Origin of the sequence: Ferrimonas balearica DSM 9799, from assembly GCF_000148645.1 — a bacterium.
In the GTDB taxonomy this organism is placed as follows: domain Bacteria; phylum Pseudomonadota; class Gammaproteobacteria; order Enterobacterales; family Shewanellaceae; genus Ferrimonas; species Ferrimonas balearica.
On the sequence record NC_014541.1, the window covers coordinates 3,030,714 to 3,088,384 of the forward strand.

Below are 57,671 nucleotides of genomic sequence, written 5' to 3' on the forward strand. Positions count from 1 at the left end.
GGGCCAGGTGGCGGGGCATGTAGTTCAGCCCCAGTCCGGCCTGAACACAGGCCACCGCATTGGGCCAGTCCGGCACCATGATGCGGCGCTGGTTGTCCTGCAGCCAGGTGGTGCGCTTGGGCAGGGTGCGGGAGGTGTCCTCCAGACAGATAAGCGGAAACTGGCGAACGCTCTCCGGGGTCAGTTCCGCCATCGCTGCCGCCGGGTGGTCGGGAGTCATCACCAGCGCCCAGTCGAGAATGCCCATATCCCGGTACCCGAAGTCGCCGCCCACCGGAATGGCCGTGGTGGCGCCGATGCCGATCTCGGCCCGCCCCTCCGCCAGCGCGTCCCACACTCCATTGAACACCTCAATGCTGAGGATCAGCTCAGCGTCATCAAAGGCGGCGTAGAAGTCCCGTACCAGAGCGGTAATGCGGTCCGCTTTCACCACGTTATCCAGCGCCACCCGCAGGCTGCGCTGCCAGCCATTGGCCACCCGTTGGGTTTGCAGCCGTACCTGCTCGGTCTCCCTCAGCCACTGGCGAACCTGCACCAGAAAGTGTTCACCCGCCGGGGTCAGCACCACCTTGCGGTGCTGACGCTCAAACAGGGTGGCCCCCAGCTGTTCCTCGACCTGCCGTACCGCGTAGCTGACCGCGGAGGGCACTTTGTGAAGCTGGGTCGCGGCAGCACTGAAACTGCCGTGGCGGGCGACGAGGTCGAGCATCTGCAAGGTACTTTGGGCAAACATGGTGCTTTCAAATTTTTTGACAGGAAAGGGCAAAATATACCGTTTAACAGCGACTCGATCACCCAGTAGACTGCGCGGCCAACTGAAATCAGCCAGTTTCATGGGAAATTGGCGACAAATTGATTGAAACGATGTCTCAGAAAATCCCCTTTATTGAGCTGTTCTACCTGGCGGGCCTGTCGATGCTGGCGTTCGTTGCCACCGACATGTACCTGCCGGCGTTTAAGGCGATGGAGAGCTACTACGGCACCGGCCCCGAGTCGATTGCCCTGTCTCTCTCCGTGTTCCTGGCGGGTCTGGCCGGTGGCCAGCTGCTGTGGGGCCTGGCCTCCGACCGCTACGGCCGTCGCAACACCCTGCTGGCCGGTCTGGCGCTGTACACCATCGCCTCTCTGGGCCTGACCTTCAGTGACGCCATCTGGCAACTGCTGGCCCTGCGCTTTGTGCAGGCCATGGGCGTTTGTGCTCCGGCCGTGATCTGGCAGGCGCTGGTGATCGATCGCTACCCCGGCGAGCGTGCCCAGCAGGTGTTTGCCACCATCATGCCGCTGGTGGCCCTGTCTCCGGCCCTGGCGCCGCAGCTGGGCGTGGGCCTGACCCTGATGTTTGGCTGGCAGAGCATCTTCCTGGCCCTGACCGCCATCGGCATCGTCTGGCTGGGCCTGACCCTGCGCCTGCCCAAAGAGACGCCGGTCGCCAGCGAGCGCTCCGTCCGTGGTGACATTGCCGGCCTGCTGCGCTCCCGGGTTTACCTGGGCAACGTGGTGATGTTCGGCTCTGCCTCCGCCGCGTTCTTCGCCTACCTGACGGGTCTGCCGGAGATCATGGCCAGCATGGGCTACGACGCCAGCCAGATCGGCCTCTCCTTTGTGCCGCAAACCATCGCCTTTATGGCCGGTGGCTACTTTGGCAAACGCCTGGTGAGCCGCTGTGGTGCGGACACCGTGCTGAAGGGCCTGCTGATGCTGTTCGTCTTGGCCTCCGCCATGATCCTGGTGGCCAGCCAGATGAGCATTACCACCATCTGGCCGCTGCTGGTGCCGTTCTGCTTCCTGGCCGTCACCAACGGGGCGCTCTACCCGATCATTGTTAACCGCGCCCTCTCCAGTGCCCCGCACTGCGCTGCCACTGCGGCGGGCCTGCAGAACAGCCTGCAGATCACCATCAGCTTTGGTGCCAGCGCGCTGGTGGCCTCGTTTGCCAGCATCGCCCTGCCGGTAACCGGCATCACCATCGGCGCCAGTGCCCTGGTGGTTCTGCTGGGGGCCTACTGGGCCAACACCGCCACCCGCGCCGAGCCCGAGCCGGAACTGGTGACCGAGTAACGAAAAAGCCGCTCAAATGAGCGGCTTTTTTTATGGATTGCTTATCGTCGGTTACGGCCACAATAGGGCGTAGCGTGGGCTTATAGCCCACGGGACTTTCGGAGTTCAGAGCACCACAGCCGTGGGCTCAAAGCCCACGCTACGAAGAGGCGACGCCATTTCTAATCCAGTGCGGTTCGTGCGCCACAGGCGCACGCTACGGTTGCCCTGCACCATATCCAATCCAGTGCTGGGCCAACACCGCCAGCCGCGCCGAGCCCGAGCCGGAACTGGTGACCGAGTAACGAAAAAGCCGCTCAAATGAGCGGCTTTTTTATGGATTGCTTATCGTCGGTTACGGCCACAATAGGGCATAGCGTGGGCTTATAGCCCACGGGACTTTCGGAGTTCAGAGCACCACAGCCGTGGGCTCAAAGCCCACGCTACGAAGAGGCGACGCCATTTCTAATCCAGTGCGCTTTGTGCGCCACAGGCGCACGCTACGGTTGCCCAGCACCATATCCAATCCAGTGCTGGGCCAACACCGCCAGCCGCGCCGAGCCCGAGCCGGAACTGGTGACCGAGTAACGAAAAAGCCGCTCAAATGAGCGGCTTTTTTTATGGATTGCTTATCGTCGGTTACGGCCACAATAGGGCGTAGCGTGGGCTTATAGCCCACGGGACTTTCGGAGTTCAGAGCACCACAGCCGTGGGCTCAAAGCCCACGCTACGAAGAGGCGATGCCATTTCCAATCCAGTGCTGGGCCAACACCGCCAGCCGCGCCGAGCCCGAGCCGGAACTGGTGACCGAGTAACGAAAAAAGCCGCTCAAATGAGCGGCTTTTTTGTGGATTGCTTATCGTCGGTTACGGCCACAATAGGGCGTAGCGTGGGCTTATAGCCCACGGGACTTTCGGAGTTCAGAGCACCACAGCCGTGGGCTCAAAGCCCACGCTACGAAGAGGCGATGCCATTTCCAATCCAGTGCTGGGCCAACACCGCCAGCCGCGCCGAGCCCGAGCCGGAACTGGTGACCGAGTAACGAAAAAAGCCGCTCAAATGAGCGGCTTTTTTATGGATTGCTTATCGTCGGTTACGGCCACAATAGGGCGTAGCGTGGGCTTATAGCCCACGGGACTTTCGGAGTTCAGAGCACCACAGCCGTGGGCTCAAAGCCCACGCTACGAAGAGGCGACGCTATTTCCAATCCGGTACGGCTCGCGCACGCTACGGTTAGCCAGGGATATGGCGCCAATAGAAACGCCGCTCGATGAGCGGCGTTTTTGTTTCCGGATGGGTCAGTCGTTCAGCTCGACCGCCATATCGCCGGTCACGGTGCTGGAACAGGCCAGGAAGTACCCCGCTTCAATCTCCTCCGGCGTCAGCCCTAGGGTGGAGGTGCTTTCCAGCTTGTCCTTCTCCCCTTTGCATTTGCAGGAGCCGCACACCCCGGTGCGACAGGCGGCAAAGATGGGCAAACCGCCCTGCTCCAGGCTCTCCAGTACGGTCTGGCCCGGCAGGATCGGCAACTCAATGCCGTCCACCGCCAGCTGGTGGCCCGCGCTGGGGCTGGCCTCGGTCAGGCTGGCCGGTTGCGGTGCCACAAAGGCTTCACTGTGGATCCGCCCCTCCTCGACACCGAACTCCCGCAGCATGGTTTTCACCGCGTCCATATAGCCCTGGGGACCGCAGATCATCGCGGTGCGCTGCTTCAGGTCCGGTACCCGGGCCTGCAACTGGGCCGCATCAAGCCGACCCTTAAACGGCTCCGGATCGACCGCATCCCCCAGCACCCAATGCAGTTTGAGGTTGGGGTGGGCCGCGGCCAGCGCTTCCAGCGGTTCCGGGAAGAGGCGGTCGGCGGCGGTACGGGCGCTGTGGACAAACACGATGTCCGCGTCCGGTTTCCGCTGCAAACGCTCACGCAGCATGGAGAACACCGGCGTGATGCCGCAACCGGCGGAGAGCAGCAGCCAGGCGCCATCGCCGGCCAGATCCCGATGGAACTCGCCAGCCGGGGCCAACGCTTCCAGTGTGTCACCGGGCTTGAGGGCGTCCAGCAGGTGGTTGGACACCCGGCCACCGGGCACCCGCTTGATGGTGAGCTGCAGCTCGGTTTCACCGGGAATGGAAGCCAGGCTGTAGGCGCGGGCACTGGTGCGCTCTTCAATCGGCACCAGCAGGGTCAGGAACTGGCCCGGAATAAAATCCACAGCCTGGTCGCTGCTGAAGATAAAACTGGTGACGTCCGACGTTTCAGGACGCACCTGATGACAGGTCAAAAGCATGGTGATTCCAACGCTAGAGAAACGACAAAGGGGCCGAGTACGGCCCCCTAATTTAGCTCGGCTCAAGCCGCAAGAATGTCGGCGATGTCCTGTTCCACGGTGGTGATCAGGCGCAGGCCAAACTGCTCGTTCAGGGCCGCAATCAGGTTGTCGGTCAGGAACGCCGGGGCGGTCGGCCCCACGCGGATGTCCTTGATGCCCAGGGCCAGCAGGGTCAGCAGAATGGCGATCGCCTTCTGTTCAAACCAGGACAGCACCAGAGAAAGCGGCAGGTCGTTCACCCCACACTCGAAGGCATCGGCCAGGGCCAGAGCCAGCTGGATGGCGGAGTAAGCGTCGTTGCACTGACCCACATCGAGGAAGCGCGGGATGCCGTTGATGTCGCCGAACTCCAGGTCGTTGAACTTAAACTTGCCGCAAGCCAGGGTCAGGATCAGAGTGTCTTTCGGCGCCTGCTTGGCGAACTCGGTGTAGTAGTTGCGCTCAGCCTTGTCGCCGTCGCAGCCACCGAGCAGGAAGAAGTGCTTGATGTTGCCGGCCTTGACCTGGTCAATCACTGCCGGGGCCGCCGCCATCAGGGCATTACGGGCAAAACCGGTGGTGGTGTAGTGCGGGATCTCGTCGTACTTGAAGCCTTCACAGGCCAGTGCTTTGTCGATCACGGTGCTGAAGTCGTCACCAATCAGGTGAGTAACGCCCGGCCAGCCCACGATGGAGCGGGTAAACAGGCGGTCGGCGTAGCCCTCAATGCCGCGGCCCGGATTGGGGTCGATCAGGCAGTTTGAGGTCATCACGATGGCGCCGGGGAAGTTGGCAAACTCTTTCTGCTGGTTCTGCCAGGCGGTGCCGTAGTTGCCCACCAGGTGCGGGTATTTGTGGCCCAGTTCCGGGTAAGCGTGGGCTGGCAGCATCTCACCGTGGGTGTAGACGTTGATGCCTTTACCCTGGGTCTGTTCGAGGATGTGTTGCAGGTCGATCAGGTCGTGACCGGACACCAGAATCGCTTTGCCCGCCACCGGCTTCATATTGACCTGAACCGGCACCGGGTGACCAAATACGTTGGTTTCGCCCAGGTCCAGCAGCGCCATCACGCCGAAGTTCAGGTGGCCAATATCCATGCTCAGTGCCAGCAGGTCGCCCATCTCGCTCGGGTCTTCACCCAGGCGCGCCATAATGCGGTGGAACTCGCCGTACAGCTTCTCATCCTGCTGGCCCAGTACCCGGGCGTGCTCCAGATAGGCGGCCACACCTTTGAGGCCATACAGGCACAGCAGGCGCAGGCCGACGATGTCTTCACCCACTTCGGCATGGCCACGGTTGACCATGGTTTGCGGCGCAGCGGCCAGCATGGCGGCTTTATCAACGGACAGCTCGAACTGACCGGCTCCCACCGGCTCTGCCGGCACGATGCCGCGCTCGGCACAGGCGGCCAGATAAGCGGCCTTGATGCGCTGGCGCAGGGCCATCGCTTGTTCGGTGTAGGCCACCAGGCGTTCGGCATCGAAGTTCACGTTGGTCAGTGTGGCGAAAAATGCCTGAGGCAGATAGGCATCCACCTCTCCATCCACCACGTCCACCTGACGAGCCAGATGGGCGTAGGCGCTGACGCCCTGGATCAGGTACACCAACACGTCCTGAAGATCGGAAATCTCGGCGGTCTTGCCGCACATCCCCATGCTGTAGCTGCAGCCACTGCTGACCGGGGTACGGATGGTTTGCTCACACTGAACACAAAACATGGTCTCACTCCATTAGTTGCAAACATAATGCATCTTTTGGAATGCATCATACGCCGACTGAAATGAGATAACATGCATCAGTAATGCTCTTTTAATGATTCTCTGATCCGGATCAACAAAACCCCGGATGGCTGGCCGCATTTTCAAACACCTTAAGTGTTGATACAGCCTCCATCCGGGGTTTTGGGGTAACGCGAAAAGAGAAGAAGGTGGGTCAGTTCACCGGGGCCACGCTGTCCCGCCCCACCAGTGCCGGTGGCAACACCACCTGGCGACCGGGCAGGCTGGGCTCGCGGATGCGGTCCAGCAGCATCGACAACGCCTGCTCCGCCAGCGCTTCCATCGGCTGACGCACGGTGGTCAGAGGCGGATTGCAGTAACGGGCGGCCGGAATGTCGTCATAGCCCACCACGGACACGTCTTCGGGCACCCGCAGTCCCGCTTCCATCAGCGCCCGCATGGCGCCCATGGCCATCAGGTCGTTGCTGGCGAACACGGCGGTGAGTTGCTGCTGCCGGGCCAACAGCGCGTGCATGGCGCGGTAGCCCCCCTCAAAGCTGAGCTCATCGGAACAGACCCAGTTGTCGTCCGCCGCCAGCCCGGCCTTGGTCAGCGCGTGGCGATAGCCACTCAGGCGGCTTTGGCTGTTGCGCTTGCTGAGCGGGCCCGCCAGCAAACCGATGCGCTGGTGCCCCTGCTCAATCAGGTGGGTTACCGCCAGCTCACCGCCCATCTCTGAGTCGTCGAGGATGCGGTCATAGCCCGCTTCCGCCGGGGCGGAGTCCATCACCACGGCGGGCATGGCCAGACGCTCGCTGAGGTCCGCCATGGTCTCCTGTTGGGTGTCGGAGCTCATCAGCAGCATGCCATCCACCCGACGCTGAGCCAGCATCGCCAGGTAGTCGCGGGCGCGGTCGGCGTTGCCCTGAGTATTGCACAGCATCAGATTGTAGCCGTGGCGGTAGGCGACCCGGTCCACCCACTGGATCAGGTCGGCATAGAAAGGGTTGTTGGTGTCGGTCACCAGCATCCCCAGCACCCGGCTGCTGCCGCCTTTCAGGCTTCGGGCCACGGTGTTGGGGACGTAGTTCAGGGCCGCCACCGCCTGCATCACCCGCGCCTTGGCGTCCTCGGACACGAAACGGGTTTCGTTAAGAACGTGGGAGACCGTGGTGGTGGAGACCCCGGCGAGGCGGGCCACATCTTTGATCGTGGCCATCGCTCAGCCCTGACTGGCCAGCAAACCCAGCACCTCATCCCGGGTCGGGATGGAGCTTTGAGCGCCCATGCGGGTCACCGACAGGGCCGCAGCGGCCTGGCCAAAGCGCACCGCCTCGGCCAACGACTGGCCCTCCAGCAGGGCCGTCACCATGCCACCGTTAAAGGTGTCACCGGCGGCGGTGGTGTCCACCGCGTCCACCACAAAACCGGGGATCGAACGCCCCTCACCCGCTTCGCTCAACCACACGCCGCGCTTACCCAGGGTGATCATCACGGTCTTGATGCCGAAACGCTGGTGCAGTGCCTGGGCCGCACGGTCAGCGTCATCCAGGCTGTCGATGGCGATGCCGGTGAGCTGCTCCGCTTCGGTCTCGTTGGGGGTGATGATGTCCACGTGGCGCAGCAGGCTGTCCGGCAGGTCACGGGCCGGGGCCGGGTTCAGCACCACGGTGGTGCCGCTGGCGCGGGCCAGTTCTGCGGCCTGCTCCAGGCTTTCAACGGGGGTTTCCAGTTGCAGCAGCAACAGGTCAGCATCGGTGATGCGGTCGTGGTGCGCCAGCACCCGCTCCGGGCTCAGGGCCGCGTTGGCACCGGGCCAGATGCCGATGTTGTTTTCACCCTGGCTGTCGACGTAGATCATCGCCAGGCCGGTGTTCTGGCCAGGCACGGTATCGATGGCCGCGGTGTCGATGCCGTCGGCGCCAAACTGCGCCACCATCTGGGCACCGATGGCGTCTTCACCCACACAGCCGATCATGGTGGTGGTGGCTCCCAGCCGGGCCGCGGCCACGGCCTGGTTGGCGCCTTTGCCGCCGGCGACGATGTCGTACTGGTTGGCGGTGAGGGTTTGCCCCGGGCGGGGGAAGTGGTCCACCTGCAACAGGTGGTCCACGTTGATGCTGCCCAATACGGTGAGTGTTGCCATCGATTCTGTTCCTTACCCGGAAAATGACTTACTTGGTGATCAGTTTGAGCGGTACCGGCTGGTAGGCTTCCACCGCTTCGCCCGCGAGGATCTTCGCGGCCATCTCCACACCGAGGCGACCGATCAGCTCCGGCTGCTGGGCCACAGTGGCACCCAGCAGGCCGCGCTTGACCGCAGCAATACCGTCGTCAGTGCCGTCAAAGCCGACAATCAGCACGGATTTGCCGGCGCCGCGAACGGCCTGCAGCGCGCCCAGTGCCATCTCGTCGTTCTGGGCAAAAATGGCCTGCACGTCGCCGTTACCGGCCAGCAGGTTCTCCGCCACGTTGAGGCCCTTGGTGCGGTCAAAATCCGCCGGCTGGCTGGCCATCAGTTGCAGCTGGTTGGCCGCTACGGCCTGGGCAAAGCCTTCGCCGCGCTCACGGGCGGCGGAGGTGCCGGCCACGCCTTCGAGCTGCAGCACCTTGGCGCCCTGGCCCAGCTGCTCAGTGATGAAGTCACCGGCCAGCTTGCCGCCCGCCACGTTGTCGGAAGCGATGTGGCTGGCCACGTCGCCGCGGGTCACGCCCCGGTCCAGAGTCAGCAGCGGGATGCCTGCCCGGTTCACCATACGGGCGGCATTGCTGGCCGCGTCGGAGTCGGTGGGGTTGAGCATGATCGCCTTGACCTGGCGCACGGTCAAATCTTCGATGTTGGCCAGCTCGCGGGCCGGATCATTCTGAGAATCCAGCACAATCAGGTCGTAGCCCAGCTCCGCGGCTTTCTGTTCGGCCCCCTCTTTCAGGGTGACGAAGAACGGGTTGTTCAGGGTGGAGACCACCAGCGCCAGAGTGTCCTTGGCGGAAGCGGTGGCGGTCAGGCCCAGGGCCAGGGTCAGTGCCGCGGCACGGCGCATCCAGTGTTTCATGTCAGGCTCCTAATCGTTCTTATGCGTGAGATTTGCGATCGGCCAGCACGGCCAACAGGATCACCGCCGCTTTGGCGATCATCTGGTAGTAAGAGGAGACGTCCAGCAGGTTCAGGGCGTTGTTCAGGAAACCGATGATCAACGCGCCCACCAGGGTGCCCCAGATAAAGCCACGGCCACCGGCCAGGCTGGCGCCACCCACCACCACCGCAGCGATGGCATCCAGCTCATAGGCGGTACCGGCAGTGGGCTGGGCGGAGGAGAGACGGGAGGTCACGATCAGACCCGCCAGCGCAGCCATCATGCCGCTGATGCCGTACACCGCCACCTTGACCCGATCCACCCGGATGCCGGACAGGCGTGCCGCCGCTTCGTTACCGCCGATGGCGTAGATGTAGCGGCCCAGGCGGGTGTGGTTGAGCAGGAACCAGGCACCGACAAAGCACAGCAGCATCAGCCACACCGGCATCGGCACACCAAACAGGTAGCCGGTGCCGAGGAAGGCGAACGCGTCAGAGGCGTCAGTAAAGCCGGTGGAGATGGGACGGCCGTCGGTGTACACCATGGTCAGGCCGCGGATGGCGGTCATGGTCACCAGGGTGGCAATAAACGCCTGTACTTTACCCTTGGCCACCAGCAGACCGTTGAGGCTGCCGAGGAACAGGCCGAACAGCAAGGTGGCCACCAGCGTCACCGCCAGGGGCAGCTCCAGTCCCACCATGGAGGCGCCGAGGGCGCCACACAGGGCCAGTACCGCGCCCACCGACAGGTCGATGCCGGCGGTCAGGATCACCAGGGTCATGCCCACGGCGATGATGGCGTTGACCGAGGTCTGACGCAGGATGTTCATCAAGTTGCCGGTGGTAAAGAACTGGTCGTTCAGGGTGGAGACCACCGCGATCAGCACCAGCAGGGCCAGCAGGGCTTTTTGGTTTTTCAGCCCATCCAGCAGCTTGGGCATCAGGGTCTGTGCTTGAGAGGTCATGCTTGGTTCTCGTTCTGGGTTTTGCCGAGCGCAGCGGCCAGCAACTGGGATTGGGTAGCGGTTTTGGCGGTGAACTCACCGCTGATGCGGCCGTGATGCATCACCAGGATGCGGTCGCTCAGGCCCATCACCTCGGGCAGGTCGGAAGAGACGATGATGATGCTCATGCCGCCCTGCTTGAGCTGGTTAATCAGCTCATAAATCTCTTTCTTGGCGCCGACGTCCACGCCGCGGGTCGGCTCATCCAGGATCAGCACCTTGGGCTGGGCCATCACGCCCTTGGCGATGGCGGCCTTCTGCTGGTTCCCCCCGGAGAGCTTGCCGATGGGCTGGTCCAGGGTCGGGGTCTTGATGTTAAAGCGCTGACGGAACTGCTCGGTCTCGCTGGCTTCAGCGCCGTGCTGCAGGCGACCCAGTTGGCTGAAGTGGTTCAGCGCCGACAGGCTCATGTTGGCTTTGACTGACATCCCCAGCACCAGGCCATCGCCTTTACGGTCTTCGGAGATGTAGGTGATGCCAGCCTTGATGGCGTCGGCCGGATGGCGCACGGTCAGGGCCTCGCCATTGAGGCGAACGACACCGGACTCGGCCCAGACATCGCCGCACAGCAGGCGCATCAGCTCACTGCGGCCCGCGCCCATCAGGCCACTGAAGCCTAGGATTTCGCCCTGGTGCAGGGTAAAGGAGACGTCCTCCACACCGGCGCCACTGAGGCGTTCCACCGCCAGTGACTCAGCACCGGGGGTCACCTCAACACGGGGGTAGAGGTCGGACAGCGGACGCCCCACCATCAGCTCAATCAGGCGCGCCTCATCCAACTCGTCGGCGCCGTGTTCGGCAATGAACTGGCCATCGCGCATGACGGTGATGCGATCGCAGATGGCGAAGATCTCCTGCATCCGGTGGGAGATGTAAACGATGCCGACACCATCGGCTTTCAGTTCGGCGATCACCTTAAACAGGGTCTCGGTTTCCCGGTCACTGAGGGCGTCGGTAGGCTCGTCCATCACGATCACTTTGGACTGGAACGACAGCGCCTTGGCGATCTCCACCATCTGTTGTTCACCGATGGAGAGGCGGGATACCGGCTCACGGCTGGAGCGGGCTACACCCAGACGGGCCAGCAGCGCATCGGCCTGGCGGTAAAGGCTGGGCCAGTCGATGCGGGCACCGGCACGCATCGGTTCGCGACCCAGAAAGATGTTTTCGGCGATGGAGAGGCCACCAATCAGGTTCAGCTCCTGGTGGATGATGCTGATGCCCGCCTGCTGGGAGGCGCGGGGCTCATCGAACCAGCACGCTTCACCCTGGTAGCGGAGCTGGCCAGCGTCAGCGCTGTAGATGCCGGTGAGCACCTTCATCAGGGTGGACTTGCCAGCGCCGTTCTCTCCCATCAGGCCCATCACCTGGCCGGGGTAGACGTGCAGGCGGGCACCATCCAGGGCTTTCACCCCGGGGAAGGCTTTGTCGATGCCGTCGAGTTGCAGTACCGGCTCCATCAGAACGCCACTCCCGCTTTCAGAATGATGTTGGCGTAGGGCTGGCACTCGCCGGTGCGCACCACGGCACGGCTGTTGCGGCTGCGCTGCTTGAACTGTTCGTGGCTGACCCACTCGATGGCAATGGCTTGCCCCTGCGCCTGACCCAGCTGTTCCAGCATAGTGGTCAATTGCGCCAGCAGGGCTGGGCTGTGGCTCTGCATCTCTTCGGCCAGTACCACTGACTCAATCTGCAGATCACCGGCGATGGCGTTCAGGGTATCGAGAAACGTCGGCACACCCCGTATCAGGGCCAGGTCGATGCGCTGGCATTCGTCCGGGATCGGCAGGCCGGCATCGGCGATGGTCAGCTCATCGGTGTGGCCGGAGAGGCTAATCAGCTGGGACAGGTGACTGTTCAGTAGCGCGCCGCGTTTCATAGGTTTCCTCGACATCAAATCATCCGCAACCATCAGCGCAAACGTGTGCGCAAACGATTGCGCGTATTGTAGATCCGCCTTTTGGGGCAACTGAATGGGGATCGAAGCGATCCGGATCACAATTCCGGCGGGGATTTTGTCAGGGAGTTTCAGGACTGGCGGGAGGGCCACGAGCCGATGGCTGGAAACGGTGGGATTGTCGCCAATTTTTGTTGTAGGGAACCCAGGGGAACACCCGCAATGACGATATTACTCTTTATATTTCTGACAGTTATCGTGGAATGAAATTTTCTTTCACCCGTGCTCCGCTCAACCCCGGATTGGCTGGCGTTCAGCCACAAAAAAGCCCGCGCGGTTTCCCGCACGGGCAATGGGTCTGCATCGCTGTTAACTGAGCAGAAAAACGGTCATGGAGCTGGCACCGTGGGCACCAATCACCAGCGCCTGTTCAATGTCGGCGGTTTTGGACGGGCCGGCAATAAAGGCACCGTGGCTGCCGGGCGCCAGGTCGATGGCCGGTGCGGCCTGATGCATGGTCGGGTAGATGGCGTCTGCCTTCACCACCGCAGCCAGATGCTCGGTGATGTAGGGGGCCACGCGGTGGCCGGTCACGGTGTCCTTGATGAACACCGCGCCGTTCTCCGCGACGGCAAACTCCGCTGAGACCAGAGTGTGGTCAACATCGCGCAGATCGTGGGCTTGTTCATTCAGCTCACGGTTACCGGTCAGCCCTTCCACCAGACTCATCACCTGGCCGCCCTCTTCCATGCGGTCATTCAGGTAGGTCTGGATCTCGTCGAGGCTGGTGACCCGAACCAGGGTGCCGCCGACTTTGGCCAGGCTGGCCTCGTACTGGCCAGGCAGGTCTTCGGTGTTGGGTTCAACGTCGATCACCGGCAGCGGCTGGTCCGGCAGGGTGATCTGGCCCAGGGCCTGCAGAATTTGGTCACGGCTGGACATTACTTGTTCTCCCGATTCTTCTTAAACCAGCTCTCGAACGAGCCCGTGGTCGGTGCTTCCGGCAGTTCGCGGTGCTTGGTCCAGGCACCCCCAAACGGCTTCATCAGCGAGCCCGGCAGGATGCGCAGCGCACCACGGGCCATGCCCATACCGGCGTTGAGCAGGGTTTCGCTGCCCATAAACTTGCCAACAAAGGGCATGTAGCTGCCTTTGCCGTAGGGCAAGCGGCCATCTTTGGCCTGGATCTTACGCCAGTGGTGGATGATCTGGTCCAGCGGCACCTTGGTGGGACACACCTTGGTGCAGGAGCCACACAGGGTGCAGGCCCAGGCCATGGAGTGGGTCTCGTCATTGCCGGCGGAGACGGCGATGCCGATGGGGCCGGGGATCAGCGCGTTGTAGCTGTAGCCACTGGAGCGACGGTAGACCGGACAGGTATTCAGGCAGCCGCCACAACGGATGCACTTGTAAGCTTCCGCCAGCAGCTTGTCCTTGAACAGCTCGGTGCGGCCGTTGTCCACCATCACAATGTGCATCTCGCCGCCCGCTTTCGGGCCTTTGTAGATGGTGTTGTAGGTGGTGCTGGGCTGGCCGGTGGCGTTGCGGGCCAGGGTGCGGGTCAGCACGCCCACCGCGTCCAGGTTGGGCACAATCTTGTCGATGCCCATGGAGTGGATCTGCAGCTTGGGCAGGTTCACCCCCATGTCGGCGTTGCCTTCGTTGGTGCACACCACCACAGCGCCTTCGCTGGCGATGGCCATGTTGACACCGGTCAGGGCCGCGTCGGCGGTCAGGAAGTGTTCACGCAGATGGTAACGAGCCTGCTTGGTCAGGTAGGTCGGGCAGGAGGCGCCCTTCTCGGAACCGATCTTGCGGTGGAACAGCTCGCCAACCTCCTCTTTCTTGAGGTGGATGGCCGGCACCACGATGTGGCTCGGCGGCTGCTCATTGAGCTGGATGATGCGCTCACCCAGGTCGGTGTCGATCACCTCGATGCCCCGCTCAATCAGGTAGGGGTTGAGGTGACACTCTTCGGTCAGCATCGACTTGGATTTGACCAGCTTCTTAACCTGATGCTTGGCCAGCAGGCTGTGCACAATCTCGTTGTGCTCCTTGCCGTCCTTCGCCCAGTGCACCACGATGCCGTTGTTCTGGCAGTTGGCCTCGAACTCTTGCAGGTACTTGGCCAGGTTCGCCAGGGTGTGATACTTGATTTCGGAGCCGAGCTGTTTGACCCGCTCCCATTCGTCGCCACCAATGCTGTCGGCGGCCAGGTCACGCTTGTGGCGCAGGGTCCACAGCGCCTTGTCGTGCCAGTCCACCCGCGCTTCGTCACGGTTGAACTTCTCCGCCGCGCTGGCGTGGCTCTCAATCTCACCAATCAGTGCCATGGGATGTCTCCTTACAGCGCTTGGTTGATCAGTTCTGCGATGTGCAGAGTCTGAATGGGATGCAGCTGCTTGCGGATTACGCCGTCCAGGTGCATCAGGCAGGAGGGGTCAAAACCCACCACGTAGGCAGCGCCGGTGTCGGCGTGCGCCTGGGCCTTGTCTTTGCCCATCTTGCCGGAGACGGCGCCCTCATCCAGGGCGAAGGTGCCACCAAAACCGCAGCATTCGTCTTTGCGGTCCGGGTAAACGATGTCGATGCCTTCGATGCGGGACAGCAGGGCTTCCACCTTGTTGTAGCTCTTGCCCTTGGTCTCAGACGGGGTCGCCAGGTCCAGCATGCGGATACCGTGGCAGGACATCTGCAGGCTGATCTTGTGGTTGAAGGGCTTGTTGAAGCGCTCCAGGCCGTGGATGTCGTGCAGGAACTCGGTCAGCTCTTTGAGCTTGCCAATCACCGCAGTGGCTTCCGGGCTGCAGTCGAACTCGTGGAAGTTCTCCTTGGCCGCCACCAGGCAGGAAGCGGCCGGGCAGACAATGTAGTCGCAGTCCACGCCTTTAAAGGCGTTCAGCAGCTTCAGGGTGGTCTTCTTGGCGTCCTCGTAGCAGCCGGAGTTGGTCATCGGCTGGCCACAGCAGGTTTGGCCGTGGGGCAGAATCACCTCGTGGCCCAGCTTCTCCAGAAGCTCCACGGTGGCGATGCCCACTTGAGGAACCATATGGTTCACCAGGCAGGGTACGAACAGGGCGATTTTCATCGTTATCTCCGCTAATGCTTAGTTCGCGCGAGAAGCCTGTGTCCTTGCCCGCGCACGGGAAGTAATGTACTCCTTTCCCCCATCTCTGGCGCGGGTTAGCAAATTGTGAAAACCCCTCGGGCATAGCCCCGCCGCAACCTTCCCGCAACCTCGACATTAACCTTTCGATCACCTCCGGATCGCTTCTCACTATCTTGGTCAGACCAATCCGGCCCCAAATGTTGCAATTGCGTACCCCCATCGCTAACCCGCCGTTAACATTCGCTGTGGTTTTTTTGTCCATTTATGGGATGGCGATCACCCTTTATCGACACAAGGCGAAAAGATACACATCGGAGGATAAGAATTGTCGAGATGGATCGGGTCAGATTGTCCCGGCCAATTCGGCAATGCGGTCGTTAACATGGCGATAATGTCGTTCGAACCGGATCAAAAAAGGGGCCCCTGAGGGCCCCTTACTCACCGTTGCCAGCCCTTAGTGGCGGGCTTTCGGCTTGGACGCTTTGTCCAGCAGGGTGAGGATGTTTTTGTAAGGAATGCCGGAGTGGGTGGTCAAACCCACTTCACAGGTGGCAGAGACGGAGTAACCGCTGGTGCAGCCCTTGTCCTTGGTCTCCTCTTTGAGGTGACGCAGGCCGTGCTCGTTCAGCTCGGGGTAGTTCATGCCCCGGTTACCGGCCATGCCACAGCAACCCACCTTCTCCGGTACCACCACTTCGGTGGCACAGAGTTCGGCCAGGCCCACCAGATCACCGACGATGCCCAGCTTGCGGCAGGTACAGGTCGGGTGCACCGCGATCTTCTCTTCGATCTTGGTGATGTCGAGACGCTCCACCAGGAACTGCATGGCAAACTCTTCCGGACCCAGCAGGTTCAGGCGCTTGTCACAGGCACGACGCATCCGCTCCAGACAGGCGGTGGTTTCCACCAGGATCGGGTATTCGCCGTTGTTGGACACCTGCATCAGCCAGTCGGACAGCTCGTCAGACTTGCGGTCGGCCTGCTCGTTATGACCGTAGGATTCCCACGGCTGGCCGCAGCACAGGCCCTTGGGCTTGTGACCGCTGACCATCTCCAGACCCGCTTTCTCAAACAGCGCCTTGATGGTTTCCGGAATGGAGCGCTGATCCTCATGCTTGGGCGAGGTGCCCATCATGCGGTTCAGACAGGCCGGGAAGTAGACCGCTTTCACATCACCCACGGTTTTCAGTTCCGGCAGGGCTTTGCCGCGCTTCGGCATCCCTTCGGACCACTGCGGGATCGGCAGGCCGGTCTTACGCAGACCCTTGGTGATGCCGGTGATGGCACCGTCGCCAATCACGGCGCGGGTCAGGTCAGTGGCGCCCAGGGCGAAGCGGGCCACGGACTCCAGAGAACCAAACTTGTCGGCGGTGAAGTTGGAGATCTTGCGGTCGCCTTCGCTGGCGTACTCGGCACGCATCGCTTTGACGAACTTGCCGGTGTCGATGCCCATCGGGCAGCCCATTTTGCACAGGCCGTCGGCGGCACAGGTGTCCAGCGCGAAGTAGGGGTACTGCTTCTTGAGGTCGGCCAGCACTTCCGGCTCGGCACCGGTGGTTTCCAGGGTTTTGATCACCCGGGCCACAGCGGTACGCTGACGCGGCGACAGGGTCAGGCCGTGGGCCACACAGTGGGCTTCACAGAAACCACACTCGATGCACTTGTCGACGATGTCGTGGATGGTCGGCAGCGGCTTAAAGCCCTTGGCGTGGCAATCCGGGTCGTCGTTGATGATCACGCCGGGGTTGAGGATCCCGGCCGGGTCCATCACCTGCTTAACCCGGGCCATCAGGCCGTAGATCTCGCTGCCCCACTCCTTCTCAACGAAGGAGGCCATGCCGAAGCCGGTACCGTGCTCGGCTTTCAGGGAGCCGTCGTACTTCACCGCCACCAGCTCAACCATCTCCTGCATAAAGCGGTCGAAGCGGTCGATCTCTTCCTGGGTGCCGAAGTTCTGGGAGAAGATAACGTGGTAGTTGCCTTCCAGCGCGTGGCCGTAGATCACCGCATCGTTGTAGCCGTGCTCAAACGACAGGGCCTGCAGGTCCAGGGTGGCTTGCGGCAGCACTTCGATGGGGAAGGCGATGTCTTCAATCACGCAGGAGGTGCCCGCCGGGCGCATGGAGCCCGCCAGCGGGAATACCGCCTTACGGATCGCCCACATGTTGGTGATTTCGGCGGTGTCCTGAGTGAACTCAACCGGACGGTACAGGCCATGCTTGGCCATGATGGCGCCCATCTTGGCGATGTTGGCGTCGATCTCCTCCTGGCTCATGCCGAAGGTTTCGAACAGCACGGCGGTCACATCCTTATGGATGTCCGCCAGGAACTCGGGAGTCTGGTACTTGGACGCGGCCACCGCTTTGAGGGCGAAGTTGTCCAGCAGCTCAGCGGCGTTGGTTTCATCGAACGCGTCTTTGCGCAGCTCCACGATCGCTTCACAGGCGCCCTTGAGGCTGTCGAAGTAAACCATGGCGGAGGCGCTGTGGGTGGCCTTCGGCACGCTCTTCATAGTGATCTCAGAGAGGAAACCCAGGGTACCTTCCGAGCCCACCATCAGGTGCAGCATGATGTCGAACGGGTCGCTGAACTCGACAAAGGAGTTCATGCCGAAACCGGTTACGTTCTTAATGGAGTACTTGCGCTTGATGCGTGCCACCAGGGCTTCGTCGGCCATGATGGTGTCGCGGATCTCGGCCAGACCTTCCAGCACTTCAGGGTGCTTGATGGCAAACTGGGCGCGGCTCTGCTCACAGCCGGTGTCCAGTACCGTACCGTCCGCCAGCACGATGCGGGCAGAGTCGATCAGGCGGTAGGCGTTCTGGTGGGTACCACAGTTCATGCCGGAGGCGTTGTTGGCGACGATGCCGCCCACCATGGCAGAGGCGATGGTGGCCGGGTCAGGGCCAAACTTCCAGCCCAGCGGGGCCAGCACCTGGTTCACCTTGGCGCCAATCACGCCCGGCTGCAGCTTGATGCGCGCGCCGTCTTCCAGTACTTCGTAGTCGGTCCAGTGGGCACCGGCCACCATCAGTACGGAGTCAGACAGGGCCTGGCCACACAGAGCGGTACCGGCGGCACGGAAAGTCACCGGGGTTTTGGCCTGGTAACACTCGGCCAAGGCCGCGGCCACTTCGGATTCGGTTTTCGGGTGCAGCACCACTTGCGGGCGCTTCTGATAGAAAGAGGCGTCAGTCCCCCACGCCACGCGGCGCAGATTGTCGGTGTAGACGCGATCCTGGTCAAGGATCTGGCCCAATTTGTCGGCCAGCACACTGATGTTGGATTGCAGCATGTGATCTTCCTTTGGTTTTTTGCTCACAAAAGACGACAAAGCCGGGCATCACGCCCGGCTGTCGTTGGCTTACCGACCTATCAGAGGCCGCCCCACATAAAGGCGATGGTACCGGCAATCATCGCGTAGCCCAGCGCCACTGGCAGGGTCTTGCGGATGATCTCAGACTCACGTCCGGCCATGCCTACAACGGTAGCCGCGGCTACCACGTTCATTACACACATCATGTTACCGGCGTTGGCACCGATGCCCTGCAGGGCCAGTACCAGCGCGTGGTTCATGCCGATGTTGTCCGCCACGCCATACTGCAGGCCGGAGAACATCATGTTGGAGAAGGTGGCAGAACCGGACAGGAAGGCACCGAAGATGCCCACGACCGGCGCCATCCAGGCCCACACGGCACCCATGGAACCTGCCAGCAGTTCAGCCAGCTGGTTCGGCATGGATTCCAGACCCGCGGCGTTGGTGCCGGAGTTCAGGAAGATCTTCACCATCGGTACAGAAGCACCGAGGGAGATGATGGTGGGTACCATGGATTTACAGGAGCTGGTGAAGCTGTGCTTAAAGGCGTGCGGTTTCATCTTGAAGATGAAGTAACCCAGGATACACACGGTCACAAAGAAGGCGCCCGGCGCATACAGGGTCTGGAAGCCAGCCTTGAGGTTGGTGCCCAGCAGATCGGTCCAGCCGATGTTGAAGCTCAGCAGGAAGGATTTGAGCGGGGCCACAGTACGGGACAGCACCAGCAGGGCCGCCATCACCAGGTAGGGGGTCCAGGCAGCGATCTGGGAGATCTCATTCTTGGTGGCAGCGGCGCCAACAGACTGAGGCTGACCCACCGGAGCGTCGTCAGACTTCGGCTCGTTGTCAGCAAAATCGTGCCAGGCTTCGCTCGGCAGCAGGAAGCCTTTCTTGGCGGCCGGGATCACGATGGCCATGCCGATCAGCGCACCGATAACGGACGGGAACTCCGGGCCGGCGATGTAGTTGATGGTCCAGGCCGGGAGGGTGAATGCCAGACCGGCGAACAGGGCAAACTTCCAGATCGCCAGACCTTCGGCGAAGGACTTGTTGCGACCGAAGAAGCCAGTCAGTACCGCCACCAGCACCAGCGGGATCAGGGTACCGGTCACCAGGTCGATGGTGATCATGTGCATGGCGATAAAGCGGGCGTAGTCAGCGAAGCTGCCGCCGTGCTCAGCGATCTGAGCCGCAGCCATGGACACACCACCTTCCATCAGGCCCTGCTCCATACCGAACAGTACCGGCAGACCGATGGCACCGAAGGACACGGAAGTGGAGTCGGCAATCAGCGCAACCACCGCCGCCGCAATCGGCGGCACACCCAGCAGCACCAGCAGCGGGGCACCGATGGCAGCAGGCGTACCGAAGCCGGCAGAACCCTCAATAAAGGAACCGAACAGCCAGCAGATGATGATCACCTGCACCCGTGCGTCAGCACTGATGTTGGTGAAACCGGCACGGATGGTATCCATGGCACCGGAGTTCTTCAGGGTGTTCAGCAGGAAAATCGCGCCGAAGATGATGGAAAGCGGGGTTAGCGCAGAAAGGAAGCCTTCAACAACGGAGGCCATCAGCATGGTGCCTTCCATCTCCCAGATGAAGAAAGCCACCAGGCCGGTCAGTACGGCGGAGATGGGCATGGCACGGGATGCGGGCATCCGCATCAGTACCAGGAACACCAGCACCGAGATCACCGGCGTCAGCGTCGCCAGAGTTTGAATGAGGGTCACAACCTTGTCCTCTTTAGTGTCACTCGCGTGTTTATTTTATGTTCGTTTACCGTTCCGCACATCGGAATGGAGCGAGATCGTCCCTTAAGAGGCACAATCGGCAGGCAGGAACTCCACACCTGGGGATCGGCGGGAAGAATTCTTCCAGTCTGACCCATGCAATTCTGTGACGGCGGTCACCCGGACTGGAATGAATGCTCGCATGAATGCCCATCACTTGAGCGAGATCAAAAGGTCGCACCAATGTTGCGACCCGGTTACATCCAGCTCACATCTCGCGCAAATGTTTGTTCTTCAGGGTGTTTTTGTGGCAATTCAAGAATTCCCTTATGGGCAATTTGGGGCTATTTTGACGCGCCTCTCAACTGGAAAACCACTGATGGATCAATGGCATGACCAATGACGCAGCAATGGCGGTGAGGGCCATTGCCAATCCGGCAAAGGCACCGGACTCCGGATGGAGCTGAAATGCCCGGGCTGCCCCCTGGCCATGAGCGGTCGCCCCCAGTGCCAAACCCATCACTTTTGGATCGCGCACCCCGATCCGGGACAACACGCCGCTGCCGATGATGCTGCCCAGGTTGCCGGTGATCACCACAAACACAATGGTGAGGGACACCACGGCCTCGATGCGGTCACTGATCCCCATCGCCACCGGCACCGTCACCGACTTCAATGCCAGTGACTGCCCCACTTCGCTGGGCATCGCCAGCATCCGCCCCAACTGCACTGCCGAGAAATAGCTGATCAGCACCGAAGCCAGGATAGCCAGGCCAATCGGCAGCCACAGCCGCAGTACGTGCTCACGCTGCCGGTACAGTGGTACCGCCAGTGCCACGGTCGCCGGGCCGAGCAGCAGGTGGATCATCTGGGTATCAGCAAAGTAACGGCTGTAGGGGATGTCCAACGCCACCAGCAGGGCGATCAGGGTGAGAATGGCGAACGCCACGGGGTTGAACAGTGGGTGACGGCCGCTGCGTTCAAACAGCCACTGGCCACAGGCGAACACCAGCAGGGTCAGCATCAGGCAGAACACGGGATGAGACAGAACCACGGCGCTCATTGCCGGCCTCGCTTCAGGCGCATGGTCGCGGCCATCACACCGGCGCTGACCAGCAGCGTCAACATCGTCGCCGCCAGCACCGCAATGGTGGTGGGCAACCAGGCCGCCAGCAACTGGTCGCCGTACACCATCACACCCACCCCCGCCGGGACAAATAGCAGGGCCAGGTAACGCAATAAGCCATCGCTGGCCTCGGCGATGGCGACAGGCACCCGCCCCAGGCCACACAGCAGCGCAAACAGCATCAATAAGCCGATCACCGAGCCCGGCACCGGCCAGTCAAAGGCGTGACTGAGCCCCTCCCCCAGCAACCAGAACCCCAATAGGGCAGTAAAACCAAACAACGTCTGCATCCTCTCTCCGGGCGCTTTTCAGGTTTTGGCGGCATAGAATGCCTCGCCGGACAGAAAATGCCCGCCGGGTCGCTGAGGCTGTGAAGCGGATCAAGCCCTTACCCCCCTGCTGACGGTTTTCTCGCGGGGGATCAACAGGTAGAGTGGTGGGGTTGATTAATTCACGGAGAAACCCGAGTGGAGTGGCTGATTCTGGCTTCCATCCTGGTCGCCGCCCTATGGTGGTGGCAACGTGCAACCCCCTCGGAACCGGCCCGACCGTTGCTGAGCCCAACCGAACAACAATGTGAGCGCACACTGCGCGCGCTGACTGGAGAATCCGTACTGCTGCACAGCAAGGTGCATCTGGCGACCCTGCTGCCCAACCGCTACCGGGCGCGCAAACGCACCCTGGATTTCCTGCTGACCGACGCCCACACCCATCAGCCGCTGCTGGCGGTGACCCTCAGTACCGATCCGGTCTTGCGACGGCTGTGCCGCGAAGCCAATCTGCCGCTGGTTTGTGGCTGCAACGGCATCGATCCGGCCCGACTTGGCGCCCTTCTGCCCGACAACGCCGGTCCGGCCGTGACGCCCCACGGCCATCTGAGCGACGACGAACGGGACAGTCTGTTTGACATGATCCAGTCGCTGCACGGCGACGGGGCCAAACCCAGCTCCGGCGCTTAATCGCGCTTAGTAACGATCCAGCATCGCCGTCTCAAAGGGCGGCGGGCTGATCTGCCACTGGGCCAAGCGCTCAGCCAACGCCTCCTGTTCACGCACCACCTCGGAAAGGGTCAGCGTGTTGTTGTCCAGCCGATACACCTGGATGCGACTGTCGTGGTAATAACTCAGGATGCTGAGCGCCTCCGGCTCCTTTCGTTCCGCCGCGGCCTGAATCGCCGCCAGCTTGCGGAAGATGCGGTTGTGGCGCTGCTTGGTCTGCCACACCAGCATCACCTCGGCCATAAACGGCTTGTCCTTTAATCCCGCCAGCACCGCAGAACACAGCGCCAACGCCAGCACCACCCCCATCAGGTTAAGGTGAAAATGTCCGGTACTCTCACCGGAGGCCACCGGCCCCTGGCCAAACAGGGCGATCAACAGGCTGCCAAAGGCCACGGACAGCAACGCCAGTGCCGCAACAAATCCCAGTGAAATTTGGTTAACCCGACGTCGATAGTGACCCGGTTCAATGGCACTCAACTCCATCCTGCTCTGCTCCTTATGAGGGTTATCTGGGCCGCAGTGTACGCTGGCAAAAGCCAACCGCCTAATGCCGGTCTATCTTTACCATTCCCCGTCACGTCGTGGTGGTTGTCCGATGGGAATGATCGGTTATCTGTTGATCCTGTTGATATTGGTACTGGCACTGCTGCTGGCCCTGTGGTGGCGACAACGTCGCGAAACCGACCGTGGCCCCGGCCTGAGCCATCAGGAGCGCACCTTCCAGGCGGCGCTGCAGAGCGCGCTGGATACCCTGTCGCTGCCCTTGCGCCCCTTTGCCCGGGTTAAGGTGTCTGACGTTCTGGCGCCGGGACGCGGCCAGCAGCGCAAACATTGGCTGGCCCAATACGCCGAACTGAAGGACGCCACCTTCGACTTCGTCCTGTGTGACGCCAAAAGCCTGACCATCCGGGCCGCCATCACCCTGGACCAAAACCATAAGGGCCAGCGTACCCGCGATGCGCTGATTGCCACCGCCTGTGAGGCCACCGGCCTGCCACTGCTGCACTTCCCGGCCCAGCGCCACTACCCGCAGGAACCGCTGCAGGCGGCGCTGCTGAAAACCCTGCCGCTGGCGACGGAAACCGCGCAATCCGGCACGTCGTTAGCGGACAGCACACCCGACCCCACCACCGCGCCCCGCCCTGCCATCGATCCGCGGGTTATTGAGCGCCTCAGCACCGAAGAGTTTGCCGCCCGATTGTCACTGCATCCCCGTGCCTTGCTGGCGATGCTGGCCCGGCTGGGGTATCTGGAGTGGGATGACCACGGCCAGCTGCAACTGACCAGCAAAGGCAAGCGAAAAGGGGCGGTTCAATGGCAGGATGAGAGTGAGAAGCGACAGTTTCAGTGGTCGGTCAGGGATCGCCACCGGGCCAGCGGACAGTTGGTAAAAACCTAACCTAGCGCCCATTTTTCTCTTTCCTGCTTGCGTTGGGCTGCGCCACAGGTAGAATGCGCGCCCAACAATTTATGGCGCTGTATATCTCTGGAAATCTGGTCCAGAAGTCTCTACCACAAGACCGAATCTTGTGACTACAGTCCAACCCCCATCCGGCGCTCTGCGCCGGGTGGTTCCAGTGATACCGCCGGTAAATTGCCCTGAAAACATTAAAACCGAAAGGCAAATTCTGTGGCGATCACCTCCATCCTCAATCGAGCGGGAAGCTCGACCCTGCTGGACTCGACCTTTAAGCTCAGCCAGCGCAACACCACCGTCGGTACCGAACTGTACGCGGGTTTCGTCACCTTCCTGGCGATGAGCTACATCCTGGCCGTGAACCCGGCCATCCTCGGCAGCATCGAGGGCATGGACAAGGGTGCGGTCTTTACCGCCACCGCTCTGGCTTCCGCCTTCGCCACCCTGATCATGGGCCTGTTTGGCAACTACCCGGTGATGCTGGCCCCCGGCATGAGCATGAATGGCTTTTTCAAAGGCATGCTGCTGTCCGGTTCCGTTGCCCTGATCTGGCACGAAGCCCTGTTTGGCATCTTCCTGTCCGGCATCGTCTACCTGATCTTCTCCATGACCCGCATCCGCAAGCAGATGATCGAATCCATTCCGGAGGATCTGAAGCTCGCCATCACCGTGTCGCTGGGTCTGTTTATCGCCTTCCTCGGCCTGAAAAACGCGGGCATTATCGTCGCCAACCCGGTGGTACTGGTCGGCCTGGGTGACATCAGCTCGCCCCAGGTGGCCATCGCCTTTATCAGCCTGTTTGTGGCGCTGGGCTGCATGGTACGGGACGTGAAACTGGCCACCTTTATCGCCTTTGTCACCTCCATCGTGCTGACCCTGCTGTGCGATGCGGTACTGGGTACCCAGTTTGCGCCGCTGCCGGAGCAGTGGGTTTCCGCGCCGCCGAGCCTGGAGCCGAGCTTCGGCCAGATCTTCAACTTTGAATTCCTGACCGCCGACAAGCTGTTTGACCTGCTGTTTATCGTGCTGGTGTTCTTTATCGTCGATTTCTTCGATGGCCTCTCCACCATCGTGGGTGTGGGCCGCGATGCCGGCATCATCAATAAAGACGGCAAGGTGCCAAACGCCCGTTCCGCCCTGGTGGCTGACGCCAGCGGCACCATCGCCGGTTCCGTGCTGGGCACCACCTCCATCACCTCCTTCTCCGAGTCCGGTATCGCGTCCGCCCAGGGTGCCAAAACCGGTCTGGCTGCGGTGATGGTGGCGGTACTGTTCCTGCTGTCGCTGTTCCTGTACCCGGTGTTCTCGCTGTTCTCCACCGCCATCGTGGCCCCGGCGATGATCGTGGTCGGCATCTATATGGTGGGCCGCCTGGGCCAGATCCAGTGGGAGCACAAAGCGTCTCGCATCGCCGCCTTCTTCACTATCATGTTCACCATTCTGAGCTTCTCCCCGGCCAACGGTATGGCGATGGGCTTTATCAGCTACGCCTTCGCCATGGTGGTGGCTGGCAAGGCGCGTGAGGTGCACCCCATCATCTACGCCCTGTCGCTGATCTTCGTCGCCTACCTGGTGATGCTCTGACACAACCTTTGTGAGACCTAAGATGAACCCATTACAACAGCGGATTTTGGAACAGGGCGTGGTTAAGAGCGCCGCCGCTCTGGACGCCAGCGCCTTCCTGACCAAGCAGGTGGACGCGGTGTTGCTGAACTGGTGTGCCAACGCCATCGCCGAGCAGTTCCGTGATGCCAACATCGATAAGGTGGTCACCATTGAAGCCGGTGGCATCGCCATCGGCACCCTCACCGCACTGGCTCTGAACAAGCCGTTGGTGGTGTGTAAGAAAGCCGCCAGCATTCTCGACAATGCCGAGCTTTACACCGCCGAGGTGAAAAGCTTTACCAAGAACACTCAGTACACCCTCACCTGCGACAAGCGCCACATCACTGCCGGTGAGAAGGTGCTGTTTGTGGATGACTTCCTGGCCCACGGCCAGGCCCTGCTGGGCATGAAGAGTGTCTGTGAACAGGCCGGTGCCGAACTGGCTGGCCTGGGCATCGTGATTGAAAAATCGTTCCAGGAGGGCCGCGGCATCGCCGAGCAACTCGCTCTGCCCATTCTCTCTCTGGCGCGCCTCAAATCCCTGGAACACGGTATCGAGTTCCACTAACAGCGGACCGCTACGGCGGCACCACTGTGCCCTACGAAAAATAAAAACGAATCGAGCCCCCGGCAGCAGGGATACTGTCGGGGGCTCACCCTTTTCAGGGCCCCTCACTTCATCGAGTGCAGGCCAATCATATTGCCGTCGGGATCCGCCGCGATGGTGATAAAACCATACTCGCCGATGCTCATCTTCGGCCGCAGCACCTGGCCACCGGCCCCCGCCACCCTGTCCTGCTGAATCTGGCAGTCGTCACAGCCAAAGTAGACGATGGTGCTGTTGCCTCCGGGGCTCACCCCCTCCATCTGGCATATCGCGCCCGGTGCCCCCGGGGCATTGTCCTGCCAGGGAAACGCCCACATCACCGGCCCGCCATCGGCACCGGGATTCAGTTCAAACAGCTCAACATCAAACAGGGCCTGGTAAAACGCCACGCCCCGCTGAATGTCCGACACATAGATCTCAAACCACCCTACTGGATTGCCCATCATTCGCCCCCATTGTCCAATTTCGCCCCTACAGCATAGCCGCCGGTGTTCGCAGTGCACCGGGCGCACGCCATCAACGGAAAGCCGCAAAAAAATAGCGCCCCGAAGGGCGCTATGTCAGTGTTATGCGCGGTAACGACGCCACGCAAATGGCAACAGCATCAAAAGGAACCAGCTCATACTGCCGCTGCTGCTTCCACTGTCGCCGGGTGCTTCTTGAGGCGGTTCAACACCATCAGAGTTCACAGTCAGCGCAAACTGGGTGCTGGCTGCGTCCTGCGGGTTGGCCGCGTCGTACACTGTCACGGTGACCAGGGAAGTCCCGTGCCAATGCTCGGTTGGTGTCAGGCTGAAGCTCATGCCATCAATTTCAGCATTCACGTTCTCACCTTCCACCATAAGGGCCACAGCGCGATTACCGCTGTGTACGTAGTCCACGGTCAGACCGGACAACGTGGTGTTCTCCTCCATCTCCTGATCGGCCAGGCCAAACACGGTGATGTTGCCACCCACCGCCAGGCTGTGGGTGCGGGTTACGGTGTTGCCACCGTCGGCCTCTGCGGTAAGGGTTACCGGCAGGCTGCTGGCCACCGCCTCCGGGGTCACCAGTGCGGCAAAGCGGACCACCGCCCGGGTGCTTTCCGGACCCTGGTAGTTGGCACACACCAGCAGGTTGCTGCCCAGCTTCTCCGGCTCATTGATGGCGTAATCGTCATAGTGATAACCGTTGACCGGGTACCAGAAGCCCCGCACCCCTTCGTACCCTTTAAGGCCGACGGTGTGCTCACCCAGGTTGCTGTCCATCTCGGCGTAGGAGAAGAACAGCTCATACACGCCCGGAGTAAAATCGATGCTGCTGGAGGCCAGGGTCATAAAGTCGAAGTGGGTGTCCTTATCGACAACCAGTCCGCCCCAGGGCCCGCCACTGGATTCCGCGTGGTACATCCGCTTCCACTGGGTGGCCATATAGGCACCGCCGTTGAGGGAAGCGGCGTAGACGCCGTACTCGTAGGGCTGGAAGGTGTCCAGATCAACACCGGACTCATTGATGGAGACCGCGTTGGCCCGCCAGTAAGGCGCCACCATCAGGTCACGGGCCCCATCGCTGGCCAGGGAGTAGCCCGGCAGGTGCAACAGCGCATGAGCGTCAAAGCGCATCAGGCCGTCCCCCTCAATGGTGACGATGTTGGTGGTGTCTTTGGCCTGGACGCCGTACAGCGGGATGTGGGGGAAGTAGGTGTCCGCACCCACGAAGTCCGGAATTTCGAACAGCTGGTCCCACTCGTTGCTGAAGGCCGGCAGCTGACCCACGCCGATGCCGGGCAGATCCACAAACTGCGGATAGTTGCTGAACGGCAGGCGACACATGGGGTCATCCAGATTGGTGCTGTACTCGTAGGTGCGCGGCGCATCCTTAGAGGAGACCTGGGTGCCCTGCAGGACCACGCGGTTACCATCCACGCCAATCAGCGGGGTGGCAAACTCGTTGCCCCGGAGGCTCTCCTCAATCAGGGTGAGGCCACTGGGCAGTTCGACGCTCAGGGTGATGTTGCGCTCGCTGCCAAACAGGTTGGCCTGCTGCACCACGTCAAACTCCACCACGTCGCCCACTCGGGCGCCATCGTGGCTGGCGGTGAACTGGACATCCTGTTCAGCGCGCTGCAGACGTACCGGCATCATACCGATGTCGCCGGGGTTGAGGCTGTCGGTGCCCAGCTCCACCACCGCGTGCAGCGTTTCCCCTTCGCCAACGCCTGCCACATCCCAATTCAACTGCAGTTGCTGGGCGCTGACACCATCGCTGTCGGTGGCGCTGAGGGTGAGTCGGTCAGTGACCTGATCACCAATCATTACCACATTGGTGACGATACGGTGCGCTTCATCGTAGGGGTCCCACCAGCCGGTACCAAACTTCACGTTGGAGACCATGTACCAGTACACCCCTGGCTCGGGATTGTTGATGGCGCAGTAGTCGGCCAGACGCCAATCGGAGACGCAGATCGTCTCTTCGCCCCAGTTGATCAGGCTGTCGCCGTTCACATCTTTACCGAGGTCGATGCGGCTGCCAAAGCGAGCCCAGTCGTCCTCTTCGGCGATCTCCACCACCAGACGCTTGGTGCCGGTCGGTACGGTGAACATGCGGTAACCGATCTGGCTCTCCTCACTGGGCAGGGCATCGACGATGTCCCAGGGCCACAGGGTGTTCATCCGCAGCGCGTACTCTTTGGTTTCGCCCGCCACCATGCCGTAGACATTGGCGTCGATGGCGCCGGAGGGCGGTAAAATCACGCTCGGCGTCAGCAGGTTGCCCTGGTCCCGGCCCACATCGGCCTGAACGATAACCGGCAACGCGGCACGGTCGTAGGCGGCGATCACCGGCAGGGTCTGTACCGGCTTGGCAGTGTCAGCCGGCGCCAGCACCAGTTTGCCGTAGAAGGTGGCGCCGGCAGAGTTGCCCGGGCCAATGGGCGAATCGCTCTGGAAATCCACGTCCGGCAGGGTGGCGGTCACCATCACCCGCTGGGTTTGGCCCGCTTCCAGTGAGAACTGGCTCGGCGTTACCTCAAGGTTCATCAGCGACGCGCCGACGTAATCCACCTCCTCGGCAGAAACGTTCCAGCTGCCGCTTTCGGTGGCGGTAAAGGTCCGGAACCAGGAGCAGCTGCCCTTGCAGTCCCGATCCACCAGATAGGGGGTGTTGAGAGTACGGACATCCCCTCCACTCAGCGGGTTGGCGGCGTGGTAGTTGGCCACGGTTTCATCCTGAATCAGGGTGGCATTGACCGCCAGATCGACGTTGATCACCCCGGCACCGGCGTCATCAAAGCCCACCGGACCGGTATTGCCGTAGTCATCCACCTCGACCGCCACCTTGGAGGCAGTGGTGGTCAGTGCCGACTGGATCTGGGCGGGCGTCCAATCCGGGCGAACGGCCTTGATCAGTGCCATGGCACCGGCAACATGGGGCGATGCCATCGAGGTGCCGCTGATCATCGACCAGTTCATGCCAAACCCTTCCAGGGTGAGGATGCGGTCATTGGCGTAAGCGGCAAACACGTCCACACCCGGTGCTGCAACACTCGGCGCCATCACATTGGGGTTGGTGGTGCTGGGACCGCGCGAGGAGAACAGCGCCAGCTGGTCGGCCGGGCGCTCGTCGGTATAGAGCGAGCCGTCGGTCAGTGACGCACGATGACCGGTGCCGGTGGCCAGCCAGTCGAGGATCTTGCCGCCGTCATAGTTGCCGATGTGCGCGGAAGGCAGGGAGTAGTAGTCACTCACCTTCTGATAACGGGAGTCGCCGTAATCCCAGTCCGGTTGCGTGTTGTAGAGAATCATCCCGCCAGCACCGCCGGCTTTGACGTTGTCGGACTTGGCGATACGGGGCTGGTCGCTGCGGCCACACACCACGATGGGGGCTTCCGCCAGCGGCGTACCGTCCGGCAGTACGGCAAAGGTGCCCGCCGCGAACTCGCTGTCACAGTTGCCATCGCCATAATCGGCCGCGGAGACCACCGGGCCGGTGTAGGGGCCGGTGAGACTGGCGGCACTCATGCCCCAACTGGCGGGGTTGCTCTCGCCGCCTTCGAAGTTCTCGATGCGCTTCTCACCCGCATCCAGCACCCGACCGTGCGTCGTGGCAGCCACGGAGGTCAGCCAAGGAGAGACATGATCCATCCAGGCGTGTCCGGCATTACCGGCCGAGGTGGCCACAGAGATCCCCGCTTCCCGGGCGGCGAGGAAGGCCAGCTCGGTGGGGGAGGCCCAGGGCAGACGCTCCGCGCCACCGACGGAGTAGTTGATCACATCCACACCGTCCTGGATCGCATGCTCCACGGCCATCAGTGTCACCTCTTCCGGGCAACCGCTATAGGGCGCCGCGCCACCACCGGCCCAGCACACCTGGTAGGAGATGAGGTTGGCGTGGGGGGCAACACCGGAAACCCGGGGGAACACCAGGTCGGTGTCCCGGCCGGTAATGGTTTCGCCGTACCCCGCTTCGGACATCTGGTAAGGCACATCAAACAGGATGTTGCCTGCCGCCGTTGAGGCAGTGTGAGAGCCGTGGCCGTTGTAGTCTTCGCCATTGGCCGGGCGCACCATCTCCCAGGGCGCCAGCGGGTGCAGGTTGCGGAACGCCGGGTCGCCATAGGTGTCGGTGATGATGGAGTAGGAACGCACCCCAATCAGCTTGTCGTTACACAGGCTGGCAAACTCCGCTTCGGCGCAATCGCCGACGTAATTGCCGGTGCCCCAGGGGTTTTCAATCGCGACACCGTCGTCGCCCATCGCCGCGAATGACGGGTGCGAGCTATTGATGCCGGTATCCAGAATGCCAACGATGACGCCTTTACCGGTAAATCCGCTGCCGGCGGTGGCATCGCCGCTCCAGATCTTATCCGCGCCGATGTGCTGCGGACCCACATCGGTGTGCAGCTCCAGAATGGTGGAGCGGGTCACTGCGCGTACGCCCGCCATTCTGGCCACCTGCGCTGCCTGCTGTTGAGTCAGGCTCATGCTCATGCCGTTGAAGGCGTACTGGAACGACTGCTTGACCGGCTGATGGGTTCTCAGCGTACCGGTGATGGCACGGTGCACCTCAGCCTGTCGGCTGCTCAGGTACTGCAGGTAGTTGCGGCTGTCGCCGCTGTGAATATTCAGCTTGCTGCTCTGACCGAATACGGAGGGCGCGCTGCCCGGTGCCGTGGCGTTCAGGCCGGGGATGCCGCCCTGGTAGGTCGCCAGGGGCTGCTCATCCAGTTGAATGATGTAGGTGTGCTCACCGGTCAGCCCATCTTCGTAAACGAAGGGCACCTTGGCGTTATTGCCAATGTGCTGGTTGGGGCCACTGGTCAGCCCGGGGCGATTCTGCAAGCGTTGCTGATGATCCTGAATCTCGGCGTATTGCTCAGCCGTAAGGTTGAAGGGATCCACCGTGATACCACCGGAGGGGTGAGGGGCAGCTTGCCCCGATGCCAACACTCCAGCGGCATAAAGTGCCGCCGAGGTGGCGATGGTCAGATGTTTTATTTTCAACTTATTTCCCTTAGCTGCTCTCGGACAGCTCCCTGCTCTTAGTCGTATCGTTGCTCCATAAATCCAGGCCAAAGTGAGGCAACGATGAATGGCGGATTTACCGCTTCGATTTCATTCTGTTGCACACCCGCAAAATTTATCCAATGCATTATTTGATCGATGTTCATATTCATTATGCATATCGGTAAATTGCATTTTTTGGAATTCTAAATATTTCCCCAATAAAACATAAAGATATATTAATCATGACATTTTTATGACGGCGAACGTCTCTCCCAAAAAAACATAGATGCAGGAACGGCACATATTTACGGGCAAGAACCATTCAATGGGAAGATAAAGTCGGGCGCAGAGACAAAGGGGGACGGCCCAGCCAAAACGAAGACTTAAGCCTTTACTTTCAGGCACTTAATATTGCACCAGCGAGAGGCGGCGCCATGCTTAAAGCCAGATAAAATCAGACCCAGGCATCTGATTGGCATAATATTTCCGAAGAGTAATCCGATTGGATCGCAATATTTGCCGAAAGCGATTTATCGCGAAAATCCCGCAAATGCACAGTTGAAATCAACGAAGAAGAGAGGAACGACTGAAATACACACTTGTTTTTCACAAAAAACAAGCCAAAAAACCAAGCGCAAAAACAAGCCCGCACTTTTGTACCAATACATCAATACACCCACACACCCCATGCACTAATGGTATAGACAATTCAAAAGCATTAACTCGCCCATAAATAAAAAACGCCTTCATCTGAAGGCGTTTTCTTTCCGGAGTGTCCTTAAAACAGCGGCAGGTTTTCCAGCCGTTGCCACAACATGGCACGCATCATTGGCGAGGTGTCACTGCCCCACATTCCGGCGGCGTAAAAGAACAACGGCAATACAAACAGAAAGCCTATCAGTACCAGCACCATGGCCCGGGGGGTCATTGGCCAGCGACGGCCCGGCGCACTGAGACTGACCGCGCCCTTGACCGGACAGGCGGCCACGCAACGCTGACAGCTGTGGCACTCATCACTGTGCACGGTGCCCACCACTTCCACATGGATACGGGACGGGCAGGCCCGGTGGCACTTGTCGCAGTTCATCCCTTTGGCGTCCCGCAGACACAGGGCCGTGTCCCGGCGAATTTTGTAGGGGCTGAACGCCCCGGCAATGGCCATCAGGGCGCCATAGGGACAGAGATAACGACACACACCGTTGCGTCGCACCAGCGCCAGCGCCACGACCACGCCCAACCCCACCAGCATGCCCGCTGAAGGCTGGGTAAACAGCGCCCACATCTTCAGATCCGCCGCCTGGTGATACAGGCCCTGCAGGTAACGCGCGACCATCATGGCCGGCATGCCACTGAGCAACAGGTTCACCAGCCAGGCCAGAATGCCGTACTTCACCAGTCGCAGCGCCCAGTCCAGCATCAAAGCCAGCACACTGACGCTGCGGTTCAGCCAGTTCGGCAGCGCCGCCAGTCGCTCCCGCCAGTTGACCGGCAATAGGCGACGGCGCAGCTGGTAGCCGCGCTCCCCTAACCAACCGATGGGACAAGCCCAGCCACAGAAGGCCCGCTTGACGGTCAGGCTGAGTCCCAAAGCCGCCAGCAGCATCACCAGACCGGCCGGGTGATGGGTATCCCACAGGCCCAGTTCCAGCAGCCCCTTAAGCTGGATAAGTGCCGCAATCGGCAAAAACGCGTCCACCACATCGGGCCGGGCTATGGTGGGCGCACCACTGTCCAGCTGCCACACGTGCAGCGCATACTGCACCCCGGCCGCCGCCATCGCCGCCACCAACAACCATTGGGTGACGTCGCGCCAACGGTTCCACTGGCGGGCTTTATGGGGCGCACTGGTCAGCCAGACAAAGGGCCGTTTGTCCGGCCATACCAGGGCCAATGCCAGCACCGCGGCAACGGCCGCCAGCCCCAACCAGAGCAGCGGAGTTAACGCCAGTCCCCAGGCCAACAACGCCAGCGCCGCAGTCAGACCAAGGCCAAATCGACGGGGGCCACTGAGCAGTGCCCAGCCACCCAGAACCAGAGCCAGCCCCATGGCCAGCCATTCAGTGATGCTCATGATGATCCCTCAAAATCCACCGCACTCGGTGGCGATGGCACAAGGGTAAGAAAAGGCGGGGAAGCAAACAGAGAAACAAAACCCAGGATCTGTCTCATTGTGGCGGCCTGCGCTCACTTTTGTGATCTTTCAGGCACTTTGCCAACGCGGGAGGAACCCCCGCAGGGTGGGTCTGACTAACGGGTATCGCCCCTGCCCGAGCCTGATATGAACAGCCAAACCCGGATCCTCCGTGCCTTTACCCAACTGTTGCGCGACCGGGAGTATCGCCAGATCACCATTGCCGACCTGATCGACACCGCCCAGGTCAGCCGCAGCACCTTCTATCGGCACTTCAGCGCCAAGCTGGGCATCCTCACCTTTCTGCACCAGCGCCGTTTTGCCACCCTGCTGTGCGAGCTCAACAGCCCGGAAGACTGGCAACGGCCAGAGCCGCCCGCCTCTCTGGTGGCGATGTTTGCCCGGTTTGAGGGCCAGCGTGCCATGCACCGCTCCTTCAGTGACACGCTTGGGGCCGACGGCGAGCCCGCGCTGAAACAGATTGAGCAGGCTCTGATCCGCCACCTGAGCGAACGCCTGGAGTTGGCTTTCCCCGGTCAGGTCTGGGCGGTTCCCCCTCGGGCCATCGCCCTCTCGCTGGCCGGCTTATACCAAACCCACCTCAGCCACTGGCGCCAGGGCCAGGCCTGCGGCAGCGCTGAAGCCATGGCTGCCCTGGTGCATCGCCACAGTCGCGCGCTGGTGTGGGACGCACTGCAACCAGCCTGATCGCTCCGGCCAACGCGGCGCCACGAATCCCGCTTCTCACTCTGGAAACATCCGTTACATTTGCGCCGCCGGTCAATTCTTCACCCCTGCCACAAGCATCAAATGTTGCCAAGCTGTATTCACTCCAGCTTTTTGATGTCATACAAAAAATTGATTCCAATTTTTCCTGAACTGAATGTTAACAGCCCGCCCGCCCCAAACGCCTATTTTTTCCTAATTACCCATCCCGAACCCCTTTCGAAGAACCTTTTATTAACATTCTTTTCACTAATTTAAACCCATAAAAACAATCACTTAGTTGACATAAATTGTCATTAATTGAAGTATCACGATGTGAGCAATATGTGTTGCTCCTGGGATAAAAATAATCACACGCGCCCGCCACTCCATCCGGCGGCGCTTAGGGAGTTAATGATGGCTATGGAATCATCGGTATCCAAAGCAGTACGCCAAGGATTACTCGCAACCACTTTGGGCTCACTGGCCTGGGTGAGTGCCGGCACTGCAGTGGCAGAGGAAGCCCCTGCGGTTAAAGACGACGTAGAGCGCATTGAAGTAACGGGTTCGCGCATTTCACGCACCGATGTGGAATCAGCCTCTCCGGTTGAGATCCTCGACCGAAGCTTTATTGAAAAATCCGGTGTCTCGAACATCGCTGACCTGCTGAAGCAGGTTCCGGCCAACCAATCCACCCAGGATGTTCGCCAAACCAACGGTTTTGCGGGCGCGGCGTCCGGCGTTGACCTCAATGGCCTGGGCGTGGGCAGTACCCTGACCCTGCTGAATGGCCGCCGTATGGCCCCCCATGGCCGCCCGACCATGACCGGCACCGCGGAGATGTTCGTTAACATCGACACCATTCCGCTGGCCGCCGTTGAGCGCGTGGAAATTCTCCGCGATGGCGCTTCCGCCATCTACGGTTCCGACGCGATCGCGGGCGTGGTCAACATCATTCTCCGCAAGGACTACGAAGGGGTTGAGCTGAGCACCCGTTACGGCCAAACCACCGACGGCTCCAATATGGAGGAGATCGAAAACAGTGTGTTTGCCGGTGTCGCCAACGACAAAACCAGCCTGACCATGATGGTGTCCCAATATAAGCGGGACGGCATCCTCGGCTCCGACCTTGGCCTGAGCGCCGATAACGGCCTGTTCGACTTCTCCAGCTCCGCCACCCCGGCCGGTACCGTATGGGTACAGCCTCCCAAAGATGCGCCTGAAGACTGGAAGGGCCTGGCTGCCACCTCTGACCGCTGCCCTCAGGACAATGGCAACGGCAGCTGCAGCTATGACTACATGCCGGTTAACAGCGTCCTGCCTGAGATCGAGCGCTGGGGCCTGATGGCCAACCTGACCCATGAACTGAACGCCGACCACATCTTCAAGGTGGAAACCCTGCTGTCCAACTCCGAGAGCAGCTACCAATCCGCCCCGGCCCCGTGGTTTGCCGACAGCGATGGCGTCACCATCGACCTGAACAACCCCATTTACGACCAGCTGCAATCCGGCGACGGCATCCTGTCCAATGGCGTAGCCTGGGATGGCAGCGAAGTCACCTTCCGCCGCCGCTTTGAAGAGGTTGGCCCGCGTACCACCCACGAAGAAAGCAACAGCTACCGCGTTCTGGTGGGCCTGGACGGCTACCTGTTCACCGACTGGACCTACTCCACCGGCGTGGTATTCAACAAGTCCTACACCCTGAACCGTTCAAACAACATGGTGTCCGCTTCCCGCGCCACCGAGGCCCTGAATGAAGGCGTCGACCTGAACGGTGATGGCGTGAAGGAGTGGCTGAACCCGCTCGACGTGATCTCCGCCGACATGGCCGACTACCTGCGCGCCACCACCTTCCAGGAATCCACCTACACCACCTGGAGCGCCGACTTCACCATCTCCAACAGCGAGCTGTTTGAGATGTGGGCCGGTTATGTGGGCATGGCTGCCGGTATCGAATACCGCGAAGAGAAGCTGGAAGACATCTCCAGTGACAACCTCAAGTCCGGTGACCTGGTGGGCACTGGTGGCTCCGATGCGGCCGGCGAACGTGACCAGTTCTCCGCCTATGTGGAGTTCGCCATTCCGCTGATGGACAACGACTTCGGTTACTGGGACATGCAGGTGGCGGGTCGCTTTGAGGACTACTCCGACTTCGGCACCAAAACCACCCCGAAAGTGGCGATGAGCTACACCCCGACTCCGGGTGTGATGGTGCGCGGTTCCTACTCCGAAGGTTTCCGTGCCCCCAACCTGTATGAGTTGGATGGTGCCAGCACCGGTTTCACCCGCGTCACCGACCCGCAGCGTTGTAACCCGGACGACGACAGCTTCCCCAACAGCCCGAAAGACTGTGGTAGCGTGCAGACTCGCCTGGTCAGCGGCGGTAACCCGGACCTGGATCCGGAAACCTCCACCTCGTACAACGCCGGTATCGTGTTGGACTTTGACAGCATTGGCTGGGTTGAAGGTCTGAGCATGACCGTCGACTACTTCAACATCGAACACAAAGACCGCATCGAGAAGCTGAGCGCCACCGAGATCCTGCGTCTGGAAGAAGCTGGCAAACTGCCGGAAGGCACCGCCGTGATCCGTGGCCCGGCAGAGGGCGGGTTCCCGGGTGAAATTCTGGAGATCCACACCTTCTCCACCAACCTCGGCTCCCGTACCGTTACCGGCTACAACATGGGCCTGAACTACATCCTCGGCCTCGGCCAGTGGGGTGAACTGTCACTCAACAACAGCACCTACTACCTCGACAGCTATGAGGTAGAGGGCGAAGAGTGGGCGGGTACCTGGCAGCAGCCTCGCGTCCGTAACACTTCGCAGATCAGCTGGGATTACGGTGACTGGGCCTCCTCCATGAGCATCGTTTACCGCGGTCGCTACGACGACTACTACGGCCAATACTTTGGCTTCCAGGATGAGGTGCCTTCCATGACCACCTTCAACCTGCGGGTCAACTACATTGGCTTCAACAACCTGACCCTGACCGTGGGCGCGGACAACCTGTTCGATAAGGACCGTCCGGTGGATGGCTCCAACGACACCGGTGGTATCTCCGATCTGGATAACCCCTACGGCCGCTTTGTCTACGGCCAGGCCAAGTTGGCGTTCTGATTTCCTGACCCCAACCCCTCAAGGGCACTTCGGTGCCCTTTTTTATTGCCCGACAAAACCGCAGGCGCTGAACTAGTCTTGAAGGCGGTCCGACGTTAGGAGACTCCCTATGGACATCGCACAACTGCTTCAAATGGGCGCCCGCCTGTTCTCGCAAAGCGGCGCCAACGCCGGCAATCTCGCACAGGATGATATCGTTTCGGCCCTCGCCGGCTTGCTCGGAGGTAACGCCGACGGCAGCGGTATTGATCTGGGCGCCATTCTCGAAAGCCTCAATGGCGCCGGCCTGATGGATCTGGCGCAAAGCTGGTTGGGGGATGGCGAGAACGCCCCCATCTCTACCGACCAACTGGGCCAGGTGTTTGGCCAGGACAAACTCAGCGGGTTCGCCAACCAACTGGGAATGGACCAGGCCGACGCCGAAAACGGCCTGACTCAGGCCATCCCCGCCATGCTCGACAGCGCCAGCAGCGGCGGCAATCTGCTGGAACTGGCCGGCGGCGCCGAGGGCATTCTGGGGATGGTGAGTAAGCTGTTTGGCAAATCCTGAGACGTCCCGCTTATCCTCAATTGAACAGCCTGTTGCCGTAAGCGGTTTGCCCGATGCACAGAGCCCGGTTAAGCGCCCCGCTCTGCTGTCCGGGCATCCGCTTTGTCCGTCTGGCGGAGGTTGTGCCACCATTTGTGGCCCTCATCCACAATAAACAGCGTCAGCGCCAGGGCCAGAAGGGTGCCCCACTGCTCGAGCGTGACCGGCTCCAGCGCCAACAGTTGTGCCAGCGGCGGGAAGGCGATCGCCCCGATATGGATGCCCTGGGCGATCAGGATCCCCAGCAGCAGTAACGGGTTGGAGAAGAAGGGCTGGTGGCGCAAGGAGCGACGCTCCGAACGACTGCTGAGGGCATGGACGTTCTCAAACAGCACCATCATCAGCAGGGTCAGGTTTCTGGCCTCGGCCTCCGCCACGCCCTGCGACAGAGCGAAGGCAAACACCGCGAAGGCCACGCCACCCATGTAGAGGGCGCTGCTGAGCACCCGCTCCAGCATCAGGCGGTTAAAAATCCGCTCATTGGGGGGCCGGGGGGGCTGGGTCAGTTCATCCCCTTCGGCGGGTTCAAACGCCAGCGCCACATCCTGCACCCCATTGGTGACGAGGTTGAGCCAGAGGATCTGCAGCGGCAACAGCGGCAGGGGCAGGCCAACCAGCACACTGAGAATAAACAGCACGATCTCGGCGGCACCGGTGGCGATCAGCAGGTAGATCACCTTGCGGATGTTGCTGTACACCACACGCCCCTCCCGGACGCCATCGACGATGGAGGCGAAGTGGTCATCGGTCAGGATCAGGTCGGCATTTTCACGGGCCACGTCCGTACCCCGCTTGCCCATGGCGATGCCCACATGGGCCGCATGCAGTGCCGGCGCATCATTGACCCCGTCCCCTGTCATCGCCACGTTGTGACCGGCCGCCATCAACTCCTGAGTGATCAACAGTTTCTGCATCGGCTCGATGCGGGCAAACACCCGGCTGCCCATGATGGTTTCCCGCAGTGCGCTGGCGCCCTGTTTTTGGGCGGCGACCAGATCCTGCCCTGTGACGACGGGGTCACGAGGCTGGCAAAGCCCCAGCTCCACGCTGAGCGCCAGCGCCGTATCCGGATGGTCGCCGGTGATCATCGCCACCTCAATCTGGGCGGCCCGGCAGCGGGCCACCGCCTCCACCGCATCGGAACGCAGGGGATCCACCATCGCCACAGCACCGAGGAAACGCAGTCCCGATGGGGGCTCCGCGGGATTCATCTTGCCCTGCCACGGGCCATCCGCCAGTGCCAGAACGCGGTAGCCCAGCCCTGCCAGCTCCGCCAGCTGCTGCTGGAACCGCTCGGGCTCCCAGTCACTGCCCATCGCCTGATCACACAGCGGCAGGATCCGTTCAAACGCGCCCTTGAAATAGACCCGCTTCTGCTCCCCCTCCTGAACGGCCACGGCGGCGTAGGCCAGCTCCGGTTCGTAGGGCACGCGGTCAATCTCATCGCCGGGCTGCGCCTGGTCAGGCGCGAAGCCCGCCTTGCCCGCCAAGACCAGCAGGGCAACATCCACGCCATCCCCCTCGCCGCGCCATTGCCCCTGCACCGCAACCACCGAGGCCTCATTGCACACCTGTCCGGCGTGAACCAGCGCTTCCATCTCCGGGACCTGCGCCGCCAGGGCTTCAATGCGTCCGGCCCGTTCCATCCCCTCCCCACTGACGGGGATCCGCTGCCCCCGGGGCAGCCAGAGTTGCCGCACCGTCATCTCGTTGACCGTCAGGGTGCCGGTCTTGTCGGAGCAGATCAGGGTGCACGACCCCAGCGCTTCCACCGCCACCAGCCGCCGCACAATCACTTTGACCCGGGCCATACGGCGCATGCCGATGGCCAGAGCAACGGTGATGGCGGCGGGCAACCCCTCGGGGATCGCCGAGACCGCCAGAGCCAGCCCCAGCAGGAAGATTGAGCCCAGATCGGCGCCACGCAGCAGCACAATGACAAAGAGGACGGCGATCACCACCATGACGCTGACGGCCACCACCAGGGTGAAGCGTTCGATGCGGCGCTGCAGCGGCGCCTTGGGCTCTGGCTGAGCCTTGACTGCCGAGGCGATCTGGCCAATTTCACTCTGGGTTCCGGTGGCCTCCACCACGCCCTCCCCGCGACCGTGCATCACCATAGTGCCAGCGAACACGCAATCGCTGCGTTCGGTCAGGGGCCCCTCAATCGGGGCGCTGGCGGCTTGTTTCGCCACCGTCTGCGCTTCGCCGGTCAGTACCGACTCATCCACCATCAATCCGGTGGCCTCCGTCAGGCGGGTATCGGCGCTGATCCGGTCGCCGCTGGTCAGCAGGACGATGTCGCCCGGTACCAGATCGATGGCGTCGATCTCCCTGACCTGCCCGTCACGGCGCACCCGCGCCCGCCGGGGCACCATCTTGTGCAGTGCGCCGGCCGCCTTCTGGGCGGAATACTCCTGGATGGTGCCGATCAGGGCGTTGATGCCCAGTACCACCAATATAAAGATGGCGTTGATCTGCTGAGCAAGGACCAGCGCGATAAGCGCGGCAGCGAGCAGCACGTAAACAAAGGGGGTGTGAAACTGATTGAGCAGCAGCCACCACCAGGACTTCGCCCGGGGCGATGGCAACTGATTGGGACCGAACTGCTCCCGGCGTTGTCTGGCTTCCTGCTCGCTCAATCCCGCTCTCATGGTGCTTCCTTCCCTTTCCCCCTGGACGAGCCATTTGACACTGTCATACCGGCGGCCTGTATCAGCGGCAGCGGGGTCGCCAGCAGCCCCAGAACACTCCCAGCCAGCCGTTCCCCCATCCGGCCCGGATGACCCAGCCGCGCCGCCCCTCGCCCAATGCGCCAGTGGTGATCAGTGACACCGGCAGAATAAAGAACCGACCCACAGTGCCTCACCATCGAGACCGAAGAGGGCGTTTTAAAACAAAGGCTCAGCTCAAGCATAGTTAATCGGGGGCTTAGCTGAGGGCGGCTGTTCAGGTTGCCGGGAACACTGTCAGGCACACTGCCGGGCAGCGAGTGGGAGATACCGAAAACGGCCAGTTCAGTTCGTGCGCCACAGGCGCACGCTACGTCCGGTTTCGCACTCTGAATCGAAGTGGTGGCGTTTACCGTAGCGTGGGCCTGTGGCCCACGGAAAACAAGGGGATTCGGGCGGAGCTGATCAAGCCTGACCCGGTGAGCAGATGGCCATATAAGTAACGAAACCCATCTCTAGCTGCCATTCTCCCGTGGGCTGAAAGCCCACGCTACGTCCAGTCCCCCTGGCTTAATGAACACCACCCTTAAGACTCCATGACCACATGGGCCGCTATCAGCCCTCCGCTCCTGGCGCCCACCTGCCCTCTCGCTGACTTCGAGGGCTTGCTCGCCACGCAAACTTTAGGGAAGGAAAACCGAAAACGCATCCCAGTCGCCCTCGGACCTTGTTAATGGTTTGTGATCCAGCGCAATGGATCCACCCGGGTCAATGACCGGCCTTTTCTGCCGCTCCAGCGGCTTTCGTCAGTGACCTCCCAGTTCCGCAAAGCGGGGATTTACCCTGGTGAAAAAATGCCATTCAATGGCGAAATCCTCACCAACTGCCGTGATTATGCTTTCCCTGATCGTGCTCCTCAGCGGCCTGCAACTGGCCCCCACTGCCGACGCCTTTACCCTGCGTTGCCATGCCATGGCGGAACGCGCTCAGCACCAGTGTGAGAAGCGGGGTGAACGCCCCTTGGCGGAGTGTGAGGAGCGCGGCCGAATCGCCATGCGCTTCTGTTTGAGCAAGCGGGATGCGCCGCCCCACCCGAAGCCGGTGACACCGCAGGATCCCTTCCGTTAGGGCAATAAAAAAGAGGGCCAGGGCCCTCTTTTTTATTGTGTTCGGTATTGGCTCAGGAGGCCGCCAGCTCCGGCTTGGCGATGTAGCGCCCGGGCCGGTGGTTAAAGCCCAGCACCAGATTCATCAGCACAATGCACAGCGCCGACGCCAGGCCGGTGGCCACACCGTAGAAGTAGGCGGTGGCCAGCAGGATCAGCGCATCCAGTCCCATCAGCAGGTAACCGGCCCGCCAGCCAAAGCGCTCCTGACAGAACAGCGCCAGCACGTTAAAGCCGCCCGCACTGGATTGATGGCGGAACAGCACCAGCAGGCCAACCCCACACAGCACACCGCCAATGGCGCCCGCCATCAGCGGCGTCAGGCCCTGAATAACCAGGCTCTGGCCCAGCGTCTCCGCCAGCCAGGACACCAGCGCCACGGTGATCAGGCTTTTGACGGTGAAACTGCGGCTCATGCGGAACCAGGCCATCAGGTAGAACGGCGCACTCAGGCCGAGAAACAGCAGACCAAAGCTCCAACCGGAGAGCTGACTCACCAGCAGCGCCAATCCGGCAACGCCCCCCACCAGTACCCCGGCCTGCTTGAGCAGCACGATGGCAAAGGAGAGCGTCAGAATGCCGATGGACAGGGCAAACAGGTCTTCATGGATGGCGTGGCGGGAGTTCACTGTACGGGCCTCTTCTTCACTGCGGGCGGAATTTTGGCGCCGATGGTAGTCATTCCCGCAGGAAGCACAACTTAACCCAACCACAGGATCCGCTAAGCAGAGCGCCGGGGATGCGACCATCCGCCAGCAGCAGAGAGGAAAACCAAACGGTGCACATCTCCAGTTATTAATGACAGCAGATGATTCTGAAGTTGTGTATCTGCTCCCGAGACCCCGCATCAAGCGATAACGAATCGGGATGGGGCGGGCGGATAGGTGAGCGGGCGGATAGATGAGCGGGCGGATAGATGAGCGGATAAATGGGCAATAAAAAACCCCGGCCAATGGCCGGGGTTTTCAGGTCAGTCAGCCTTCAGGCTAAAAGACGGGATCATTCCCACTCGATGGTCGCCGGCGGCTTGCCGGAGATGTCGTATACCACGCGGGAGATGCCGTTCACTTCGTTGATGATGCGGTTGGATACGCGACCCAGGAAGTCGTACGGCAGGTGGGCCCAGTGGGCGGTCATAAAGTCGATGGTTTCCACCGCACGCAGGGACACAACCCAGTCGTACTTACGGCCATCGCCCATGACGCCTACGGAGCGTACCGGCAGGAACACGGTGAACGCCTGGGACACCTTGTTGTACAGGTCGGCTTTGTGCAGCTCTTCGATGAAGATGGCGTCAGCACGGCGCAGCAGGTCGCAGTACTCTTTCTTCACTTCACCCAGTACACGCACGCCCAGACCCGGACCGGGGAACGGGTGACGGTACAGCATGTTGTACGGCAGACCCAGCTCCAGGCCGATCTTGCGCACTTCGTCTTTGAACAGCTCGGTCAGCGGCTCAACCAGGCCCAGCTCCATGTCTTCCGGCAGACCGCCCACGTTGTGGTGGGACTTGATCACGTGCGCTTTGCCGGTGGCGGCGCCAGCGGACTCAATCACGTCGGGGTAGATGGTGCCCTGAGCCAGCCATTTCACGTCCTGGATCTTGGAGGCTTCTTCATCGAACACTTCGATAAAGGTGTGGCCGATGATCTTACGCTTGGCTTCCGGGTCGTTCTCGCCTTCCAGCGCGTTCAGGAAGCGCTCTTCGGCGTCAACACGGACGATGTTCAGACCGAAGTGGTCGCCGAACATCTCCATCACCTGGTCGCCTTCGTTCAGGCGCAGCAGGCCGTTGTCCACGAACACACAGGTCAGCTGGCTGCCGATGGCGCGGTGCAGCAGCATCGCAACCACGGAGGAGTCGACACCGCCGGACAGGCCCAGAATCACCTTGTCGCCACCCACTTTCTCTTTGATGCGGGCGATGGCGTCTTCGATGATCGCTTCGGAGGTCCACTTGGCTTCGCAACCACAGATGTTGAGTACGAAGTGCTCCAGCATGCGCTTGCCCTGCTTGGAGTGGGTCACTTCCGGGTGGAACTGCACGCCGTAGAAGTGGCGGGTCTCGTCGGCCATGGCGGCAAACGGACAGGTTTCGGTTTCGGCCACTTTGACGAAGCCTTCCGGGATGGCAACCACTTTGTCACCGTGGCTCATCCACACATCCAGCAGCGCTTTGCCGTCTTCGGCAATGGCGTCCTCGATGTTTTCAAACAGTTTGGTGGGCTCCAGTACCTTCACCTGGGCGTAGCCAAACTCGCGCAGGTCAGAACCGGCCACTTTGCCGCCCAGCTGCTCGGACATGGTCTGCATGCCGTAGCACACGCCCAGTACCGGCACGCCAGCTTCAAATACGTATTGCGGAGCGCGGGGGGAACCGGGCTCAGTCACGGACTCCGGGCCACCGGACAGTACGATGCCGGTCGGGTTGAAGTCGCGGATCTGGGCTTCGGTGACGTCCCAGCCCCACAGCTCGCAGTAAACGCCGATCTCACGGATACGACGGGCGATAAGCTGGGTGTACTGAGAGCCGAAGTCCAGGATCAGGATACGGTGGTCATGGATGTTGCTCATGAGATGTTCTTTCTCTTTCTAATGATGATGGAAAGCGGGCCGGAGAACCGGCCCGCTTTCTGAACGCTATTATCCCAGACGATAGTTAGGGGCTTCTTTGGTGATCGTCACATCGTGAACGTGACTTTCCTTAATACCCGCACCGGAGATGCGCACAAATTCCGCTTTGGTGCGCAGTTCTTCGATGGTGGCACAGCCAGTCAGGCCCATGCAGGAGCGCAAACCGCCCATCTGCTGGTGGATGATCTCTTTGAGCTTACCTTTGTAGGGGATGCGACCTTCGATGCCTTCCGGCACCATTTTGTCGGCCGCGTTATCGGTCTGGAAGTAACGGTCAGAGGAACCTTTGGTCATCGCGCCCAGGGAGCCCATACCACGGTAGGACTTAAAGGCACGGCCCTGGTACAGCTCGATTTCGCCCGGGGCTTCTTCGGTACCGGCGAACAGGCCGCCAGCCATCACACAGGAGGCACCGGCTGCCAGCGCTTTGGCGATGTCGCCGGAGAAGCGGATACCACCATCGGCAATCACCGGCACACCGTGCTGGTTACAGACGGCAGCGGCTTCGGCCACGGCGGTGATCTGCGGAACGCCCACACCGGTCACGATACGGGTGGTGCAGATGGAGCCCGGGCCGATGCCCACTTTCACCGCATCCACGCCAGCTTCAATCAGGGCCAGTGCGCCCGCGGCAGTCGCCACGTTGCCACCGACGATCTGAATGTGCGGGAACGCCTGACGGGTTTCGCGGATGCGCTGCAGTACGCCTTCAGAGTGGCCGTGGGAGGAGTCGATCAGAATCACGTCTACACCGGCTTCCACCAGCGCAGCAACGCGCTCTTCGTTACCGGCACCGGCGCCAACGGCGGCACCACAACGCAGGCGGCCCAGCTCGTCTTTACAGGCGTGGGGCTTACGTTCGGCTTTCTGGAAATCTTTAACGGTGATCATGCCCTTGAGGGTGAACTGAGCGTCCACCACCAGCACTTTCTCGATGCGGTGCTTGTGCATCAGCGCCTGAGCGTTGATCAGCGGCGCGCCTTCCGGCACGGTCACCAGGCGCTCTTTGGGGGTCATCACTTCGGCAACAGTGAGTTCCGGATCGGTGACGAAACGGACGTCACGACCGGTGATGATGCCGATCAATTCGTTGTTGTCAGCCACCACCGGGTAACCGGCAAAGCCGTTCTGCTCGGCCATTTCGCGCAGGGTGCGCATGGTCACGTCAGGGGTTACGGTGATCGGGTCTTGCACGATACCGGCTTCGTACTTCTTCACTTTGCGCACTTCAGCAGCTTGCTGCTCGATGCTCATGTTTTTGTGAATAAAGCCAAGGCCGCCTTCCTGTGCCATCGCGATGGCCAGTCGGGCTTCGGTTACGGTGTCCATGGCTGCAGACAGCAACGGCAGGTTCAGGCTGATGGTTTTGGTCAGCTGAGTACCAAGCTGGGCAGTATTGGGCAGAACAGTTGAGTGAGCGGGAACCAGGAGGACGTCATCGAACGTCAGAGCTTCTTGTTTGATGCGGAGCATAGCAACATTCCACCGAATTGAGGATTTGGACGAGGTAAAATATTGCGGTCGCATTATAGCGACTTGCCCTTGCCCCGACAAACGAAAGTTGGTACCAATTGACGATCATCTTCACGAACCACAGCGAAACCCTCTTTTGTCCGCTTCCAACGCCGTATTCACCGTTTCCGCCCTGAATCGCCAGATCAAAGCCCTGCTGGAGCAGCAATGGGGCCGGATTTGGCTCAGTGGTGAGATCTCCAACCTGGCCATGCCGTCTTCCGGTCACTGGTATTTCACCCTGAAAGATGACCGCAGCCAGTTGCGCTGCGCCATGTTCAAAAGCCGCACCGCCCGGGTCGGCTTCCGGCCCGAACACGGCATGCAGGTGCTGGTGCGCGCCAACCTCACCATGTACGAGCCCAGAGGGGATCTGCAGCTGGTGGTGGAGTCGATGCAACCGGCGGGCGACGGCTTGCTGCAGCAGCGCTTTGAGGCGCTCAAGATGCAGCTGGCCGCCGAGGGTTTGTTCGCCATGGAAGCCAAGCAGTGCCTGCCCCACCCCATCCGCCGCCTTGGCGTGATCACCAGCCCCAGTGGCGCGGCGGTGCAGGACGTGTTGTCGGTGCTGAAACGGCGCGACCCGATGCTGGAGGTGATCATCTACCCCAGCCAGGTACAGGGCGCCGAGGCCACCGGGCAGATCTGCCAGGCCATCGCCACCGCCAACGCCCGGGATGAGGTGGACGCCATCCTGCTGACCCGGGGCGGCGGCAGCCTCGAAGACCTGTGGTGTTTTAACGAGGAAGCAGTGGCCCGGGCCATCTACCACTCCCGCCTGCCCATCGTCAGTGCGGTCGGACACGAGGTGGACACCACCATCGCCGATTACGTGGCGGACCTGCGCGCCCCCACCCCTTCCGCCGCTGCCGAGCTGCTGAGCCAGGATGCGGGCCTGCGACTGGACCGCCTGCAGCGTGACCGCCAGCGGCTGGCTCAGGCCATCGGTGCCCAGCTGCGTGGGCAACAGCAGCGTCTGGTGTTGCTGGCCACCCGCCTGAACGGCAACCACCCCAGCCGCAAGCTGGAGCAGCACGCCCAGCGGCTGGATGAGTTGAGCCTGCGACTGGACCGTGCCATGACAGCCCAGGTCAGCCAGCGTGCCCAGACGGTAGAGCGCCTGGAAGCCCGCCTGAACCGTTTCCACCCCACACCCCGTCTTGCCGCATTGGGGCAGCAGCTGAATGGCCTGGAGCACCGTCTGAACCGCGCTATCGGCCAGCAGCTGCATCAGGGGCGCCTGACCCTGGCCGGACGGGCGGCCGCACTGGAGGCGGTCAGCCCATTGGCGGTGCTGTCCCGAGGCTACAGCATCCTTCAGGATGAACAGGGCCAGACCATCAAGTCGACCGAACAGGTTGAGGTGGGGCAACGCCTCACCGCCCGGTTGCATCAGGGCAGCCTGGGGTTGAAGGTGACCGACACCGAGTAACGAAAAGGGGCCATCATGGCCCCTTTTTTCTGCGTGATTACCCCGACATCAGTCCGGTGAGATGTTCTGATTCAGATGCAGCTGGTTGTTGGGGTCCCACTGCTGTTTCACCAGTTTGAGCCGGGCGTAATTCTGCTGATAGGCGTCCTCTACCCGGCCGCCCTCCTCTTCGGTCATAAAGTTCACGTACGCCCCAGCTGAGGCGTAGGGGGCGGTGGCGCGGAACAGCGCGCGGGACCACTGGATAAAGCGCTCATCCTCTGCCGCCTCCTGCCAGCGGGCGTGCACATTCATGACAAAACGCGCGTCCCGGGCGCTCCAGGCGGTGGCGTCCGACGCCACCCGGTTGGCCGCCCCGGCAATCACCGCAAAGAACACTTCGCACTCCGGCCCCGGCAGGCCTTCGGCATAATCCAGCGCGGTTTCGACCAGCGGCGCCGACAGCTCTGTGAAGTTGTGGGTCTTCCAGTAGTTGCGGGCGCCTTCGGTCAGCAGCGGATCAAACGCCTGCTGCCACTCGGCATAGGGCATGGCGCCGAGGTGGGCGCCATGCGGTTCACCAAAGCCCCGCAGGGTATCGGCCAGCGCCTCGCCTTCTGCCAATTCGCCACTGTGGCAAATGGCCAGCACCACCACTTTGGTGCCGTGCACGGCGGGGTCGAGGAACGGCAACGGGGGAGCATGACGGATCACCACCCAGGCGTTAAAGGTTTCCGGTGTGGTGAGGATCCAGTTGCGATACTGCTCCAGCACGGCCTGAGCCTGGGCAAAGGGGAACACCACCAACCCAGCGAACACTTCCGGCCCGACCGGGTAAGCCTGGAAATCAAAACGGCTGACCACACCGAAGTTGCCACCGCCTCCTCGCAACGCCCAGAACAGGTCCGGGTGGCTGTCGGCGCTGGCCTCAACCACGTCGCCATCCACCGTGACCACCCGGGCGGCCCGCAGGGCGTCCACCGTCATGCCAAAGCGCCGGGTCAGCCAGCCGAAGCCGCCGCCCAGAGTCAGCCCGGCAATGCCGGTGGTGGAGTTGATGCCAACCGGTACCGCCAGCTCGTGCGCCTGACAGGCGGCGTCGATCTGGCCCAGGGTGGCACCGGGGCCCGCCTGAACCAGTTGGGTGGCCGGGTCCACGGTGACCTCGTTCATCAATGACAGGTCAATCAACAAGCCGTCATTGCAGCTGGCGTTACCGGCAATGTTGTGGCCGGCACCGCGCAGCGCGATCTCCAGCGAGTGCTGTTGAGCAAAGGCCAGTGCGGCCTGAATGTCCGCTTCACTCTGGCATCGGGCGATCAATGCCGGACGCTTGTCGGCCATGGCATTCCACAGCTGGCGAACGGCATCGTATTCGGGATGTTCCGGGGGGATGAGCGACCCGCTGAATTGGCCGCTAAGGGGGGTTAAGTCGAGCCCATTGTGAGCATGCATGGTACACCTCTCTTGGCGGAGAGAAACCCGCTCCAAGAGGCAAGCTTAGTCGAGCCGCAACCTGCCACGGCAAATTCGTGGCAGAGAGTTACGACTCCACCAGCACCGGCTCAGTGGAACAGCTGCGATTGCGCCCTTCCGCCTTCGCCTGATACAGCGCCTTGTCGGCCCGCAGGTACATGTCGGTCAGCCGGTCCTGGTTACCACGCCAGGCTGTGGCGCCCACCGACACCGCCACCCTGACCTCCTGCCCCTGTTCGGTCTGGGTCCAGCCCACTTGGCGACAGAGGCACTCGGCCACCTCCTGAACACACTGGTCGGTGCGCAGCGGCATCAACAGGGCAAACTCCTCACCGCCGATGCGGGCCGCTAATGCTTCCTCCTCCACCAGGTTCACCAGGCGTTGGCCAAACTGGCCCAGTACCCGGTCACCGAAGGGGTGGCCAAAGCGATCGTTGATCTCCTTAAAGTGGTCGATGTCCATCAGGATCAGCGCCAATCCGCCGCCCTGCTCCAGCGCCCGCACCAGGTAGGGTTCGGAGTAATCGAAGAAGTGACGGCGATTGGAGAGGCCGGTCAGAGGATCGGTCAGGGCCAGTGCCCTGAGTTTCTCCAGCTGCCGTACCTCTTTGGAGACGTTGCTGACCACGGTACAGACCGCCGGCTCCCCATCCCACATCAGCACGAAGTCCACAAGATGGGCGTGCAGAGAGCGGCCGTTGATGGTGTGGTGTTCCACCACCTGGGTTTTGCCGAGGGTGCCGGACGCCATCAGGGTGTCGTAATTACGCTGAGCCTCCGGCCAGTGCGCTTCGCCGATGATCCGACGCAGGCTGTCCAGCTCCAGTACCTGCTCGACAGACGCAAAATCAAACAGGCGGGCAAAAGCCGGGTTGGCGAACAGGGGCTTAAAGCGACGGTGCACCATAAAGGCACAGGGGTTACGGTCAACCAACTGCTGGTAGTGATGAGAGGGCGACGACAGCGGCGTCATCAGCGTCAGCCAGGCATCGCGGCCGGGAAGGCGGGAGCTGGCCATATTCAGTTGCAGATGACTGTGCGATGAGCGGAAGCTGATCCGCCCCTCCTGACGAATGCAGCGCAACTGGTCCAACACCCCGGAGGCCAACAACAGGGGTTCAGCGATGGCGTTCACTGCCACAATGCCAACACTGTCGTGGACAACGGCCGCCTCGGGCATCAGGTTGAGCCACTCGAGGGCGTTAAACTGCAGATCCTTCATGGCGATGACGGCCATCTTTCCTATCTAAACTGGCGCTATTGTAAAGTTTTTTCATTACAGCGCCGGGATCAAATTCCGACTTTTACCACTTGGGTGGCAGCCATTAACAGCGCCATAACAGGGGCGCCGTTGGTTCTGTCAGGTGGGTCACGAATTGGAATTACCCACAAAAAAAGGAGCCCGAAGGCTCCTTTTTGTCACCGCTTACTTGCGGCGGTTTTTCAGGTGTCCCAGCACGCGCTTACGCTGGCGTTGCTCGCTGGCAGTCATCTTTTTGCGCTTGCCGTCGAAGGGGTTCGCGCCCTCCTGGAACAGCACCTTGATGGGGGTACCGACGATGTTCAGAGAACGGCGGTAGTAGTTCATCAGGTAGCGCTTGTACGCGTCCGGCAGGTCACGCACCTGGTTGCCGTGCACCACGATGATCGGCGGGTTGTAGCCACCGGCGTGGGCGTATTTCAGCTTCACCCGGCGACCGCGCACCATCGGCGGCTGGTGGTCATCCTGGGCCATGTGCATGATCTTGGTCAGCAACGAGGTGGAGCAGCGACGGGTGGCGCTGTCGTAGGCTTCCTGTACGGATTCGAACAGGTGGCCCACACCGGTGCCGTGCAGCGCAGAGATAAAGTGCAGCTTGGCGAAGTCGATAAAGCCCAGACGACGGTCCAGCTCGCGCTTGATGTCCTCTTTGACGGTCATATCGAGGCCGTCCCACTTGTTCACCGCCACCACCAGCGCGCGGCCGGCGTTAAGGGTAAAGCCCAGCAGGGACAGGTCCTGATCAGACAGGCCTTCACGGGCGTCCACCACCAGCAGCACCACGTTGGCGTCTTCAATCGCCTGCAGGGTCTTAATGACGGAGAACTTCTCAACCGCTTCGTACACGGACTTACGACGACGCACACCGGCGGTGTCGATCAGCACGTATTCGCGACCATCACGCTCCATCGGGATGTAGATGGAGTCACGGGTGGTACCGGGCATGTCATACACCACCACCCGCTCCTCGCCGAGGATGCGGTTGGTCAGGGTGGATTTGCCCACGTTCGGCTTACCGATGATGGCCAGCTTGATCGGCAGGGCGCGCAGGCGCTCCGCTTCAGACTCGGCGTCCTCTTCGGTCAGCTGTTCCGGCTCTTCGACGTCCCAGGCATCCTCGTCAATCTCCTCGTCCAGCTCACCGGCTTCCTCTTTCAGCGTTTCAGCCATCGGGGCCAGGGCGTAGTGGATCAGGGAGGACACACCGCGGTTCTGGGCCGCAGCAATCTGGTGGATCTCGCCGTAACCCAGGGCGTAGAACTCGCCCACGGCAGCGTCCGCGTCGATGCCGTCGGTCTTGTTGGCCACCAACAGGGTTCGCTTTTCGCGGCTGCGCAGGTGCTTGGAGATCGCTTCGTCGGCGGCGGTCAGGCCAGCGCGAGCATCCACCAGGAACAGCACCACATCAGCTTCCTCAATGGCACGCAGGGACTGCTCTGCCATCTTGGTCTCGATGCCCTCTTCGGTACCATCGATACCGCCGGTATCCACAACGATGAAGTCATGGCCCGCCAGGTTAGCCTGGCCATACTTGCGGTCACGGGTCAGACCAGGGAAATCGGCCACCAGGGCATCGCGGGTGCCGGTTAACCGGTTAAACAGGGTCGACTTGCCCACATTGGGACGTCCAACCAGGGCCACCACTGGGATCATCGTGTGCAAACCTCTCGAATAAAATAAAAACGCCCCCGGAGATTCGGGGGCGGCATAGTGTACAGCCAGATCAGGGAATTGTCACCGCAGCTATGCGTCCCGCCCGGGTCTGGAGATAGAGTGTATCCCCATCGCGCAGTGCTTGCGTATACAAACCGCTGGAATCCACCTGAACCCGACCCAGCAAGGTGCCGTTATCGCGGTCCATGATGTGCAGGTAACCTTCGAAGTCGCCCACCACCAGATAGTCGCCCAGCACCTGAGGCGCGGTCACCATACGACCGGTCAGTTCGCTGTTGGCCCACTTCTCCAGGCCGTTGCGGCGGTCGATGGCAAACACCGAACCTTTGGCGTCGGTCAGGTAGATGTCGAATCCGCTGATCGCCAGGGGCGAGTAGCTGGAGTACTGACGGGCCCACAGGATGCGGCCGCTGCGCAGCTCAATGGCGGACAGGTTGCCGTTGAAGGCCACACCGTACACGGTGTCACCCAGTACCACCGGGGCCGCGTCCACATCCACCACGCGCTCAAGTTCGTTGGCGCCGGTGGCTTCACCCAGTCGGGCTTCCCATACCGGGGCACCGTTCTCGGCGATGATGGCGGTGATCTTACCGTCCGGGGTGCCCACCAGGGCCGCGCCCTGAGCCTGGCCGATGCCGGAGGTGCCGCGCAGCACCAGTGACGGCATGGTCAGGTCCATCTGCCATTCGAATTCACCGCTGTCGACGTCGAACGCCTGCACCTTGCCGGCGCCAGTATTGACGATCACGTTGGTGCCAACCACTTCCGGATCAGACAACACTTCACCGCGGGTGGTGGCCTGCCAGACCACGGCACCGTCTTCCGCGTTCAGGGCAAACAGCACGCCGTTTTCACTGCCCACAAACACCTTGTTGAAGCCGGTGGTCAGGCCGCCGGACAAGCGGGCGCCCTTGTTCTTCTGCAGTGCACCTTCGGCAAACACGCGGCGCAGGTTGGTCTCCCAAACCTGCTCACCAGTGGCCTGGTCGAAAGCGCTGATCAAGCCAAAGCGCTCGGACACGAACACCTTGTCATACGCCACTGCCGGAGACAGGGAAGACCAGTAGTCCTCAATGCCGTTGCCGACACGGGCAGTCCACTGCACGGAAGCGTCAATCGGGTTGGCGATCTCCGGCAGCGGTGCCACCACTTCGGCTTCGTCGTCGCTGGAAGCGCAACCGCCCAGCACCAACGCCGCACCGATCAGGCCCGCCAGCCATCCTTTTCTTGCCAGCAACATCGGCACGACTCCTTAAGCCAGATCGTCCAGTTTCATCTGCAGGGCCGGGCTGGTTTGCGCCCCGCCAGCGTCCAGTGCGGACTGGTAAGCGGCGCGCGCGGCGTCCATCTCACCCTTCTTCACCAGCACGTCGCCTTTCAGCTCTTCACGCTGAGCGGCGAACGCTTCACTGGTCACCTTCTCCAGAGTGGCCTGGGCGGCGTCGAGTTTGTCCTGAGCCAGCTGCACGCGAGCCAGACGCAGGGTCACCATCGGCGCAGTGGCGCTGTCCATGCTCGGCAGCACTTCGGTCAGCAGGGTTTCGGCTTTGGCCAGGTCACCGGCTTCAACCGCAGCACGGGCCAGCAGCAGCTGGCTCAGCGGGCCGTAGCCGGACTCACCGTATTCGTTCTGGAACTGGGCGACCGCGGTATCCAGCGCATCCTGGGATTGGCCAGCCTGCTCAATCACTCGGCCGTAGGCAGCGGAAGCCTGTTCAGCTTTGCCCACCAGGTGATCCTGGTAGGTGTTCCAGCCAAACAAACCACCCAGACCCAGTACCGCGCCACCAATGATGGAAACACCGTACTCTTTCCAGAATCTCTTAATCGCTTCTACTTGTTGTTCTTCAGTGCTGTAAATTTCCACGGTGTTCCCCTTAATTCTGCACCAGCGCCTTCAGTTCCATGGCCAGTGCGTCCCGGGACAGTTGACGCTGTTCGCCTCCGCGCAGAGGCTTAACGGTCACCAGTCCCTGTTTCAGTTCATCCTCACCCAAGATCAGGGCCAGTTCGGCTCCGCTCTTGTCGGCGCGCTTCATCTGTTTCTTGAAGTTTCCGCCACCACAATGGGTCATCACCTTAAGGCCAGAAACACTCTGGCGCAACTCCTGGGCCAGTTGCAGGGCTGCGGCTTGCGCGCCGTCGCCCATGGCACAGAGATAGACATCCACACCACGGGGCAGATTGTCGAATTTGCCCAGGGTATCCAGCAGCAGGACCAGACGCTCCATGCCCATGGCAAAACCGACCGCCGGGGTGTCTTTGCCACCCAGCTGGCCCACCAGGCTGTCGTAGCGGCCACCGGCCAGTACGGTGCCCTGGGAGCCGAGGCTCTCGGTGACCCACTCAAACACGGTGCGGTTGTAGTAGTCGAGACCACGAACCAGACGGGTGTTCACGGTGAATTCGATGCCCGCAGCGCGCAGGAGTTCACACAAGGTGTTGAAATGTTGCTTGGATTCGTCGCCGAGGTAGTCCATCAGCACCGGGGCACCGGCCAGCAGGGCCTGTACATTGGCGTCTTTGGAATCCAGCACGCGCAGCGGATTGGTGTAGAGACGACGCTGGCTGTCTTCGTCCAGAGTCTCTTTATGCTGCTCCAGGAACACCACCAGGGCGTCACGGTAAGCCGCGCGCTCGTCGGCGTTACCCAGGGTGTTCAGCTCCAGGCGTACGTGGTCACGGATGCCGAGCTGGTCCCACAGGGCCGCAGACAGCATCAGCACTTCGGCATCGATGTCGGCGGTGGCCAGGCCGTACACTTCCACACCAAACTGGTGGAACTGGCGGTAGCGGCCTTTTTGGGGGCGTTCGTGGCGGAACATCGGGCCCATGTACCACAGGCGCTGTTCCTGGTTGTACAGCAGGCCATGTTCGTTGCCCGCGCGTACGGTAGAGGCGGTGCCTTCCGGACGCAGGGTCAGGGAATCGCCGTTGCGATCCTCAAAGGTGTACATCTCTTTTTCGACGATGTCGGTGACTTCACCGATGGCGCGCTTGAACAGGCCGGTCATCTCGACGATGGGAGTGCGGATCTCCTGATAACCAAAGCTGGCTACCAGCTCGCGCAGGGTGCGCTCTACCTGTTGCCACTTCTGGCTGTCCGCCGGCAGGCAGTCGTTCATGCCGCGGATCGCTTGGATCTGTTTTGCCACGATTTACCCGTAATGAGTTGGAGGTTGAATTCGCAAGAACCCGCCATTATAGAAAGCGCCCGCCCTTTGGAAAAGGGGCGGGCGGCGGGAGTGGGATCAGACGTCCTCTTCCTTGACGTCGATGCGTTGCGCCTTCTCGGCAACGCGGGCGCGGATCTTGGCTTCCAGCAGTTCCACCAGGTTGTCGTTGTCGAGGCGCTCTTTCTGGCGCTCGCCTCCGACGTAGAAGCCGCTCTTGCGGTTGGAGCCCGCCAGACCGAGGTCTGACACCAGGGCTTCACCGGGGCCATTGACCACGCAGCCGATGATGGAGACGTCCAGCGGGGTGGTGATGTCTTCCAGACGCTGCTCCAGCGCATTGACGGTGCCAATCACGTCGAACTCCTGACGGGAGCAGGACGGACAGGCGATAAAATTGATGCCGCGGGCGCGGATGCGCAGGCTCTTGAGAATATCAAAGCCCACTTTGACCTCTTCAACCGGGTCAGCCGCCAACGAGATGCGCAGGGTGTCGCCGATCCCTTCGGACAGCAACATGCCCAGACCAATGGCGGATTTCACCGAACCGGCACGGGCGCCGCCCGCTTCAGTGATGCCCAGGTGCAGCGGCTGCACAATCTCACGGGCCAGCTGACGGTAGGACTCCACCGCCAGGAACACGTCAGAGGCTTTTACGCTGACCTTGAACTGGTCGAAGTTGAGGCGGTCGAGAATGTCGACGTGACGCATGGCGGATTCCACCAGCGCTGCCGGGGTCGGCTCGCCGTATTTCTCCTGGATGTCTTTCTCCAGGGAGCCCGCGTTCACGCCGATGCGGATCGGGATGTTGTTGTCACGGGCACAGTCCACCACCGCACGGATGCGGTCTTCGCGACCGATATTGCCGGGGTTGATGCGCAGGCAGTCAACGCCGTACTCCGCCACTTTCAGGGCGATGCGGTAATCGAAGTGGATGTCAGCCACCAGCGGGATGTCGGTCTGCTGCTTGATCAGCTTGAACGCTTCCGCGGCTTCCATCGTTGGCACGGACACCCGAACGATGTCGGCGCCGGCTTTCTGGATCGCCTGGATCTGAGCGACGGTGGCCGCCACATCGGTGGTGCGGGTGTTGGTCATGGACTGGACGGAGATGGGCGCATCGCCGCCCACCGGCACATTGCCCACCCAGATCTGGGTGGACTTGCGACGAACAATCGGGCTTTCGTGTTGCATATCGGTCTTACTGCGGCAGGGTCAGGCGCGCGACCCGACCGGCACGGAAGGAGGAGAGGTCAACGGCGTCGCCGTTAAACTCAAGGGAAACGGCTTCAGGCGCACCCAGACGCAGGCTGAATGGCGCTTTGCCGGTCAACTCGGTCTTGAAACCATCCAGCTTCAGGCCCTCCAGCAGTACGTCGCCGTCGGCGTCCTGAACCAGCATCCAGCACTCCGCCTTGAGGGCGATGGCCAGACGGCTGGACGCGGCATCGGCGGGCTCAGCAGGGGCGCTTTCCGGTTCGGCCTGAGCGGCTTCGGCGGCACTGGGCGCGTTGACCGGTGCGGATTCCGTCTCCGGCTGTTCCACCGCCGGCTCGGTAACCGGCTCATCCGCCGGTTGATCGGCCGTGGTCACCGCACCCATCTCAATCTCACCGGCGCTCTCGCTGCCGCTGTAGGCGGCTTCAGAGACCTGCTCAGCCGCTTCCGGTGCCACCTCGGGCAGGGTTTGCGGTTCCAGTTGTTCCGGCACTTCACCGGCCACTGGGGCTTCAACCTGGGTCTCGCTGCCTTGAGGGGCCAACTGCCGACTGTCGGCATTGGCCAACCACCACCACACCACCAGGCCGACAATGCCCAGCGCGATGACCCAGGTGGCCATCATCCAGCGGTTGTCAGCTTTCTCGCGATTGGTGCGGCGGGAGAAACTTTGCATATTGGGGGTGGGCTCGACCCGGTGCAGGGCGTCGAGGGCCTGATTCATGCGGCTTTCATCCAGCCCCACCAGGCGGGCGTAGTTCCGTACATAGCCGCGAATGTAGGTGACCGAAGTGCCGGGCTCGAAGCTGTCCTGCTCCATACCCTGCACCACGGAATGACGCAGGTTGAGCCGCTGGGCCACCTGTTGCGTCGTCAGACCCGCGCGCTCCCGGGCAGCCTTCAGCAGAGGGCCAGGGGTTTCAACGGGGGTTTCGTGGTTCAGTTCGTCACTCATCAGTAAAACTTCGTTCGGTAGATTTTCGCCTGCTCAGAGCCAGGGTATTTCGCCAACAATAGTACCCCATAGCGGCGAGCCGCATCAGTATCCTCGGCTTCGAGCGCCAATTCCACCCCTAATAACAGACTCTGTGCGGATTCATTGCCACCGTCGTGGTATCGACCAAGGTATTTCCGGGCCTTAGCCGGCTGCCTGGCGGCAAATGCCAGTTCGGCCACCTCTAACAAAGAGACGGCCCGGCGGGGGTCATAATTGAGAGCTTGCTCAAAGTAGCCTTGGGCTTTGTCGTTCCAGCCCGCTTCCCGGGCGCAGATGCCCAGGTTTTCGTAGGTCTGAGCCTGGCGAATGTAGTCAGGATTGTTGACCGCGCGCCGCATCCAGGTGTCGGCTTCTTTGAAGCGACCCTCACGACAGAGGAACACACCGTAGTTGTTGGCGGCGTCGGCGTTGTGGCGATTGACCCGCAGGGCGCGAAGGTAGGCGCGCTCTGCCTGGTCAGTGTCGGAAACGGTTTCGAAGTAGAAGGCCAGAGCCAGGTG

43 protein-coding genes and 1 riboswitch (2 of these 44 cut by a window edge) are annotated in these 57,671 nt (G+C 61.5%); of the genes, 10 read left to right on the forward strand and 33 right to left on the reverse strand.

The window, feature by feature from the left end:
* Positions 1-733: the 5' portion of a DNA-binding transcriptional activator PunR gene (punR, locus tag FBAL_RS13895; protein WP_013346215.1), read on the reverse strand. It extends 167 nt beyond the left edge of the window; 733 of the gene's 900 nt are visible here — the first part of the coding sequence; the start codon lies at positions 731-733; its stop codon lies beyond the left edge, outside the window.
* A gap of 131 nt (positions 734-864) precedes the next feature.
* Between punR and punC the strand changes: the two genes are divergently transcribed.
* Positions 865-2,058 (forward strand): purine nucleoside transporter PunC, encoded by a 1,194-nt coding sequence (gene punC / locus FBAL_RS13900; RefSeq protein WP_013346216.1) that lies wholly within the window; start codon positions 865-867, stop codon positions 2,056-2,058.
* 1,277 nt (positions 2,059-3,335) lie between these two features.
* On the opposite strand, the gene FBAL_RS13905 is transcribed toward punC, so the two are convergent.
* The 15 genes from FBAL_RS13905 to FBAL_RS13975 form a co-directional block, all read right to left on the reverse strand.
* Positions 3,336-4,325 (reverse strand): FAD-binding oxidoreductase, encoded by a 990-nt coding sequence (locus FBAL_RS13905; RefSeq protein ID WP_013346217.1) that lies wholly within the window; start codon positions 4,323-4,325, stop codon positions 3,336-3,338.
* Between the two features lie 62 nt (positions 4,326-4,387).
* Positions 4,388-6,064, reverse strand: a complete 1,677-nt coding sequence (gene hcp / locus FBAL_RS13910) for a hydroxylamine reductase (protein WP_013346218.1) — start codon at positions 6,062-6,064, stop codon at positions 4,388-4,390.
* A gap of 214 nt (positions 6,065-6,278) precedes the next feature.
* Complete coding sequence (locus FBAL_RS13915; protein WP_013346219.1) at positions 6,279-7,283, reverse strand: LacI family DNA-binding transcriptional regulator; 1,005 nt, start codon at positions 7,281-7,283, stop codon at positions 6,279-6,281.
* 3 nt (positions 7,284-7,286) lie between these two features.
* On the reverse strand, positions 7,287-8,210 hold the full coding sequence (gene rbsK, locus FBAL_RS13920; protein WP_013346220.1) for a ribokinase: 924 nt from the start codon (positions 8,208-8,210) through the stop codon (positions 7,287-7,289).
* Between the two features lie 28 nt (positions 8,211-8,238).
* On the reverse strand, positions 8,239-9,117 hold the full coding sequence (gene rbsB / locus FBAL_RS13925; RefSeq protein WP_013346221.1) for a ribose ABC transporter substrate-binding protein RbsB: 879 nt from the start codon (positions 9,115-9,117) through the stop codon (positions 8,239-8,241).
* 19 nt (positions 9,118-9,136) lie between these two features.
* A complete protein-coding gene (gene rbsC, locus FBAL_RS13930; protein WP_013346222.1) occupies positions 9,137-10,102 on the reverse strand; it encodes a ribose ABC transporter permease in 966 nt (321 codons plus the stop codon).
* Positions 10,099-11,601: a ribose ABC transporter ATP-binding protein RbsA gene (gene rbsA / locus FBAL_RS13935; RefSeq protein ID WP_013346223.1), complete on the reverse strand. Its 1,503-nt coding sequence runs from the start codon at positions 11,599-11,601 to the stop codon at positions 10,099-10,101. Before rbsA ends, rbsC begins: the two co-directional genes overlap by 4 nt.
* On the reverse strand, positions 11,601-12,020 hold the full coding sequence (gene rbsD, locus FBAL_RS13940; RefSeq protein ID WP_013346224.1) for a D-ribose pyranase: 420 nt from the start codon (positions 12,018-12,020) through the stop codon (positions 11,601-11,603). Before rbsD ends, rbsA begins: the two co-directional genes overlap by 1 nt.
* Before the next feature lie 387 nt (positions 12,021-12,407).
* Entirely contained in the window at positions 12,408-12,980 is a 573-nt protein-coding gene (locus FBAL_RS13945) for a LutC/YkgG family protein (RefSeq protein ID WP_013346225.1), read from the reverse strand.
* The gene (locus FBAL_RS13950) at positions 12,980-14,371 is read right to left on the reverse strand and encodes a lactate utilization protein B (RefSeq protein WP_013346226.1); all 1,392 of its coding nucleotides are present in this window, start codon (positions 14,369-14,371) and stop codon (positions 12,980-12,982) included. Before FBAL_RS13950 ends, FBAL_RS13945 begins: the two co-directional genes overlap by 1 nt.
* 11 nt (positions 14,372-14,382) lie before the next feature.
* Positions 14,383-15,126 (reverse strand): (Fe-S)-binding protein, encoded by a 744-nt coding sequence (locus tag FBAL_RS13955; protein ID WP_013346227.1) that lies wholly within the window; start codon positions 15,124-15,126, stop codon positions 14,383-14,385.
* A 475-nt stretch (positions 15,127-15,601) separates the two neighbouring features.
* On the reverse strand, positions 15,602-18,442 hold the full coding sequence (locus tag FBAL_RS13960) for an FAD-binding and (Fe-S)-binding domain-containing protein (RefSeq protein ID WP_013346228.1): 2,841 nt from the start codon (positions 18,440-18,442) through the stop codon (positions 15,602-15,604).
* 80 nt (positions 18,443-18,522) lie between these two features.
* Complete coding sequence (locus FBAL_RS13965; RefSeq protein ID WP_013346229.1) at positions 18,523-20,196, reverse strand: L-lactate permease; 1,674 nt, start codon at positions 20,194-20,196, stop codon at positions 18,523-18,525.
* A gap of 361 nt (positions 20,197-20,557) precedes the next feature.
* Positions 20,558-21,259, reverse strand: a complete 702-nt coding sequence (locus tag FBAL_RS13970) for an LrgB family protein (RefSeq protein WP_013346230.1) — start codon at positions 21,257-21,259, stop codon at positions 20,558-20,560.
* Entirely contained in the window at positions 21,256-21,612 is a 357-nt protein-coding gene (locus FBAL_RS13975; protein WP_013346231.1) for a CidA/LrgA family protein, read from the reverse strand. The genes FBAL_RS13970 and FBAL_RS13975 overlap by 4 nt, the downstream gene beginning before the upstream one ends.
* A 177-nt stretch (positions 21,613-21,789) precedes the next feature.
* Between FBAL_RS13975 and FBAL_RS13980 the strand changes: the two genes are divergently transcribed.
* A complete protein-coding gene (locus FBAL_RS13980) occupies positions 21,790-22,281 on the forward strand; it encodes a PDDEXK family nuclease (protein WP_013346232.1) in 492 nt (163 codons plus the stop codon).
* A gap of 6 nt (positions 22,282-22,287) precedes the next feature.
* Here FBAL_RS13980 and FBAL_RS13985 read toward each other — a convergent pair whose 3' ends face one another.
* Positions 22,288-22,806: a DUF3087 family protein gene (locus FBAL_RS13985; RefSeq protein WP_013346233.1), complete on the reverse strand. Its 519-nt coding sequence runs from the start codon at positions 22,804-22,806 to the stop codon at positions 22,288-22,290.
* 112 nt (positions 22,807-22,918) lie between these two features.
* Here FBAL_RS13985 and FBAL_RS13990 point away from each other — a divergent pair, with 112 nt between their 5' ends.
* From FBAL_RS13990 to FBAL_RS14000, 3 genes are all read left to right on the forward strand, one after another.
* Positions 22,919-23,722 (forward strand): DUF2726 domain-containing protein, encoded by an 804-nt coding sequence (locus tag FBAL_RS13990; RefSeq protein ID WP_171814274.1) that lies wholly within the window; start codon positions 22,919-22,921, stop codon positions 23,720-23,722.
* A gap of 57 nt (positions 23,723-23,779) precedes the next feature.
* A riboswitch (purine riboswitch) is annotated at positions 23,780-23,879 on the forward strand.
* A gap of 74 nt (positions 23,880-23,953) precedes the next feature.
* Positions 23,954-25,324 (forward strand): NCS2 family permease, encoded by a 1,371-nt coding sequence (locus FBAL_RS13995; protein WP_013346235.1) that lies wholly within the window; start codon positions 23,954-23,956, stop codon positions 25,322-25,324.
* Between the two features lie 22 nt (positions 25,325-25,346).
* Positions 25,347-25,913, forward strand: coding sequence for a xanthine phosphoribosyltransferase (locus FBAL_RS14000; protein ID WP_013346236.1), 567 nt, complete (start codon positions 25,347-25,349; stop codon positions 25,911-25,913).
* Positions 25,914-26,017: 104 nt separating this feature from the next.
* On the opposite strand, the gene FBAL_RS14005 is transcribed toward FBAL_RS14000, so the two are convergent.
* From FBAL_RS14005 to FBAL_RS14015, 3 genes are all read right to left on the reverse strand, one after another.
* Positions 26,018-26,398 (reverse strand): VOC family protein, encoded by a 381-nt coding sequence (locus FBAL_RS14005; RefSeq protein ID WP_013346237.1) that lies wholly within the window; start codon positions 26,396-26,398, stop codon positions 26,018-26,020.
* Between the two features lie 120 nt (positions 26,399-26,518).
* Entirely contained in the window at positions 26,519-31,432 is a 4,914-nt protein-coding gene (locus tag FBAL_RS20740) for a S8 family peptidase (protein ID WP_013346238.1), read from the reverse strand.
* 781 nt (positions 31,433-32,213) lie between these two features.
* Complete coding sequence (locus FBAL_RS14015) at positions 32,214-33,506, reverse strand: 4Fe-4S binding protein (RefSeq protein WP_013346239.1); 1,293 nt, start codon at positions 33,504-33,506, stop codon at positions 32,214-32,216.
* Between the two features lie 207 nt (positions 33,507-33,713).
* Between FBAL_RS14015 and FBAL_RS19655 the strand changes: the two genes are divergently transcribed.
* The 3 genes from FBAL_RS19655 (at position 33,714) to FBAL_RS14030 (ending at position 37,938) form a co-directional block, all read left to right on the forward strand.
* Positions 33,714-34,274 (forward strand): TetR/AcrR family transcriptional regulator, encoded by a 561-nt coding sequence (locus tag FBAL_RS19655; protein ID WP_013346240.1) that lies wholly within the window; start codon positions 33,714-33,716, stop codon positions 34,272-34,274.
* Positions 34,275-34,694: 420 nt separating this feature from the next.
* Positions 34,695-37,388 carry a TonB-dependent receptor plug domain-containing protein gene (locus FBAL_RS14025; protein WP_171814275.1) on the forward strand — a complete coding sequence of 898 codons (2,694 nt, stop codon included), beginning with the start codon at positions 34,695-34,697 and terminating at the stop codon, positions 37,386-37,388.
* Between the two features lie 109 nt (positions 37,389-37,497).
* Entirely contained in the window at positions 37,498-37,938 is a 441-nt protein-coding gene (locus tag FBAL_RS14030; protein WP_013346242.1) for a YidB family protein, read from the forward strand.
* Between the two features lie 68 nt (positions 37,939-38,006).
* On the opposite strand, the gene FBAL_RS14035 is transcribed toward FBAL_RS14030, so the two are convergent.
* Entirely contained in the window at positions 38,007-40,631 is a 2,625-nt protein-coding gene (locus FBAL_RS14035) for a cation-translocating P-type ATPase (protein ID WP_013346243.1), read from the reverse strand.
* A gap of 912 nt (positions 40,632-41,543) precedes the next feature.
* On the opposite strand from FBAL_RS14035, the gene FBAL_RS14040 reads away from it, so the two are divergent.
* On the forward strand, positions 41,544-41,777 hold the full coding sequence (locus FBAL_RS14040) for a hypothetical protein (protein WP_041251310.1): 234 nt from the start codon (positions 41,544-41,546) through the stop codon (positions 41,775-41,777).
* Between the two features lie 52 nt (positions 41,778-41,829).
* On the opposite strand, the gene FBAL_RS14045 is transcribed toward FBAL_RS14040, so the two are convergent.
* The 3 genes from FBAL_RS14045 to guaB form a co-directional block, all read right to left on the reverse strand.
* The gene (locus FBAL_RS14045) at positions 41,830-42,444 is read right to left on the reverse strand and encodes a YitT family protein (RefSeq protein ID WP_013346245.1); all 615 of its coding nucleotides are present in this window, start codon (positions 42,442-42,444) and stop codon (positions 41,830-41,832) included.
* A 370-nt stretch (positions 42,445-42,814) separates the two neighbouring features.
* Positions 42,815-44,389 carry a glutamine-hydrolyzing GMP synthase gene (gene guaA / locus FBAL_RS14050; RefSeq protein WP_013346246.1) on the reverse strand — a complete coding sequence of 525 codons (1,575 nt, stop codon included), beginning with the start codon at positions 44,387-44,389 and terminating at the stop codon, positions 42,815-42,817.
* Between the two features lie 69 nt (positions 44,390-44,458).
* A complete protein-coding gene (gene guaB, locus FBAL_RS14055; RefSeq protein WP_013346247.1) occupies positions 44,459-45,922 on the reverse strand; it encodes an IMP dehydrogenase in 1,464 nt (487 codons plus the stop codon).
* A 136-nt stretch (positions 45,923-46,058) separates the two neighbouring features.
* Between guaB and xseA the strand changes: the two genes are divergently transcribed.
* Positions 46,059-47,393, forward strand: coding sequence for an exodeoxyribonuclease VII large subunit (xseA, locus tag FBAL_RS14060; RefSeq protein ID WP_013346248.1), 1,335 nt, complete (start codon positions 46,059-46,061; stop codon positions 47,391-47,393).
* 48 nt (positions 47,394-47,441) lie between these two features.
* Here xseA and FBAL_RS14065 read toward each other — a convergent pair whose 3' ends face one another.
* The 9 genes from FBAL_RS14065 to pilW all read right to left on the reverse strand — a co-directional run.
* Complete coding sequence (locus FBAL_RS14065) at positions 47,442-48,716, reverse strand: FAD-binding oxidoreductase (RefSeq protein ID WP_245544356.1); 1,275 nt, start codon at positions 48,714-48,716, stop codon at positions 47,442-47,444.
* Between the two features lie 199 nt (positions 48,717-48,915).
* A complete protein-coding gene (locus FBAL_RS14070; RefSeq protein WP_013346250.1) occupies positions 48,916-50,085 on the reverse strand; it encodes a GGDEF domain-containing protein in 1,170 nt (389 codons plus the stop codon).
* Between the two features lie 189 nt (positions 50,086-50,274).
* Entirely contained in the window at positions 50,275-51,762 is a 1,488-nt protein-coding gene (gene der / locus FBAL_RS14075; protein WP_013346251.1) for a ribosome biogenesis GTPase Der, read from the reverse strand.
* Between the two features lie 70 nt (positions 51,763-51,832).
* Positions 51,833-53,023, reverse strand: a complete 1,191-nt coding sequence (gene bamB, locus FBAL_RS14080) for an outer membrane protein assembly factor BamB (RefSeq protein ID WP_013346252.1) — start codon at positions 53,021-53,023, stop codon at positions 51,833-51,835.
* Between the two features lie 12 nt (positions 53,024-53,035).
* A complete protein-coding gene (locus FBAL_RS14085) occupies positions 53,036-53,650 on the reverse strand; it encodes a tetratricopeptide repeat protein (protein ID WP_013346253.1) in 615 nt (204 codons plus the stop codon).
* 10 nt (positions 53,651-53,660) lie between these two features.
* On the reverse strand, positions 53,661-54,938 hold the full coding sequence (gene hisS, locus FBAL_RS14090; protein WP_013346254.1) for a histidine--tRNA ligase: 1,278 nt from the start codon (positions 54,936-54,938) through the stop codon (positions 53,661-53,663).
* Positions 54,939-55,034: 96 nt separating this feature from the next.
* A complete protein-coding gene (gene ispG / locus FBAL_RS14095) occupies positions 55,035-56,150 on the reverse strand; it encodes a flavodoxin-dependent (E)-4-hydroxy-3-methylbut-2-enyl-diphosphate synthase (RefSeq protein WP_013346255.1) in 1,116 nt (371 codons plus the stop codon).
* Between the two features lie 7 nt (positions 56,151-56,157).
* The gene (rodZ, locus tag FBAL_RS14100) at positions 56,158-57,129 is read right to left on the reverse strand and encodes a cytoskeleton protein RodZ (protein WP_013346256.1); all 972 of its coding nucleotides are present in this window, start codon (positions 57,127-57,129) and stop codon (positions 56,158-56,160) included.
* Positions 57,129-57,671: the 3' portion of a type IV pilus biogenesis/stability protein PilW gene (gene pilW, locus FBAL_RS14105; protein ID WP_013346257.1), read on the reverse strand. The gene runs 231 nt beyond the window's last position; 543 of the gene's 774 nt are visible here — the last part of the coding sequence; its start codon lies off the right edge, out of view; the stop codon is at positions 57,129-57,131. Before pilW ends, rodZ begins: the two co-directional genes overlap by 1 nt.

What these genes read in the sequence shown, in the direction of transcription:
- rodZ (WP_013346256.1), bottom strand. Translation starts at nt 57,129, where the DNA reads ATGAGTGACGAACTGAACCACGAAACCCCCGTTGAAACCCCTGGCCCT.
- punC (WP_013346216.1), top strand. Translation starts at nt 865, where the DNA reads ATGTCTCAGAAAATCCCCTTTATTGAGCTGTTCTACCTGGCGGGCCTG.
- guaB (WP_013346247.1), bottom strand. Translation starts at nt 45,922, where the DNA reads ATGCTCCGCATCAAACAAGAAGCTCTGACGTTCGATGACGTCCTCCTG.
- FBAL_RS13990 (WP_171814274.1), top strand. Translation starts at nt 22,919, where the DNA reads ATGGGAATGATCGGTTATCTGTTGATCCTGTTGATATTGGTACTGGCA.
- FBAL_RS14035 (WP_013346243.1), bottom strand. Translation starts at nt 40,631, where the DNA reads ATGAGAGCGGGATTGAGCGAGCAGGAAGCCAGACAACGCCGGGAGCAG.
- rbsB (WP_013346221.1), bottom strand. Translation starts at nt 9,117, where the DNA reads ATGAAACACTGGATGCGCCGTGCCGCGGCACTGACCCTGGCCCTGGGC.
- rbsC (WP_013346222.1), bottom strand. Translation starts at nt 10,102, where the DNA reads ATGACCTCTCAAGCACAGACCCTGATGCCCAAGCTGCTGGATGGGCTG.
- FBAL_RS13915 (WP_013346219.1), bottom strand. Translation starts at nt 7,283, where the DNA reads ATGGCCACGATCAAAGATGTGGCCCGCCTCGCCGGGGTCTCCACCACC.
- guaA (WP_013346246.1), bottom strand. Translation starts at nt 44,389, where the DNA reads ATGAGCAACATCCATGACCACCGTATCCTGATCCTGGACTTCGGCTCT.
- hcp (WP_013346218.1), bottom strand. Translation starts at nt 6,064, where the DNA reads ATGTTTTGTGTTCAGTGTGAGCAAACCATCCGTACCCCGGTCAGCAGT.
- bamB (WP_013346252.1), bottom strand. Translation starts at nt 53,023, where the DNA reads ATGTTGCTGGCAAGAAAAGGATGGCTGGCGGGCCTGATCGGTGCGGCG.
- FBAL_RS14025 (WP_171814275.1), top strand. Translation starts at nt 34,695, where the DNA reads ATGGAATCATCGGTATCCAAAGCAGTACGCCAAGGATTACTCGCAACC.
- ispG (WP_013346255.1), bottom strand. Translation starts at nt 56,150, where the DNA reads ATGCAACACGAAAGCCCGATTGTTCGTCGCAAGTCCACCCAGATCTGG.
- FBAL_RS13950 (WP_013346226.1), bottom strand. Translation starts at nt 14,371, where the DNA reads ATGGCACTGATTGGTGAGATTGAGAGCCACGCCAGCGCGGCGGAGAAG.
- rbsD (WP_013346224.1), bottom strand. Translation starts at nt 12,020, where the DNA reads ATGAAACGCGGCGCGCTACTGAACAGTCACCTGTCCCAGCTGATTAGC.
- FBAL_RS14030 (WP_013346242.1), top strand. Translation starts at nt 37,498, where the DNA reads ATGGACATCGCACAACTGCTTCAAATGGGCGCCCGCCTGTTCTCGCAA.
- FBAL_RS13970 (WP_013346230.1), bottom strand. Translation starts at nt 21,259, where the DNA reads ATGAGCGCCGTGGTTCTGTCTCATCCCGTGTTCTGCCTGATGCTGACC.
- der (WP_013346251.1), bottom strand. Translation starts at nt 51,762, where the DNA reads ATGATCCCAGTGGTGGCCCTGGTTGGACGTCCCAATGTGGGCAAGTCG.
- FBAL_RS14040 (WP_041251310.1), top strand. Translation starts at nt 41,544, where the DNA reads ATGCTTTCCCTGATCGTGCTCCTCAGCGGCCTGCAACTGGCCCCCACT.
- FBAL_RS13945 (WP_013346225.1), bottom strand. Translation starts at nt 12,980, where the DNA reads ATGTCCAGCCGTGACCAAATTCTGCAGGCCCTGGGCCAGATCACCCTG.
- FBAL_RS19655 (WP_013346240.1), top strand. Translation starts at nt 33,714, where the DNA reads ATGAACAGCCAAACCCGGATCCTCCGTGCCTTTACCCAACTGTTGCGC.
- rbsK (WP_013346220.1), bottom strand. Translation starts at nt 8,210, where the DNA reads ATGGCAACACTCACCGTATTGGGCAGCATCAACGTGGACCACCTGTTG.
- FBAL_RS14070 (WP_013346250.1), bottom strand. Translation starts at nt 50,085, where the DNA reads ATGGCCGTCATCGCCATGAAGGATCTGCAGTTTAACGCCCTCGAGTGG.
- FBAL_RS14065 (WP_245544356.1), bottom strand. Translation starts at nt 48,716, where the DNA reads ATGGCCGACAAGCGTCCGGCATTGATCGCCCGATGCCAGAGTGAAGCG.
- FBAL_RS14005 (WP_013346237.1), bottom strand. Translation starts at nt 26,398, where the DNA reads ATGATGGGCAATCCAGTAGGGTGGTTTGAGATCTATGTGTCGGACATT.
- FBAL_RS13975 (WP_013346231.1), bottom strand. Translation starts at nt 21,612, where the DNA reads ATGCAGACGTTGTTTGGTTTTACTGCCCTATTGGGGTTCTGGTTGCTG.
- FBAL_RS14015 (WP_013346239.1), bottom strand. Translation starts at nt 33,506, where the DNA reads ATGAGCATCACTGAATGGCTGGCCATGGGGCTGGCTCTGGTTCTGGGT.
- FBAL_RS13905 (WP_013346217.1), bottom strand. Translation starts at nt 4,325, where the DNA reads ATGCTTTTGACCTGTCATCAGGTGCGTCCTGAAACGTCGGACGTCACC.
- FBAL_RS13955 (WP_013346227.1), bottom strand. Translation starts at nt 15,126, where the DNA reads ATGAAAATCGCCCTGTTCGTACCCTGCCTGGTGAACCATATGGTTCCT.
- rbsA (WP_013346223.1), bottom strand. Translation starts at nt 11,601, where the DNA reads ATGGAGCCGGTACTGCAACTCGACGGCATCGACAAAGCCTTCCCCGGG.
- FBAL_RS14000 (WP_013346236.1), top strand. Translation starts at nt 25,347, where the DNA reads ATGAACCCATTACAACAGCGGATTTTGGAACAGGGCGTGGTTAAGAGC.
- FBAL_RS13985 (WP_013346233.1), bottom strand. Translation starts at nt 22,806, where the DNA reads ATGGAGTTGAGTGCCATTGAACCGGGTCACTATCGACGTCGGGTTAAC.
- FBAL_RS13960 (WP_013346228.1), bottom strand. Translation starts at nt 18,442, where the DNA reads ATGCTGCAATCCAACATCAGTGTGCTGGCCGACAAATTGGGCCAGATC.